The organism is Cellulophaga geojensis KL-A (genome assembly GCF_000568425.1).
In the GTDB taxonomy this organism is placed as follows: Bacteria; Bacteroidota; Bacteroidia; order Flavobacteriales; family Flavobacteriaceae; genus Cellulophaga; species Cellulophaga lytica.
The window spans coordinates 1-57,671 of record NZ_ARZX01000020.1 but is presented as its reverse complement, the minus strand read 5'-3'; the positions used below and the strand labels follow the sequence as shown (position 1 = coordinate 57,671).

Annotated in this window: 44 protein-coding genes and 1 tRNA gene (1 of these 45 running past the window's edge); 21 read left to right on the top strand and 24 right to left on the bottom strand. The window is 32.3% G+C overall.

Features of this window, described 5'->3' with window-relative positions; translation table 11 throughout:
* The 5 genes from KLA_RS13865 to KLA_RS13845 form a co-directional block, all read right to left on the bottom strand.
* Positions 1–611 carry the start of a SusC/RagA family TonB-linked outer membrane protein gene (locus KLA_RS13865; protein WP_034646459.1) on the bottom strand. Its footprint begins 2,578 nt before the window's first position, so 611 of the gene's 3,189 nt are visible here — the first part of the coding sequence; it begins with the start codon at positions 609–611; its stop codon lies beyond the left edge, outside the window.
* A gap of 534 nt (positions 612–1,145) precedes the next feature.
* Entirely contained in the window at positions 1,146–2,522 is a 1,377-nt protein-coding gene (locus tag KLA_RS13860; RefSeq protein ID WP_034646458.1) for a RagB/SusD family nutrient uptake outer membrane protein, read from the bottom strand.
* Positions 2,523–2,527: 5 nt separating this feature from the next.
* Positions 2,528–5,584: a SusC/RagA family TonB-linked outer membrane protein gene (locus KLA_RS13855; RefSeq protein ID WP_034646457.1), complete on the bottom strand. Its 3,057-nt coding sequence runs from the start codon at positions 5,582–5,584 to the stop codon at positions 2,528–2,530.
* 435 nt (positions 5,585–6,019) lie between these two features.
* Complete coding sequence (locus KLA_RS13850) at positions 6,020–7,633, bottom strand: RagB/SusD family nutrient uptake outer membrane protein (protein WP_013620252.1); 1,614 nt, start codon at positions 7,631–7,633, stop codon at positions 6,020–6,022.
* A gap of 28 nt (positions 7,634–7,661) precedes the next feature.
* Positions 7,662–10,799 (bottom strand): SusC/RagA family TonB-linked outer membrane protein, encoded by a 3,138-nt coding sequence (locus KLA_RS13845; protein ID WP_034646456.1) that lies wholly within the window; start codon positions 10,797–10,799, stop codon positions 7,662–7,664.
* Positions 10,800–11,138: 339 nt separating this feature from the next.
* Between KLA_RS13845 and KLA_RS13840 the strand changes: the two genes are divergently transcribed.
* The 3 genes from KLA_RS13840 (at position 11,139) to KLA_RS13830 (ending at position 14,998) form a co-directional block, all read left to right on the top strand.
* Positions 11,139–11,735, top strand: coding sequence for a ribonuclease HII (locus tag KLA_RS13840; protein WP_034646455.1), 597 nt, complete (start codon positions 11,139–11,141; stop codon positions 11,733–11,735).
* A gap of 39 nt (positions 11,736–11,774) precedes the next feature.
* Positions 11,775–14,195, top strand: a complete 2,421-nt coding sequence (locus KLA_RS13835) for a hypothetical protein (protein ID WP_034646454.1) — start codon at positions 11,775–11,777, stop codon at positions 14,193–14,195.
* A gap of 125 nt (positions 14,196–14,320) precedes the next feature.
* Positions 14,321–14,998 (top strand): hypothetical protein, encoded by a 678-nt coding sequence (locus KLA_RS13830; protein ID WP_034646453.1) that lies wholly within the window; start codon positions 14,321–14,323, stop codon positions 14,996–14,998.
* A 4-nt stretch (positions 14,999–15,002) separates the two neighbouring features.
* Here KLA_RS13830 and lipB read toward each other — a convergent pair whose 3' ends face one another.
* Positions 15,003–15,707 carry a lipoyl(octanoyl) transferase LipB gene (lipB, locus tag KLA_RS13825; protein ID WP_034646452.1) on the bottom strand — a complete coding sequence of 235 codons (705 nt, stop codon included), beginning with the start codon at positions 15,705–15,707 and terminating at the stop codon, positions 15,003–15,005.
* 15 nt (positions 15,708–15,722) lie between these two features.
* The gene (locus KLA_RS17860) at positions 15,723–15,881 is read right to left on the bottom strand and encodes a YqaE/Pmp3 family membrane protein (RefSeq protein WP_013620258.1); all 159 of its coding nucleotides are present in this window, start codon (positions 15,879–15,881) and stop codon (positions 15,723–15,725) included.
* A gap of 271 nt (positions 15,882–16,152) precedes the next feature.
* Here KLA_RS17860 and lysS point away from each other — a divergent pair, with 271 nt between their 5' ends.
* Entirely contained in the window at positions 16,153–17,844 is a 1,692-nt protein-coding gene (lysS, locus tag KLA_RS13820; protein ID WP_013620259.1) for a lysine--tRNA ligase, read from the top strand.
* A 118-nt stretch (positions 17,845–17,962) separates the two neighbouring features.
* On the opposite strand, the gene yiaA is transcribed toward lysS, so the two are convergent.
* The gene (gene yiaA / locus KLA_RS13815; protein WP_013620260.1) at positions 17,963–18,442 is read right to left on the bottom strand and encodes an inner membrane protein YiaA; all 480 of its coding nucleotides are present in this window, start codon (positions 18,440–18,442) and stop codon (positions 17,963–17,965) included.
* Positions 18,443–18,591: 149 nt separating this feature from the next.
* Here yiaA and KLA_RS13810 point away from each other — a divergent pair, with 149 nt between their 5' ends.
* The 5 genes from KLA_RS13810 (at position 18,592) to KLA_RS13790 (ending at position 25,629) form a co-directional block, all read left to right on the top strand.
* Complete coding sequence (locus KLA_RS13810) at positions 18,592–20,097, top strand: hypothetical protein (RefSeq protein ID WP_034646451.1); 1,506 nt, start codon at positions 18,592–18,594, stop codon at positions 20,095–20,097.
* A 101-nt stretch (positions 20,098–20,198) separates the two neighbouring features.
* Positions 20,199–21,629 (top strand): SLC13 family permease, encoded by a 1,431-nt coding sequence (locus KLA_RS13805; protein WP_034646450.1) that lies wholly within the window; start codon positions 20,199–20,201, stop codon positions 21,627–21,629.
* 341 nt (positions 21,630–21,970) lie between these two features.
* Positions 21,971–24,451, top strand: coding sequence for a zinc-dependent metalloprotease (locus KLA_RS13800; protein ID WP_034646449.1), 2,481 nt, complete (start codon positions 21,971–21,973; stop codon positions 24,449–24,451).
* Positions 24,452–24,782: 331 nt separating this feature from the next.
* Positions 24,783–24,962, top strand: a complete 180-nt coding sequence (locus KLA_RS13795; protein WP_034646448.1) for a hypothetical protein — start codon at positions 24,783–24,785, stop codon at positions 24,960–24,962.
* Between the two features lie 154 nt (positions 24,963–25,116).
* Positions 25,117–25,629: a hypothetical protein gene (locus tag KLA_RS13790; protein WP_034646447.1), complete on the top strand. Its 513-nt coding sequence runs from the start codon at positions 25,117–25,119 to the stop codon at positions 25,627–25,629.
* Positions 25,630–25,679: 50 nt separating this feature from the next.
* Here KLA_RS13790 and hemL read toward each other — a convergent pair whose 3' ends face one another.
* From hemL to KLA_RS13770, 4 genes are read right to left on the bottom strand one after another with little or no spacing between them, the layout of a single operon-like run.
* Positions 25,680–26,960, bottom strand: a complete 1,281-nt coding sequence (gene hemL / locus KLA_RS13785; RefSeq protein WP_013620266.1) for a glutamate-1-semialdehyde 2,1-aminomutase — start codon at positions 26,958–26,960, stop codon at positions 25,680–25,682.
* Between the two features lie 9 nt (positions 26,961–26,969).
* Positions 26,970–27,812 carry a glucosaminidase domain-containing protein gene (locus KLA_RS13780; RefSeq protein WP_013620267.1) on the bottom strand — a complete coding sequence of 281 codons (843 nt, stop codon included), beginning with the start codon at positions 27,810–27,812 and terminating at the stop codon, positions 26,970–26,972.
* Positions 27,805–28,710, bottom strand: a complete 906-nt coding sequence (locus tag KLA_RS13775; RefSeq protein ID WP_034646446.1) for a 1-aminocyclopropane-1-carboxylate deaminase/D-cysteine desulfhydrase — start codon at positions 28,708–28,710, stop codon at positions 27,805–27,807. Before KLA_RS13775 ends, KLA_RS13780 begins: the two co-directional genes overlap by 8 nt.
* 12 nt (positions 28,711–28,722) lie before the next feature.
* Positions 28,723–29,052: a hypothetical protein gene (locus tag KLA_RS13770; RefSeq protein WP_013620269.1), complete on the bottom strand. Its 330-nt coding sequence runs from the start codon at positions 29,050–29,052 to the stop codon at positions 28,723–28,725.
* Positions 29,053–29,220: 168 nt separating this feature from the next.
* Between KLA_RS13770 and KLA_RS18115 the strand changes: the two genes are divergently transcribed.
* The 3 genes from KLA_RS18115 (at position 29,221) to KLA_RS13760 (ending at position 31,929) form a co-directional block, all read left to right on the top strand.
* Entirely contained in the window at positions 29,221–29,388 is a 168-nt protein-coding gene (locus KLA_RS18115; protein WP_161633467.1) for a DUF5522 domain-containing protein, read from the top strand.
* A 79-nt stretch (positions 29,389–29,467) separates the two neighbouring features.
* Positions 29,468–30,022 carry a DUF4136 domain-containing protein gene (locus KLA_RS13765; RefSeq protein WP_013620271.1) on the top strand — a complete coding sequence of 185 codons (555 nt, stop codon included), beginning with the start codon at positions 29,468–29,470 and terminating at the stop codon, positions 30,020–30,022.
* A 155-nt stretch (positions 30,023–30,177) separates the two neighbouring features.
* Positions 30,178–31,929 carry an aromatic amino acid hydroxylase gene (locus tag KLA_RS13760; RefSeq protein WP_034646445.1) on the top strand — a complete coding sequence of 584 codons (1,752 nt, stop codon included), beginning with the start codon at positions 30,178–30,180 and terminating at the stop codon, positions 31,927–31,929.
* A gap of 1 nt (position 31,930) precedes the next feature.
* On the opposite strand, the gene KLA_RS13755 is transcribed toward KLA_RS13760, so the two are convergent.
* Genes KLA_RS13755 through alaS form a run of 3 tightly spaced genes read right to left on the bottom strand, consistent with a single transcriptional unit; the run spans position 31,931 to position 36,141 of the window.
* Positions 31,931–32,557: a DUF4230 domain-containing protein gene (locus KLA_RS13755; RefSeq protein ID WP_034646444.1), complete on the bottom strand. Its 627-nt coding sequence runs from the start codon at positions 32,555–32,557 to the stop codon at positions 31,931–31,933.
* A 2-nt stretch (positions 32,558–32,559) separates the two neighbouring features.
* Positions 32,560–33,516 (bottom strand): GSCFA domain-containing protein, encoded by a 957-nt coding sequence (locus tag KLA_RS13750; RefSeq protein WP_034646443.1) that lies wholly within the window; start codon positions 33,514–33,516, stop codon positions 32,560–32,562.
* 9 nt (positions 33,517–33,525) lie between these two features.
* Positions 33,526–36,141 carry an alanine--tRNA ligase gene (gene alaS / locus KLA_RS13745; protein ID WP_034646442.1) on the bottom strand — a complete coding sequence of 872 codons (2,616 nt, stop codon included), beginning with the start codon at positions 36,139–36,141 and terminating at the stop codon, positions 33,526–33,528.
* A 200-nt stretch (positions 36,142–36,341) separates the two neighbouring features.
* Here alaS and KLA_RS13740 point away from each other — a divergent pair, with 200 nt between their 5' ends.
* Genes KLA_RS13740 through KLA_RS13720 form a run of 5 tightly spaced genes read left to right on the top strand, consistent with a single transcriptional unit; the run spans position 36,342 to position 39,503 of the window.
* Positions 36,342–37,319 (top strand): M23 family metallopeptidase, encoded by a 978-nt coding sequence (locus KLA_RS13740; RefSeq protein WP_013620276.1) that lies wholly within the window; start codon positions 36,342–36,344, stop codon positions 37,317–37,319.
* Complete coding sequence (locus KLA_RS13735) at positions 37,319–37,648, top strand: MerR family transcriptional regulator (RefSeq protein ID WP_013620277.1); 330 nt, start codon at positions 37,319–37,321, stop codon at positions 37,646–37,648. Before KLA_RS13740 ends, KLA_RS13735 begins: the two co-directional genes overlap by 1 nt.
* A 40-nt stretch (positions 37,649–37,688) precedes the next feature.
* Positions 37,689–38,288, top strand: a complete 600-nt coding sequence (locus KLA_RS13730) for a LemA family protein (RefSeq protein WP_013620278.1) — start codon at positions 37,689–37,691, stop codon at positions 38,286–38,288.
* A gap of 8 nt (positions 38,289–38,296) precedes the next feature.
* Positions 38,297–38,734: a TPM domain-containing protein gene (locus KLA_RS13725; RefSeq protein WP_013620279.1), complete on the top strand. Its 438-nt coding sequence runs from the start codon at positions 38,297–38,299 to the stop codon at positions 38,732–38,734.
* Positions 38,715–39,503 carry a TPM domain-containing protein gene (locus tag KLA_RS13720; RefSeq protein WP_034646441.1) on the top strand — a complete coding sequence of 263 codons (789 nt, stop codon included), beginning with the start codon at positions 38,715–38,717 and terminating at the stop codon, positions 39,501–39,503. The genes KLA_RS13725 and KLA_RS13720 overlap by 20 nt, the downstream gene beginning before the upstream one ends.
* Before the next feature lie 65 nt (positions 39,504–39,568).
* On the opposite strand, the gene KLA_RS13715 is transcribed toward KLA_RS13720, so the two are convergent.
* From KLA_RS13715 to KLA_RS13695, 5 genes are all read right to left on the bottom strand, one after another.
* The gene (locus KLA_RS13715) at positions 39,569–42,316 is read right to left on the bottom strand and encodes a TonB-dependent receptor (RefSeq protein ID WP_034646440.1); all 2,748 of its coding nucleotides are present in this window, start codon (positions 42,314–42,316) and stop codon (positions 39,569–39,571) included.
* 88 nt (positions 42,317–42,404) lie between these two features.
* Entirely contained in the window at positions 42,405–43,592 is a 1,188-nt protein-coding gene (locus tag KLA_RS13710; RefSeq protein ID WP_034646439.1) for a glycerate kinase, read from the bottom strand.
* A gap of 1 nt (position 43,593) precedes the next feature.
* Positions 43,594–45,240 (bottom strand): sodium:solute symporter, encoded by a 1,647-nt coding sequence (locus tag KLA_RS13705; RefSeq protein WP_034646438.1) that lies wholly within the window; start codon positions 45,238–45,240, stop codon positions 43,594–43,596.
* An 11-nt stretch (positions 45,241–45,251) separates the two neighbouring features.
* On the bottom strand, positions 45,252–46,553 hold the full coding sequence (locus KLA_RS13700) for an MGH1-like glycoside hydrolase domain-containing protein (protein ID WP_034646437.1): 1,302 nt from the start codon (positions 46,551–46,553) through the stop codon (positions 45,252–45,254).
* Positions 46,554–46,636: 83 nt separating this feature from the next.
* On the bottom strand, positions 46,637–49,231 hold the full coding sequence (locus tag KLA_RS13695) for a TonB-dependent receptor (RefSeq protein WP_034646435.1): 2,595 nt from the start codon (positions 49,229–49,231) through the stop codon (positions 46,637–46,639).
* A 188-nt stretch (positions 49,232–49,419) separates the two neighbouring features.
* Between KLA_RS13695 and KLA_RS13690 the strand changes: the two genes are divergently transcribed.
* Positions 49,420–50,445 (top strand): LacI family DNA-binding transcriptional regulator, encoded by a 1,026-nt coding sequence (locus tag KLA_RS13690; RefSeq protein WP_034646434.1) that lies wholly within the window; start codon positions 49,420–49,422, stop codon positions 50,443–50,445.
* Between the two features lie 42 nt (positions 50,446–50,487).
* Here KLA_RS13690 and der read toward each other — a convergent pair whose 3' ends face one another.
* The gene (gene der / locus KLA_RS13685) at positions 50,488–51,792 is read right to left on the bottom strand and encodes a ribosome biogenesis GTPase Der (RefSeq protein WP_013620287.1); all 1,305 of its coding nucleotides are present in this window, start codon (positions 51,790–51,792) and stop codon (positions 50,488–50,490) included.
* A gap of 78 nt (positions 51,793–51,870) precedes the next feature.
* On the opposite strand from der, the gene KLA_RS13680 reads away from it, so the two are divergent.
* Entirely contained in the window at positions 51,871–52,383 is a 513-nt protein-coding gene (locus KLA_RS13680) for a hypothetical protein (RefSeq protein ID WP_034646432.1), read from the top strand.
* A gap of 54 nt (positions 52,384–52,437) precedes the next feature.
* Here KLA_RS13680 and KLA_RS13675 read toward each other — a convergent pair whose 3' ends face one another.
* The 3 genes from KLA_RS13675 to KLA_RS13665 all read right to left on the bottom strand — a co-directional run bounded on the left by KLA_RS13675 (position 52,438) and on the right by KLA_RS13665 (position 56,453).
* Complete coding sequence (locus KLA_RS13675) at positions 52,438–53,955, bottom strand: choice-of-anchor I family protein (protein WP_034646430.1); 1,518 nt, start codon at positions 53,953–53,955, stop codon at positions 52,438–52,440.
* Positions 53,956–54,039: 84 nt separating this feature from the next.
* Positions 54,040–54,924, bottom strand: a complete 885-nt coding sequence (gene era / locus KLA_RS13670; protein ID WP_013620291.1) for a GTPase Era — start codon at positions 54,922–54,924, stop codon at positions 54,040–54,042.
* A gap of 50 nt (positions 54,925–54,974) precedes the next feature.
* Positions 54,975–56,453 carry a Na+/H+ antiporter NhaC family protein gene (locus KLA_RS13665; protein WP_034646428.1) on the bottom strand — a complete coding sequence of 493 codons (1,479 nt, stop codon included), beginning with the start codon at positions 56,451–56,453 and terminating at the stop codon, positions 54,975–54,977.
* Between the two features lie 241 nt (positions 56,454–56,694).
* Here KLA_RS13665 and KLA_RS13660 point away from each other — a divergent pair.
* Positions 56,695–56,767 (top strand) — tRNA-Met (locus KLA_RS13660).
* A gap of 237 nt (positions 56,768–57,004) precedes the next feature.
* Entirely contained in the window at positions 57,005–57,256 is a 252-nt protein-coding gene (locus KLA_RS13655) for a hypothetical protein (RefSeq protein WP_034646427.1), read from the top strand.
* Positions 57,257–57,671: the final 415 nt, after the last annotated feature.

The following is a 57,671-nucleotide window of genomic DNA, read 5'->3' as shown; positions in this document are numbered from 1 at the left end:
AATGAAATAGACTCAATATCATTAGGGTTTAATGATGTAATAGACTCGTTATAAGGAACACCGTCTACTACATATAAAGGTGCAGAAGATCCGTTTAAAGATCCAATACCTCTAAACCTAACTGTAGGCGCAGTACCTGGTTGGCCAGAATTTGAAAAAATTTGAACACCAGAAACTTTCCCCGTTAAACCTGTTACAGCATTACCAGAAGCAACCTTAGTTATTTCTTCAGATTTAATTTCTGCTATTGATCCCGTAAGAGATTCTTTCTTTTGAGTACCATAAGCAGTTACCACAACTTCCTCTAATGCCTCTGCATCTTCTTCCATTTGAAGATTAATTGTGCTTGAAGCACCAACGGTTCTTTGTGTAGTTTTTTGACCAATGTAACTGTAACGCAAAACCTGCCCTACTTTTGCATTTATGGTATAGTTACCGTCAAAGTCTGACTGTGTACCTGTTGTTGTACCAACAACTAACACAGAAACACCAGGTAAAGGCAAACCATTTTGATCTGTCACATTACCTGTAATTGTTTTCTCTTGCGCATAAGAGAAACTCATTAACATCACCAGTAAGGGTGTTAAAATCCAAGTTACTTTTTTTCTCATTTAATTTAGTTTTGAGTTAGCTTTAGCTTTCCTTTAACTATTTGCATACACCTTAAAAAATACTATTAACATTTTTTTAGCATTTTTAGATTTATAACAAGTGATTAAACTGGGCTAAAAATTATTTAATAAAAAAATAGATACTTAGTAAATTCAGTGTCCTACAAAGAATTAGTACTACCCAAAAAACTTTTATAAATAAGAAAACAGCAACTTAAAAAGTATCTATAAAGCACTTTGTCGTATTAAAACTTTGTTAATTACAGAATTTTTTAAAAAAAGTTGCTTTTTATTAATTAAAAATCACTGTAACAAGCTATTTCTTATCATATTCGTATTTTTCAGACGCAAAAAAAGAAGAAATTTAATTCTACAAAGTAAGATAATTAACTGTTAATTTAACACGTACAAATGTTCATTAAAAACATAACTCACTGAACAAAAGGTATTATGGTTAGAGAAAAAAAGACAAAAAAAACCGCCAAGAGCAATTGCTCTTGGCGGTTAAATAAAATAAATATTTTTTATTTTATTTTAAAAACCTTTATTCTGTGAAACATTAGAGTTAACATCTACCTCACTATTTGGAATAGGAAATGCTAAATTAAATGATCCGTAAGGAACACCTTTGTGTGTTTGTTGTAATTCATCTATTAACGGAATACCTTGACCTGTTCTTACCAAATCGTGAAAACGAGCACCTTCAAAAGCTAATTCTTTTCTTCTCTCAAGTAATATATTATCAAGAGTCGCTTCAGTATAAAGACTAGCATTTCTTTGAGCAGGTATCATATTTAAATATTGTAATGAAACCGCAGGATCTACTGTTAACATAGCTTCAGCATATGTTAAAATTACTTCCTCATATCTAATAATACTAATATTATCATCGAATGTACTAGAAGGGTATTTCCCAATGTTTCTTGTGAAACCGGCACCATCTACTTCAATAAAATCTTCACCAATTCTAATATCATCATCATCAAAAATAGTTAAGAAATTATCTAACACTACAACATCACCGTAAGATGTATTTAAAAATATATTAGCTAAACCATTAATACCTCTATTATCTGTAGGAGACATTGCTATTTCAAAAATAGAATTAACAGCATTATCTGTAGAAAAAGTTGATGCAAAATCTGCTTCACTCGCTACAGAAAAATTCTGAGAATCAATAACTGCCTTTGCAGCTGTAGCAGCTGTAGTCATATCACCAAAATAAAGAGCTATCCTTGCCTTAATTGCATTTGCAGCACTAGTTGTAATGAATTCTTTAGAACCATCTAAACCTGGAGACATTATTGCCAAAGCTGCATCAATATCAGCTATAGCTAAATTCTTAACCTCTTCAACAGTATTTCTTGCTGGAAAAAAGTTTTCCTCATCTCTAAATGTGGTAACATAAGGAACACCACCTGGAGAAGTACCTCCTGTAACATGTTGTTGACCAAATAGCCTTACTAAATCAAAATGTGCCATAGCTCTAAGAACTAAAGCTTCACCTTTCATTTGATTAATGTAAGCTGCATCTCCTTCTATATTCTCTGCATTAATAATAATATTTGCAGAACCTATTACAGAGTATATTCTGAACCACGTATCAGTTGGATAAGCATCAGAAGGTAAAACCTCTAATTGTCCAGCCGTAACAAATCTATTAGAATTAGCATTAGAAAATGCATTATCACTCCTTACTTCATTAAAAACTATATAGTCTCTACCGTAGTATGTTTCAATAGATAATCTGTTATAAGCACCAGCCAATATACCTTCTAAATCTTCTTCTGTATTTATACTTGAATTAAAGTCTTTTTCTTGAGAAACTGTAGGATCTAGTTCATCTTCAGAACAAGAAGTATTTCCTATTAGTAAGGCAAAAGCCATTACTGTATATAATATTTTTTTCATTCTAATTAAAATTTAACGTTAACACCAAAAACAACAGATTTTACTGGAGGAGTTACCAATCCTGTGTAACCAGCTGCTCCTACTTCTGGATCCAATTTTAATCCATCATCCTTAACCCATGTGTAAAGGTTAGTACCTTTAACTGTAAATGAAATTGCATCTAGACCAATACCCTCAGTAAATTTAGAAGGTAAGTTATAACCGAATGTTAAATCTTTTAATCTAATGTAATCTCCATCATATAAGTGTCTAGAAGAAGTAGCATGGAAGTTGTCTGCTCCATTATAAACCAATTTAGGTACATCTGTAACATCTCCTGGTTGTTGCCATCTTTCTAAAAGTTCTTCTACACCATTGTAAGAACCTAAAGTAAAGCTATTAGTTCTAAAATAGTGCTGTGCATATTGCTCATATACTTTATGTCCGCCAGCATAGTATAAACTAGCATCAATAAAAACACCTTTGTACTCTATATGAGTTGACAAACCTCCAGAGAAAGTAGGCAATGCACTAGCTTCATCTTGATTTACCCTTGCTGCAGAAGCATAGTTAGATGTAACTTCACCATCTACTCCATTTACATACCAAGTAGGTTCACCTGTTTCAGTATCTACACCTGCCCAAGTACGCATAAACCAAGCTCCAATAGGTAAGCCTACCTCTGTAGTTTTATATGTACTCGTAGCACTTGGATTAATATCTTCACCTGTACTATCTAAAGCTAATTTAGTAACCTCGTTGTTTACAGTTGCAAAGTTTCCTGAAATACTCCAACTAAAATCTTCACCTCTAAAAATATCATAATTAAGTTGAGCCTCTATACCCTTGTTTACTACTTCTCCAACATTAGTGTTTTGAGAAGTAAAACCAGTTGTTGGTGACAATGGAACATTTTGTAATAGATCATAAGTTCTTTTGTTAAAGTAAGCAAAGCTACCTGATAATCTGTTGTCAAATACTCCAAAATCAAAACCAGCATCTACAGTTTCTCCGTTTTCCCAAGATAAAAATTCATTTCCTAACTGACTTGGATAAACAGCACCGTTACCAGCATAATCTGCATCATAAGCTAAAAATGCTTGATATGTATTTGTAGCAATACCAGAGTTACCGGTTACACCCCATGAACCTCTTAAACGTAATTCGTTAAAAACTGACCCTTCTAAAAAAGCTTCTCTATGAACATTCCAACCTAAACCAACTGATCCAAAATTACCATATCTATGACCATTTGCAAATCTTGAAGAACCTTCTCTTCTGAAAGTTGCATCTAAGATGTACCTACCATCAAAGTTATAATTTAACATTCCTAAATAAGAAATATTAGTCCAATCTGTAAAAGATGAAGAAGCATCAAAATTAGATCCTGCACTTGCGATATTTGTTAAACCATCAGTAGAAAAGTTTTCACCGTAAGCGTATAAGTATGTATAATTATTTTTTTGATATTCAAATAAAGCAGTTACATCAAAATTATGTTTAGAACCTAATTTAAACTGATAGTTTAATGAATTTTGAGAAACCCAATTGTAGTTTTTCTCATCTGAAGCAGTACTACTACCATTAACATCTCCATCAGAATCTCCATGATACCTGTTGTTATAAGATTTATACTCTGATAATGAAAAATCTAAACCTATACGAGAAGAAAAAGTTAAATTTTCAATTAACTCCCAATCTAATTTAGTATTAGTAGTTGCTCTAGTGTACTTATTGTAAACCTCATCGTTCTCATTAGTATATAATGTATTAAATACAGAAGTTCCTAAGCTATTTATATTGTAAGTCCCATCTGCATTGTAAGGATTAGCAAAAGGATTCATATAGTATCTAGTTAAATGTGGATTATTAAAGAAAGCCCCATTTTCTAATACTGGATTTTGTCTAGAGTTAGATACGTTTATAGAATTATCTAACTTAACATTGTCTCTAAGCCAAGTTTGAAAACTTAACTTACCAGATATTCTTCTGAAAGAATCACCAATAACTGTAGGTTCAGTTTCATTATACCCAAGAGATGCATAATAATTTGTTTTTTCTGTACCACCTGATGCAGAAAAATTATAATCTTGTATTAATGCGTCTTTATTTTCAATTAGACCTGGCCAATCATACTCACTACCATCCCAATTAGCTATATTTCCTAAATTATTAGCTATTGCAAAATCCCTAGCTTCATCTATTTCGAAATCATAACTTTCCCCATAAGCATTAAAGGTTGCCTCATCAATTAACGAAGCTCTTTGTGTTGCTGTTAAAGGATTTCTTTTATTGTAAGCATTGTTTTGAAAACCTAAAACTGATGAAAAGTTAAATACTGCTTTTCCAGATTTACCTCTTTTTGTTGTAATTACAATTACACCATTAGAACCTCTAGCCCCATAAGCTGCAGTTGCAGATGCATCTTTTAAAACAGTCATTGATTCAATATCCTTACTGTTAAGAGATACAAGTGAACTAAGAGAAGTTCTGTTAGCACTACCTGAGAAGTTCTCGCTTACTACAGGAACTCCATCAATTACGTATAGTGGAGAGTTACTTGCATTAATAGAACCCACACCACGTATTCTAATATCCTGTTGTGCTCCTGGAGTACCAGAAGTTGTAGATATTTGTAAACCTGCAACTTTACCTTGTAAAGCCTGATCTACAGATAGAACAGGAACATCTTTGATATCTTCTGAACTAACCTGCACAGAAGAACCAGTTACCTCATCTACAGATTTAGTACTGTAACCTAGTACAATAACCTCCTCAAGAGCCTCAGCGTCCTCTGCCAGCTGAATATTTATTGTGCTTGAAGAACCAACTTTTCTTTCAGCTGTTTTTTGTCCAACATAGCTGTAGCGCAATACTTGCCCTACATTTGCTTTAATAGTATAGTTACCATCAAAATCTGTTTGAGTTCCTGTTGTTGTACCCACAACTAATACAGAAACTCCTGGTAAAGGCAAACCATCTTGGTCTGTAACATTACCAGTAATTGTTTTCTCTTGTCCGTAAGAGAAACTCATAAATAACACCAACAAGGGTGTTAAAATCCAAGCTACTTTCGTTCTCATTTATTATTAATTTTTGAGTTAGTACCCCACAAAACTCTTAATTAATAGTTAACATTCCAAGAATTTAGTGTTAACGAAAACAGCATATGTTAAAAAAAACATCAAAAATGAATAATTAACAATTTAATAAACAACAAGCAGCTAATATCTCAATAAAAAAGCTATAATTGGAGAAAAAAATAACAAATTGTTACTGATTAATTAATATAAATGATAATCAAAAACATCAAAAAGAACAACAATAATTATAGTAATTACACCTTGTTTACATATAGTAGAATAACTGTTTATTTTTTTATTATTAATAAACGTAGTTTTAGATAATTTAAAAAGTTAAAGAAAACATAAAGCAATCATACGTAGTATAATTAATTAAAAAAAGCCTATAAATACATAATGCACTTATAGGCTTTTAAATTTTAAAACAAGCTATTACTAATTTTGGTCTGCCTCACTAATATTTGGGTTAGCATTAATTTCAGCTTGTGGAATTTTCCATATCCAAGCATCGTTTAATGATGGTTTTTCTTGCATAAAACCATCGCCATATAAAACTTCTGATGCTCCAGAATTAGTTTGGTCTAAACCTTCATCCCAACGAATGTGGTCAAAATAACTAAATCCTTCTCCCCATAATTCTACATGACGTTGAAATTTAATCTGATCCATAAGGTCTGCCTGAGTTGCAAAAGCTGTTTTATCAAAAGCAGAATCTCTTGCTTCACCTAAAAGAGCTAAAGCATCTTGTGCTCCAGTAATATCATTCATCATTGCTTTAGCTTCAGCTTCAATTAAAACCATTTCTGATGCTCTCATATAAATAACATCATCTGGATCTATAGTACCTGGGTTCTTCTGCAAAAATTTCATAGACATATACGGATGTGTATTATGACCTGTTGTCATTCCGTACTGAGAAATAATAGATTCCCACTCATCCCAAAAATCATCTGCATTATCATAATTAGGGTCAGTTTCAAAACTACCACCTTGACCATTAGACGCACTAGAATTAGTATTTGGAGCTAAAGGTAACCACGCTTTTTTACGGTAATCAGTGTCTGGAATATTATTATAAACTTCTTTATTGATTATCTTAGGGTTACTTCTGTTTTGACTTCCGTTAAAGGTTGAACAAATAAAGTAGAAATAAGATTGAAAATAATTTGTTTCGGTATCTATCACATGACCTCCCCAAATTACTTCTGAAAGATCTGTAGTATTAAAACCAGATAACCAATCGCTTTCATCTAGCAACTCAAAACCATCTCTTGCTGATACAGCAGCATCTGCAGCTGTTTGCCAATCTCCTTTAGACAAAGCAATACGTGCCTGTATACCATATGCTGCGTTTATAGAAATATTAGACTTATTATCAGGTGCTGTAGCATTTTCAAAAAACTCTATAGACTTTTTAATGTCATCTTCAACTTGCGTATAAACTGCTTCTACAGTTGCCCTTGGCGCACTTGTATAAGGCGCTCCTGTATCTAAAACTAAAGGAACTCCTAAATCTGTAGAAGGACTACCTATAAGATAACCTTTAGCAAAGGTAGTCACTAATTGATGATAAGCCCAAGCTCTATAAGCGTAAGCCTGACCCAAAATATTATTTAACTCTGCAGTCTCTGGCAAATCTCCTTCAGCTACTCTATTAATAATTGAGTTTGCCGTAAAAACAAAGTGATAACGCTCATACCATAAATTATCTACTGTAGTGGAATTTGCGTTTGTATGAGCTAACCATTGTAAATCTGCTCTACCCCAACCATTACCTCTAGAAGAGTGAATAATATTACCGCCAATAGCATCAAAAGAAGGCATATAATAACTTTGACCAGACCTAGACGATGCAGTACCCGGTAAAGGGTTCTGAGCATACATTTGCCTATGCAAGCCATTTAATAATAAATCCATATTTGCAGGAGTAGACAAAGCATCTTCTGCTGAAATAGCATTTGTTGGTTTATTGTCCAAAAAATCTTCGGTACAACTTGTTAGAGCAATAAACGATACTGCCGCTAACATTATATATGTTTTTCTTAACATAACTTTTATTTTTTTATTTATATCTTAATTAAAAAGAAACGTTTAATCCTAATGATAAAACACTAGCAGGGTTATAATCATTTCCAGAAGGTGTTCCGGCTAAACTGTACTGCGGATTTAAACCAGTTCTTTTACTCTTTAAGTATAGGTTTTCACCCGACACAAAAAACCTTAAACTATTAACTCCTAATTTATCTGAGATATCACCACCTAAGGTATAAGATAAATTAACATTTCTTAAAGCTACATAAGATGCATCTGTTAAAAATCTAGTAGATAAAGATTGTGATTGATTTACCGCACCATTTTCTAGCCTTGGAACATCAGTAATGTCTCCTGGCTGACGCCATGCTTTTAAGGCATCTGGATGTAATGAACTACCATAATCCCCTTCATGCATCATAGCAGCATAACCGTAATCTAATATATCTCCGCCAATACCATAAACTACTGTGAAATCTAAGGCGAAACCTTTATATGTAAAACTATTTGAAACAGAACCAATTAAATCTGGAACAGAACTAGCATCTGCATATGCTCTACCAGCTTCTTGAAAATCATTTGTAGTTGCCTGGCTACCATCTTCATTTAGTACAGGAACTGATTCACCAGTTTCAGCATCTTCTTCATACATATTATATAATGCATCTCCGTTAGCTGGGTCTACACCTGCAAAATCATACAAGTAAAAATCATAACGAGAGCGGCCTTCTGCCCATCTTTTAGATCCGTTTATACTTGGATCTGGAAGTGATGTAATCTCATTTTTCAATGTAGAAGCCTGTAAAGTTAAATCCCATTTAAACTCTTTACCTCTAAAAAAGTGACCTGTAATACCAAATTCATAACCTGAATTATACATATCTCCAATATTAAAAGGCGCCTCATTTAAACCTTCTGATGTAGGTATTGGTAAATTGTAAAGTAAATCTGTTGTATTTTTCTTGTAGTATTCTACAGAACCTTCAACTTTATTTCCAAACAAACCAAACTCTAAAGCAACATCATAACTTTCTGATGTTTCCCATTTTAAATCGTTATTTCCTAAATCTGAGAAATAAATTGCTGGTGCACCTGCATTAGAGTATAATGTTGTACGGGCTTGTGAAATATAAAAATCTCCTAAATTATCATTACCTACTTCACCGTAAGAACCTCTTAATTTTAAGTTGTCTACAAATGAAACATTCTTCATAAAGTTTTCCTGATCTATTCTCCAAGAAGCACCTACTGAGTAGAAACTACCCCAACGAACATCACTACTAAAAACAGAAGAACCATCTCTTCTTGCAGAAGCACTAATGTAGTATTTGTTGTCAAAATTATAGTTTAATCTTGCAAAATACCCTTCTAAAGTTTTATCTGAACTATAGCCACCTAAGCTAGATACTACTGAAAAGTTATCAAACTCATAAATCCCTGCTGCAGTTTGTGTGTTTGCTAAACCACTATTTTCTGAATAATGTCTATCAAAACTTTCATGACCTAAAGTAACATCAAAGTTGTTTAACCCAAAAGACTTTGTATAAGTTAAAATTTGATTAAAGTTCTCTGTTGTTCTACGGTATCTAGTTTCTCCGTATCTACCAGTTGGAGCACCATCTCCTACGATATTATTCTCGTAACTTTTATTTATGTAATCCTGAATATCCTGACCATAGTTAAATCTTGCTTTTAAACCATCTAAAAGTTTAAATTCTGCAAAATACCTGAATCCGATATTATTTACTTTTGTTGACTCTTCATTGTATATTGCTTCTGCAATACCATGACGACCTGGATTACTTGGTCTTGATTGTATACCATACTCTGCATAACCTTCACCTAAATCATAAAGAGGTTTACCTGCTTCATCTAACACTATATCTCCATTGTTATCTACTACATATACAGGATAAATAGACCCCAAATCCTTAGCCCATGAGAAAGGGTTTACGATACTACTACTACCTGCACCTGTAGGGCCGTGAGAATCTGTAATTGCTAAGTTCATGCTACCACCTAACGTTAACCAATCAGTTGGAGAAAAGTCTGCATTTAATCTAGATGTTATACGGTCATAATCACTTTCTATAACGTAACCATCTTCACTTAAATAAGATGCAGAAAAGAAAACTTGATGATTTTCACCACCCCCAGAAACATCAATAGAGTGGTTTACTCTACTGCCTGTTCTTTCTAAAGCATCATACCAATCTAATCCCTGGTATATAACCTGAGCGTTAGGGTTTAATGTACCATCTGTACCTACTATTTGATCATTAGCAACATTAAAAGGGTTATAACCTAATCTATTAAAAATTGAAGCTGAAGCTTCTACCTCTGGATTAGAACCTCCTAGTGAGTTTTTGTAAGCTTCCCACATTAATTCATAATATTGACCTGGTCCAACAGCGTCATATTCGCCAATACCTTTAGTTATTACACCATACTGCGTAGATAAATTAACTGATAAAGAAGAATTTTTTCTTCCGCTCTTAGTTGTAATTAACACAACACCATTAGCTGCTCTAGAACCATATAATGAAGTAGAGGCTGCATCTTTTAATATTGTTAAAGACTCAATATCATTTTGATTTAAACTTGTTAAAGCTCCTTCAAACTGAATACCATCTACAATATATAAAGGTTGTGTAGAACCACCATTTAAAGTACCAACACCTCTAATAACTATTCCAGGTGAAGAACCTGGTTGCCCTGAAGCCGAAGTAAATTGAACACCTGTAGCTTTTCCTTCAATAGCCGCAATTGGAGAAGTAACACTTCTTTTAGCTAAATCGCTAGAACCAATAACAGAAGCTGAACCTGTAAATGCTTCTTTAGTAGTTGTACCATATGCTACTACTACTACTTCATCCAAAGCTTCTGCATCTTCTTCCATTTGAAGGCTAATAGTATTAGATGCTCCTATTTTTCTTTCAGTTGTTTTTTGCCCAACATAACTGAATCTTAAAATTTGACCCACACTTGCTTTAATAGTGTAGTTTCCATCAAAATCTGTTTGCGTTCCTGTTGTTGTACCTACAACTAACACAGAAACCCCAGGCAAAGTTAGACCTTCATGGTCTGTTACAGTACCAGTAATAGTTTTTTCCTGTCCATAAGAAAAACTACTAAAAATAAGCACCAAAATAGGCACTAACAATCTAGTTACTTTTGTTTTCATTTAATTATTTTTTGAGTTAGTAAGACGCTAAAATCATAATTTTATCTTAATAAAAAACAAAAAAACAGTTAAAATGTTTCATATTTATTTTTTAACAAGTAAAGTCATTAAGATCAAAAAATAATATTATTAATACTATATCAAAAGACACTTTTAACTGACAATATGCTAACATTGTAAGAAATTTAAGTACTCATATAAAGTATCAATATATAATATAAAAATTACAAATTGTTAATCATTTAAGTAACACTAAAATTATTTATTACCAATAAATTTTATTCAGCCTAATAATTATTAATACTAATTTTGTATTATCAATTAGATAATACTCCTTTTATGTTAAAATCTTACTACAAATTAATTAATGAAACAGGAACTGATGAAGCTGGCCGTGGCTGTTTGGCTGGTCCCGTTACCGCTGCTGCAATTATTTTACCAGAGAATTTTAAAAATGATATATTAAACGACTCCAAATTACTCTCTGAAAAAAAAAGAGAACTTTTAAAACCTATTATAGAAGAACAGGCTATTTGCTATGGGGTTACTCATATTTACCCTAAAAAAATAGATGAAATAAACATCTTAAACGCATCTATACTTGCTATGCATAAAAGTATAGATAAATTAACTACCAAACCAGAGTTTATAATTGTTGATGGCAACCGTTTTAAACCCTATAAAAAAATTAAGCACGAGTGTATTATTAAAGGAGATTCTAAATTTTTGAGTATTGCAGCTGCTTCTGTATTAGCAAAAACATATAGAGATGCGTATATGGAAAAGATACACAAAGAGTTTCCTATGTACAACTGGAAAAAAAACAAAGGCTACCCTACCAAAGAACATAGAGAAGCTATTAGAGAATTTGGGCTAACCAAATACCACCGCAAAAGCTTTAAACAATTACCAGAGCAATTAAAGTTTCCGCTATAAGTAAATTAATTTAACTTTGTTACTATAAGTTGTATTTGTATGAAGTTAAAAATTATTATTGGTTTACTTACTATATGCTGTTTTAGTTGCACTAATAAGCAACAAACTAAAACCGTTATTTTAGATTACCTCCCTAACCGCGCATCTACTGTGCTAAAAATAAACGACTACAATAGCCTAACTAGCAGTATAAAAAACAATGACATATTAAGTTCATTAAAAAATTCTGAGCAATTAAAAAGCTTTTATGACGCAAGCAAAATCCTAAATCATATACAACCCAACACTAAAGGTCTTTTAGCCTTTATTGCTAAAGATAGTATTAAACACAATTATTTTTACATTACCAAAGACTCTGTAAACCTTAATAATCTTGATAGCCTTTACACAAACAGCACCACATCTTCTAACAATATTAATTATAAAGAATACAAAGTAGATAGCACTTCGTGTTTTGTAGCAAACAGCAAACCCTTTACGCTGTTTTCTTCTGATAAAAGTTTAATAGCAGACGTTCTTGGCAACAATACTAAAATAGACAACAATATATATAAGTTATACAATGCATCTAACAACAAAACTGCTACACTGTATACTCGTAAAAACAGCAATACATTTTTAAAAAACATTTTTCCTATAGACAGTTTACACAATAACGAAAATACAAACTGGATTTCTTTAGACATTAACACAAAACAAAACCTACTAAATTTAGCAGGTATAACCACAACTAATGATAGTATTACCAACTTTTTAAGTTTATTTAAAAATACTAAAGCTGTGGCCAATAGAGTGCAAGAATATGCTCCTTTACAAACAGAAGCAATTACGTCTTACACTTTTACAAACTATGCAACATTTGCAAAAAACCGATTAGAGTATTTAGGTGAAGAAACTAAAATTGACTCAATTTTTACTACTGTTGAAGAAATAGCTATAATTACAACAAAATCTAAAAAAGCAGTTTTACTGCAAACCTTTGGCGCAGATAATATAGATGAATACCTAAGTACGTTTAAAAAAAATATTAGTACAGACAATCCTATAGTTGCACTAAATAACAATACTATCTTATCAGCTTTATTTAGTCCTTTAGTAAATTCTTTTAAAGCAAATTACTATACTATATTAGGTAATGCTTTTATTTTTACTGAAGAAATTGAGACTTTACAAGACATTATTAGCAACTACAAAGCAGGTACTACTTTTAATAAAACACCACTTTACAAATCTGCTATAGAAACTATGGCAAAACAATCTTCAGTTTTACAAATTTCTAATTCTAAAAAGCTTGAAGGAATAATTGCTTCTAATTTTACAAAAAACAATAAACTTAAGCTAAACAACTACTTTTACGCTAGCCAACTAGTAGCAGATGCTAATTTTTACCACACCAACATTACGGTTCAAAAAATAAACACTAAAACAGAAGCAAATACTACTGCCCCTATTTTTACAGTGCAGCTAGATAATGATTTAGCAACAAACCCACAGTTTGTAAAAAACCACAGAACAAATAAAAAAGAAATTATTGTTCAGGATATTGAAAACAATTTATATTTAATTTCTACTGATGGTAAAGTATTATGGAAAAAACAGCTAGACAGTAAAATACAAGGAGAAATAACCCAAGTAGACCTCTACAAAAACGGAAGATTACAATTTGCATTTACAACAAATAACCAGTTTATAATTTTAGACAGAAACGGAGAAACAGTAGAACCATTCTCTATAACTTATGATGGTGGAAACTTAAACGATTTAGCTGTTTTTGACTATGAAAACAACAAAAACTACAGATTTGTTGTCACCCAAGACAAAAAAGTATTTATGTACAACTCTAAAGCCAAAATAGTAGATGGCTTTACATATACAGAAGCAAGTAGTTCTATTGTTAGAAAACCAAAGCATTTTGTGGTTGGCAATAAAGATTATTTGGTTTTTATGCTTGAAGACGGCTCGCTTAAAATTTTAAACAGAGTTGGCAAAGTACGCGTTAAAACAACTAATAAAATTGCATTTTCTAACAATGATGTAGTCTTATTTAAAAACAAATTTACAGTTACAGATACCACAGCAATATTACACCAAATAGCTACAAACGGAAAAACAGCGGCAACAAAGTTTAACCTTATTAAAGATCACGGTTTAGATGCTACTACAAATACTTTGGTGTTAATGGACCAAAACACCATTAGTATAAAAGGAAAAAAAGTAAGCCTTGATTTAGGTATGTATAGCAAACCAAAGATATTTTACATCAACAATAAAATATATGTTAGCGTTACCGATTTACAAAATCAGAAAATATATTTGTTTGATAGTAATGCAGCTCCAATACAAAACTTTCCGGTTTACGGGAGTTCATTAATTGATTTAGCCGATATAGACAATGATAAAAAGTTAGAGCTAGTTGCTAAAGACCTAGACAACTCTATAATTGTGTATAAAATAAACTAAAAAGCACCATTAATACATCATTTACAGCACTTTACACAATTTAACTACACCTTTTGCATCTTAAACAGTATATTTACAAGCGTTCATTTTTATTAAAGAACAGAACACTAAAACACTGTTAGATTATGAAAACATATACAATTATACTCGCTCTTATATTAACGTGCTCTACTGCAATTTTTGCCCAAGGTGACTGCAGTAAATATTATCCTTTTAATTCTGATGTTAAAGCAGAAATTACCTCATATGATAAAAAAGGAAAAAAAACTACATCTGTAAATTACACTGTAAAAAGCGTAAATAATAACATTGCTACCATTGCTACAGAGCTCTATGACAAAAAAGGAGAATTTATTACCAATACAGAATATGATATAGAGTGTACAGAGAAAGGTATTAGTATAGACTTTAAATCTATGTTTAACAACCAACTTTTAAAACAGTATAAAGATATGGACCTTGAGCTAACTGGCAATAATATTAACTTACCTAACAACCTAACTCCTGGTACAACCCTACCAGATGCAAACCTAGATATGGTTGTAAAAACCGGCGCAATAAAACTTAAAATGTTTATTAAAATGACAAACAGAAAGGTTTTAGGCAACGAAACTGTTACTACCCCTGCAGGCACCTTTGACTGCGTTATTTTAACTAATGACACCGAAATAAAAATGGGCATAAAAAGTACCACAAAATACAAACAATGGATTGCAGAAGGTATAGGTATGGTAAAGAGCGAGGATTACAACAAAAACGGAAAACTCATCTCTACAAATATTTTAACCAAGTTTAAAAATTAGCAGCCTATTTTAAAACCATTTCAGCTTCAAACAATGCTGTAAAATGCTTTAGTAATTTATCTTTTACTTCTGCTATATTTACTTCTTTTTTACCTAGCTCTACATTTAAAGATGTTACTGCTTTATCTTTTATTCCACACGGAATCATAAGATCAAAATACCCTAAATCTGCATTTACATTTAAGGCAAAACCGTGCATTGTTACCCACCTACTAGCGCGCACACCCATTGCACAAATTTTACGCGCAAAAGGCGTTCCTACATCTAACCAAACTCCAGTTTCTCCTTCAGAGCGTTCCGCTTTTAAGCCATACTCTGCTAAGGTTAAAATTACCATTTCTTCTAGCAGGCGTAAGTACTTGTGTATGTCTGTAAAAAAGTTATCCAAATCTAAAATTGGATATCCTACAATTTGCCCAGGGCCATGATACGTAATATCTCCTCCCCTATTTATTTTGTAAAAAGTTGCATTTTTTTTAGCCAATTGTTCTTCATCTATTAACAAATTAGCCATATCACCACTTTTACCTAAAGTATACACGTGCGGATGCTCTACAAACAAAAAATGATTAGGTGTTTTTAAACCTGCATCTTCTCGCCTGTTTTTAATTTTTATATCTAAAGTTTCTTTAAAAAGATCTTCTTGGTAGTCCCAAGTTTCCTTATAATCTTTCTGTCCTAAATCTTGTAGAAATACTTCTTTGTTCATACCACAAAGATACAACTATCTGTCCGGATTATTCAATATAATAAGCGCGGCAATTGTACCAGGAACCCAACCGCATAACCATAATAAAAATACAATAACTATAGATCCGCATCCTTTACCTATTACAGACAAAGGCGGACATAAGATAGCTAATAAAACTCTCCAAAAACTCATTTACTATTATTTTGATTGATGTACCTATAAGACGTAACAAAACACTATTTGTTACTATTTTTTTCAATTTTCTTAAAAAACTCTATTTAAGCTTCTTTTATAAGGTTGATAACCAAATACTCATCAACCAAAAACAATACATTTAACACTAATGATATACAACATACTAACATCAAAATGTAAAAATTTAAAAACCTTTGTATGCTAATGTACTTTCTACTTTGATAGATTACTAGTTTGTAACTATATTTGCAGCCTTAATTATAGATATATGCAGCTTTCGGAACAAGAAATCATCAGAAGGGAAAAATTAGGCAAGCTAAGAGAAATGGGCATTAACCCATATCCGGCAGATTTATACCCAGTTAACACTACCTCTAAACAAGTTAAAGAAAATTTTGAAGAGGGTAAACAGGTGGTAATTTCTGGTAGATTAATGTCTAGAAGAATACAAGGAAAAGCTTCTTTTGCAGAGTTACAAGATGGTGAAGGCAGAGTACAAGTTTACTTTAACAGAGATGAAATTTGTACAGGTGATGATAAAACTTTGTATAACGATGTTTACAAGAAATTATTAGACATTGGAGACATTATTGGCATTGAAGGTGATTTGTTTACAACACAAGTTGGCGAAAAAACAGTAATGGTTAAAAAGTTTACAATACTTAGTAAATCTTTACGTCCATTACCGTTACCAAAAGTAGATTCTGAAGGTAAAGTTTTTGACGAATTTAATGACCCAGAGTTACGCTACCGTCGTAGATATGCAGATTTAGTTGTAAATCCGCACGTTAAAGAAGTGTTTGTTAAACGTACCAAACTTTTTAATGCTATGCGTAGTTTTTTTAACGACGCTGGTTATTTTGAAGTTGAAACTCCTATTTTACAACCTATTCCTGGTGGTGCTGCTGCAAGGCCGTTTATTACTCACCACAATAGTTTAGATATTCCGTTGTATATGAGAATTGCTAACGAGCTTTATTTAAAGCGTTTAATTGTTGGTGGTTTTGATGGAGTTTATGAGTTTTCTAAAAACTTTAGAAACGAAGGAATGGACAAAACACATAACCCAGAGTTTACAGCTATGGAAATTTATGTGTCTTACAAAGATTATAATTGGATGATGGATTTCTGTGAGAAATTACTAGAACATTGTGCAATTGCTGTTAACGGTACAAGTGAAGCTACATTTGGTGAGCATAAAATTGATTTTAAAGCTCCTTATGCACGTGTAACTATGGCAGATTCTATTAAACATTTTACTGGTTTTGATATTACTGGTAAAACTGAAGCTGAAATTTTTGAAGCTGCTAAAGGTATGGGTATAGAAGTTGATGCCACAATGGGTAAAGGAAAACTTATTGATGAAATTTTTGGCGAAAAATGTGAGGGCAATTATATACAACCTACATTTATTACAGACTACCCAAAAGAAATGAGTCCGCTTTGTAAAGAGCATAGAGATAACCCAGAACTTACAGAGCGTTTTGAACTAATGGTTTGTGGTAAAGAAATTGCAAATGCATACTCTGAGCTTAATGACCCAATAGACCAAAGAGAACGTTTTGAGCACCAATTAAAACTTGCTGCTAAAGGTGATGATGAAGCTACAGAATTTATTGATGAGGACTTTTTACGTGCTTTAGAATACGGTATGCCTCCTACATCTGGTATGGGAATAGGAATGGACAGGTTAATTATGTTTTTAACCAACAACCAATCTATACAAGAAGTATTGTTTTTTCCTCAAATGAAGCCAGAGCGTAAAGCTGTTGCTTTAAGTGATGAAGGAAAAACTGTTTTAGCTCTTTTAAAAAAGGCTGAAAAACTACCTTTGGATGAATTAAAATCTTCATCTGGTTTAAGCAATAAAAAATGGGATAAAACTATTAAAGAATTAACCAAAAATGGTGTTGCTAAAGTGAATAAAACTGATGATGGTTTATTTGTAGAAATAGTATAATACCAAACACTTATAAATTTAAAACAGCGTTACTATTAAGTAACGCTGTTTTTGGTTAAAAGATAACCATCATCAAAACAAATAACCTTGTTTGTTTTAATTTTTAAGTATTGTTAAATTAATCTTCATTTTTATCATTACGGTCTATATACTGCACATCTCTTGTGTTTTTTTGTACTGCAATAGCAGAAAATAAACTTAGCAAAAAAGACATTGCATAAAACCCTTTTTCACTTAACAATAAATCTGCATTCCACAAACCAACTACCAACAGCACAATAGATGCTACTGCAGCAAACCAACTTATACCATAATAAATATCTGTTACAGGTACATCTTCTAACTTATCTCGCACTGCTTTTTGTACAGATATTACAGAAAATAGTCCAAAAAGTAAAATTGTAAAGTAATATCCTTTTTCATTTAATAGCATATCTGCGTTCCACAAACCAATGCAAAAAGCAACCATACCTACAAATAAAGAAGTCCAAGCTGCACCTATAAATGCTGCTGTTGGTTTTTGATCATACACTTTTTTACTTTTCTTCTTTTTTGATTTCAATTCTTTTTCTACTGAAACATTTGTTTGATAATCCATAATTTTTGTGTTTTGATTACGGTACAAATATGTGGCGATTTAAAACCTGTAACAACACAACTTACGTATAAAACTGACGATATAATTTAATACTATAAATAAAAATACATTATATTTAATAAGTTATTCATATTTTTAATGACGATTAAATGACAGATTTAAACGTAATTGTAACCACACTTACAGTAGAAGAGCAACAACAATTTGTACTTTTTTTAAAGAAAAAGAACAAACGTAACGACACTAAAAACATTCAGCTTTTTAAATTACTACAACAAAACAAGCTGTCCTCTGCAGAAATTTGCAAACAACTTTACAGCAACAAAAAAAATGCATACCACGCTTTAAGAAAACGCCTGTACAACTCTTTAATAGATTTTATAGCTAATATTAATTTGGAAGAAGAAAATTCTGTTGATATGCAAATTATAAAGTACATATTAGCATCAAGGTCTTTTTTACACAATAAGCACTATAAAGTTGCCTATAAAATACTAGACAAAGCAGAAGTATTAGCAGAGGCTCATTATTTATTTGCCATTTTAAACGAAATATACCATACTAAAATTCAGTATGCATATGCAATTCCAGAAATAAATATCTCCAATCTTATTGCTCAATTTAAAAGCAACCAAAAAAACTTATTATTAGAAGACCAACTAAATATAGTATATGCTAAAATGAGGCAGACACTAAATAACATTACTTACAAAGGAGATGTTATAGATATAGAAACCTTATTAAAAAACACACTACAAGACCATAAAATAACTATAACAGAATCTTTATCGTTTAAATCTTTATACCAACTAATAACCTTAGTTAGTATACCTGCTTTTGTTACCAATGACTATTTAAAAACAGAACCTTTTATTATAAAAACCTACGCTATTTTAAAAACACATAAAAGCGCTACCAAGCAATTGTTTTACCATATAGAAGTTTTGTTTTTAATTGCCAACACACTGTTTAGAAATAAAAAGTTTAACGACTCACTTCACTATCTAAAGCTAATGGAAACGCAAATGTTAGCAAACAACAAAAAATATTACAATACTTTTAAATTAAAACACCAATTTTTACTTGCTTTAAACACCAACTACAGCAACCAACAAGACAAGGCCATTGGTATACTAGAACAACACATTAATAGTAAACACAGTGATATAGATTCATTACTAAAAATTCATTTAGGTTTAAGCACTTTTTACATTCAAGGAGGCAGATTTAAAGACGCACAGCAAATATTCTCTAAATTTTACCATACAGATAAATATTATGAGAGTAAAGCTGGTAAAGATTGGGTAATAAAAAAGAATTTAATTGAGATTATTTTACATATAGAACTAAATAACATAAACCTTGTAGAGTCTAGATTACTTAGCTTTAAAAGAAATTACTTTAAGTATTTAAAACAAATAAATCAGCACCGAGCAATTACATATTTATCTTTTATAGAACTTTACTATAAAGATCCATCACAACTAGTTACGGATAAATTTAAAGCAAAAGTAGAAAACTCTTTTGAGTGGGTAGGAAAAGAAAAAGAAGACATTTTTGTAATGAGTTTTTATGCCTGGCTAAAAAGTAAAATGGAAAATAAACCGCTTTACAAAACAACTTTAGAAATGGTACAATTAGCAAAAGAAGATTAAGTTAACTTGTTATTTTACTATTAAATACTTGCTTGTACCTGCTAAAACTTTATAGTTTGCTTGCAAATTATATATTTGTATAACTATAAGCATTATACATTATGGCATTAAGCAAAAAAATTGGACTAGTAACCGGACCTCTAGTTTTTTTATGCATTTTACTACTACCTACTACAATACTATCTACAAATGCAGATGCTGTTATAGCAATAGCGCTTTGGATGGTTATTTGGTGGATAACAGAAGCCGTATCTATTTCTGTTACCGCACTACTACCCCTAATTTTGTTTCCTATATTAAAAATAATGCCTTTAAATACAGTAGGTGCTAACTATGGTAATAAAATTATTTTTTTATTTTTTGGAGGTTTTATTTTAGCACTTGCCCTAGAGAAAGTGAACTTACACAAACGTATAGCTTTAAACATTATAAAAATTACTGGCACTACACCCAATAAAGTAGTACTGGGTTTTATTATTGCTACTGCAACCTTAAGTATGTGGATTAGTAACACCGCAAGTACAGTTGTAATGCTACCAATAGCTGTATCTGTAATAAAATTATTAGTTAATGATAAAGATGGTTTTACAAAAAGCGATAAAAACTTTGCCTTAAGCGTAATGCTTGGTATTGCTTTTTCTGCAAATGCAGGCGGTATTGCTACCATTATTGGTACACCTCCAAATTCTGTTTTAATAGGGCTGTTAGAAGAACAGTATAACATAGAAATATCATTTTTAAAGTGGATGATTATTGGTTTACCTTTTTCAATTGTATTACTAACTGTTATTTACTTTGTGCTTGTAAAGTGGATGTTTCCTAACAAGCAACTTGAGTTTTCTGCTTCAAAAGACGTTATCAATTCTGAATTAAAAAAACTTGGACCAACTAGTAAAAAGGAAAAAATGGTACTGGTAATTTTTGCAATTACAGTATTCTTATGGATTTTTAGAACCCTAATTAATTCCGTTTTTCCAAGCATAGGATTGTCAGATACTGTAATTAGTATGATAGCTGCAGTATCTTTATTTGCTGTGCCTTACAACTTAAAAAAAGGAGATTTTATTTTAAAATGGAAAGACACAGAAAAGTTAGCCTGGGGAATATTAGTACTTTTTGGCGGAGGCTTAGCTTTAGCAAATGGTATGGCTACAACAGGTATAGTTACTACTGTTACAGAAGCAATATCTAACAGCAACATTAATATCTTTTTTACAGTTTCATTATTAATATTACTAATGTTGTTTATGACAGAGCTTATGAGCAACGTTGCTTTAATAACTGTTTTAGCTCCTATTGTAGCTGGTATTGCAATTGGTTTAAACATACCAATGTTACATATACTTATACCAGTTACAATGGCTAGTAGTTGTGCATTTATGCTACCAATGGCTACACCACCAAATGCAATTGTATTTGCCAGCGGCTATATTAAAGTAAAACAAATGGCAAGAGTTGGTATTATTTTAAACCTAATAGCTGTAGCATTACTAATATTACTATTCCAATTTGTACTTCCTATACTTTTTTAAAACAGAATAGCCTCTGCAATGCAAAGGCTATTCAATCGACTAATTCAATCTTACAAAGAGATATCGTAATTCCTTTTTGTTGTTGATTGTTATATAAATAGACGAAAAAAAATTGCAAAAGTTACAATAAATGCAAAATTTTAACACAATAACAATTAAATCGTAATTTAATTAACAAATGTTAAGTTATGTTAATCTTTAACTTAAATCACTGTAAATCAATAATATAAATACATTGCAATTTTAATACACCTGCTATTTTGTTATGATATTATTAACATAGAATTAGGATTTTTTTGCGGTTATTTGTTTTTATTCAAAAAAATTAACTCAAACTAACAATGATTAAAAGTTTACTCACCAAACTTCTATTAGTTGTTTTTCTATTTGGCTCCCTTACCAATTTAGAAGCTCAATCTAAAAAGAAGAACAAGAAAAGCAAGAAGAATGCTAAAACAGAAACTCCTGCTGCAAAGCCAAAAAAAGGAGCTATTTTACCTTATAACAAGGTAATTACAAAAGATGCTAAAACAGACACTGGTTTGTTTAACGTACACACCGTAGACGACAAACGTTATTATGAAATTCCTGACTCTTTGTTTAACAAAGAAATGTTAATGGTAAGCAGAATAGCAAAAACAGCAACCGGATTAGGTTTTGGCGGTGGAAAAATTAACACTCAAATGCTACGTTGGGAGAAAAAAGATAAAAAAGTTCTTCTACGTATTATGTCTACAAACATTGTTGCAGATGAAAAACTTCCTGTACATGAAGCCGTAATGAACTCTAATTTAGAGCCAGTTTTATATTCTTTTGATATTAAAGCGCTAAAAAAAGATTCTCTAAACCCTACTACAGTTATACAAATAAATGACTTTTTTCAGAAAGACGTTAAAACTCTAGGTTTGCCAGAACGCAACAGAAAGCAATATAAAGTTAGCCGTTTAGATGACAGTAGAAGTTATATTGAAAGCGTAAAAAGTTACCCGTTAAATATTGAAGCTAGACACGTTAAAACATACTTTGCTGGCAACCCACCATCTAACTCAGCTTTAGGATCTATTACAATAGAGATAAATAACTCTATGATTTTACTTCCTAACAACCCAATGAAAAGACGTTATTTTGATGAGCGTGTAGGTTGGTTTGCTCGTAGCCAAGTAGATTATGGTTTGGATGCTCAAAAAAGTAAATCTGTTACCTATTTAGATCGTTGGAGACTAGAAGTTAAAGATGAAGATGTAGAAAAGTTTAAAAGAGGTGAACTTGTAGAACCTAAAAAGCAAATAGTTTATTACATAGACAGAGCTACACCAGAAGAATGGGTACCTTTTATTAAGCAAGGTATAGAAGATTGGCAAGTTGCTTTTGAAGCTGCAGGCTTTAAAAATGCAATTGTTGCTAAAACGCCTCCTACTCCAGAAGAAGATCCAGAATGGTCTGCAGAGGATGTTAGATATTCTGTTGTTAGGTATTTAGCTTCTCCTATTCCAAACGCAAATGGTCCTCACGTAAGTGACCCTAGAACTGGAGAAATTTTAGAATCTGATATTAACTGGTACCACAATGTAATGACTTTATTACGTAACTGGTTCTTTGTACAAACTGCAGCTATTAACCCAGATGCAAGAGGTGTTGAGTTTAAAACTGAGGTTATGGGTAGATTAATACGTTTTGTATCTTCTCATGAAGTTGGCCATACCTTAGGTTTACCTCATAATATGGGAAGTAGTGTTGCATACCCTGTAGACTCTTTACGCTCTGCTTCTTTTACTAAAAAATATGGTACAGCACCATCTATTATGGATTATGCACGTTTTAACTACGTAGCACAGCCTGGTGATGAAGGTGTTGCATTAATGCCTAACATTGGTGTTTATGATAAATATTCTATTAGTTGGGGTTACCGTCCTATTTTAGATAAATCTGCTAAGGAAGAAAAGAAAACTTTAGATAGCTGGATTTTAAAGCACGCTGGTGATCCTCTTTACCGTTTTGGAAAACAACAATTTGGTGTAATAGACCCAAGCTCACAAACCGAAGATTTAGGTGATGATGCTATGAAAGCTAGTGACTATGGTATTGCTAACTTAAAAAGAATTGTTCCTAACTTAATTAAATGGACAGCAGAAGACGGCAAGTCTTATGATGATTTAGATGAGCTATACGGACAAGTTTTAGGACAATACAACAGGTATATGGGGCACGTATCTAACAATGTTGGTGGTGTTTATGAAAACTACAAAACATACGACCAAGAAGGTGCTGTATACACGCACGTACCAAAAGAAAAACAAAAAAGAGCAGTGCAATTTTTACACAAACAATTGTTTTCTACACCTACTTGGCTAATAGATAATAATATTTTAAACAAAATTGAAAATGCTGGAGCTGTAGAACGCATTAGAAGTACACAGTCTAGAACATTAAACAATCTATTAAATACAGGCAGAATGGCCCGTATGATTGAAAATGAAGCATTAAATGGCTCTAAAGCTTACAACCTAACTACAATGATGTCTGATGTTAGAAAAGGTATTTGGAAAGAGTTAAGCACAGGAAGATCTATAGACACCTACAGACGTAATTTACAACGTGCCTATGTGGACCGTATGGAATATTTAATGACAGAAGATCCAAAAGCTTCTAGATTTGGTACTGCCGTAAATGTTAGTCAGTCTGATATTAGAGCTGTAGTAAGAGCTGAATTGCAAACGTTAGTACGTTCTGTAAAATCTGCTGCCGCAAATTCTTCTGGTATTAGAAGAGCACACTTAAAAGATATACAAGAAAGAATAGAAGCAATTTTAGATCCTAAATAAAAAAAATTACCTTTTAAGTTAAAGGCTGTAATGTATAGTACATTACAGCCTTTTTTATGTAATATACTTAACAACAACACACTACAGTTTACCACATTTACACAACAACTTTACAACAAACTGGAATAAAAACTACAAATAAGTGTGTATTTCATCTATAAAATTATGCATTTTATCTTGTTTATTCATTTTTTTTAATATATTGCAGGTAACAAACAACAAAAAATAAGTGTTTCACAACCAAAAAATGGTTGTTACACAACAAGAGTTATAATAAATTAATTAACCTAGGTATCTTTGATATAGAACCGATATAAAAACCCCAAATCTTATGTCATACAAACTTAAAAGCTTAGTTTATTTTTCTTGTTTAGTTGTTGCAATTTTTGCTTACGTGCAAGTTGACAACGAAAACGTTTTAGAGGAAAATAACAACACGGTAGAGCTTCAAAATATTGAAGAGAACACAAACAGTAACGACTTAATTGTACAGTTATCTGAAGAAGAGTAAACGTATTTTTATAATACAGAAAAAGTCTGAAACTTTATGGTTTCAGACTTTTTTTTGACCTATTTTTAATGTTAAAATGCTCCTAAAAAACAACTACAGATTAAACTATTTATAAAAATGATTGTCAAAATAACAAACAATTAAAAATAGTAATATGAAAAAAATAACATTTGTAATGGTTTTAATGCTAAGCGTTTTAACTATATCAGCACAAGAAAGTAAGGAGAATTCTAAAGATGCAAAACACAAAATGCATAAGAGAAAGGATGGCAAAAGAGCTATGCACAGAATGGCAAAATTTACTCCAGAACAAATGGCCATTTTACAAACCAAAAAAATGACCCTTGCTTTAGATTTATCTGAAGATCAACAATCAAAAATTGAAAAATTGAATTTAGAAAATGCAAAATTTTTCAAAGAAAAGATGGAAGAAAGAAAAGCAAAAAAAGAAGCTGACAAAAAATTAACTTCTGAAGAAAGATTTGCAATGGAAAATGAAAAATTGGACCATCAAATTGCTCAAAAGAAAGCTTTAGAGAAAATTTTATCTAAAGACCAATATACACAGTGGAGTAAAATGCACAAAAGAAAATCTCATTCTCCTGAAAAAAGAAAAATGCACAGGAGACAAATGATGATGAAAAAGAATAAGACTATGAAGTCTTAAAACAAAAAAGGAGCCATTAACGGCTCCTTTTTTTTATATGCTTTAATGTATTACAGCTCTAAGTCTTCAAGAGCAGCAATGGTATCATCTAAATCTTTATATGATAATGCATCGTTTAAAAAATAACTTTCAAAAGCACTAGGTGGCAAATACACCCCTTTACTTAACATTCCGTGAAAATACTTTTTAAATGTATCATTATTCCCTTTTGCAGAAGTAGCAAAATCTACAACAGGTTCATCTGTAAAGTGAACAGAAATCATACTTCCAAACCTATTTATTTGGTATGCAATTCCTTTTTTATCCAAAGCCTTTTTTAATCCTTTGTGTAAATACTCTGTTTTATCTGCTAAACTTCTAAATATATCTGGATTGTTATTTAACTCTGTTAACATAGCCAAACCTGCGCTCATTGCTAAAGGATTACCACTTAACGTACCCGCTTGGTATACGGGACCATTTGGCGCTAGATAATCCATAATTTCATTACGAGCTGCAAAAGCACCAACAGGTAAACCACCTCCAATAACTTTTCCAAACGTTACAATATCAGCATCTATACCTAAAATTTCTTGTGCCCCACCTCTTCCTAAACGAAAGCCAGTCATAACCTCATCAAAAATTAGCAAAATACCTTCTTTTGTACACAGCTCTCTTAAACCTGTAATAAATTCTTTAGACGGTATTATACAGCCCATATTACCTGCAACAGGCTCTATTATAATAGCTGCTATTTCGCCTTTATTTGCCTCTACTAATGATGTTACATTTGCTAAATCGTTATAATTAGCCAACAATGTATCTTTGGCTGTACCTTGTGTTACACCCGGACTATTAGGACTACCAAAAGTTACCGCACCACTACCCGCTTGTATTAAAAATGAATCTGAATGACCGTGGTAACAACCAGCAAACTTTATAATTTTATCTTTACCCGTAAAGCCTCTTGCCAAGCGTACAGCACTCATACAAGCTTCTGTGCCGCTGTTTACAAATCTAATTTTATCTATATTTGGAACCATAGAAACTGCTAGTTTAGCTAACTCTGTCTCTATTTCTGTTGGCATTCCAAAAGAAGTTCCTTTTTTAGCTTTTTCTATTACTGCGTTAATTACAGGATCATAAGCGTGACCTAAAATTAATGGTCCCCAAGATGCTATATAATCTATAATTTTGTTTCCGTCTTCATCATATAAATAAGCGCCTTTTGCTTCCTTAACAAAAATAGGTTCTCCGCCAACAGCGTTAAAGGCTCTTACAGGTGAGTTTACCCCTCCAGGAATATATTTTTTTGCTTCATTAAATAAAGCACTGCTTCTTTTATAAATCATTTTTAAGATTTAATTTTTAGTATATTTTACAATAAGTTCTTGACCTATGCGTAGGTTTGTATTTTTTAAATTATTTAACTTCATTAATTCTGGCACACCCATAAAATACATTCTAGATATAGCGTACAGGGTTTCTCCTGCTTCTACCTTGTGCTTTTTTACAACATATTCTTTTGGAGCTGTACGCACTGCTTTATGCTTGCCATCAAACTTATGAAGCTTGTATTTTTCAATTAAATATATTAGTTTTTGTGGGTATTTAGGATCTGTAGCATAACCTGCCTTACGCAAACCTTTTGCCCAGCCTTTATAATCATTAATATGCAAATCAAACAAAGAAGAATACCTACCCCTTGTTGTTAAAAACAAACTATGATCTCTAAAAGAGTACATAGGGTGGTTGTATTTTCTAAAACATTCTCCTTTTTCATCATCATCATGATAATCAAAATCACCTTCCCAACCTGTATGACATTTAATTCCAAAATGATTGTTGGTTTTACGAGCCAATTCTCCTTTACCAGAACCACTTTCTAAAATACCCTGTGCTATTGTAATGCTTGCAGGTATACCGTAAGCTTTCATTTCATCTTGTGCTATAGCTGCAAATGTATTTATGTAATCTTCTGTGTTTTCTATGGCAAAACTTACAAAATGCCCTTCATCTTTAGGCAAAGCATAAGGAGCATTACCCTTATTGGTATTATTTTTTGGCGAAACCGTAGATACTTTTTTATGTGATTGTCTGGTTACGCTTCTTTTTGATTTACAACTAGTGTAAGAAACAAGTAGTACCAACAAGAACGTCTTATAAACTAATCTTAAACTATTTTTAGGTGTATTTTTATTCATTTATAAGTGGTAATTTTTTCTTAACTAATAAACTATTCATTCCTTTTATACCTTGTAACCCTCCTGTGTGTATTGCAACAATTTTAGTGCCAGGTGCAAAATAATTTTTTTGTACCAGATCTAAAATACCAAAAAACATTTTACCTGTATATACAGGATCTAAAGGTATATTGGTTGTTGCTTTAAAAGAGTTTATAAAATTTATTAATTCTGATGTTACCTTGGCATAACCCCCAAAATTATAACTATTTATAAGCTCCCAATTTGCATTATTGGCAAATTTACAAATATCTTCTTTTAAAAAATCACCTTTTAACGCAGGAAAACCCAAAACTCTTTGGCTTGCATTACTTGCATTTATAATACCTGCTATAGTACCTCCAGTACCAACGGCACTACAAATTACGTTAAACATAGTATCTTTTGGAGTTAAAATTTCTTCACAACCCTGTACAGCCAACTCATTGGCACCACCTTCTGGTAAAATAAAGCTATTAGGATAATCTCTTTTTAAAGTGTTTAAAAATTCTGGTGTATTTTTTTCTCTATAAGTTTGTCTGCTTACAAACTTAAACTCCATTCCGTTTTCTTTAGCAAAAGCTAAGGTTGGATTTTGTTGCCACTTATCTGCAAGCTCCTCACCTCTAATAACACCAACAGTTTTAATACTGTTCTCTTTTCCTGCATAGGCCGTAGCAGCTATATGGTTAGAGAATGCACCTCCAAAGGTTACTATAGTTTGTGCTTTTACTTGCTTAACGTGCTGTAAATTGTACTTTAGTTTTCTGTACTTGTTTCCAGAAATAAAAGGATGTAGCGTATCTTCTCTTTTAATATAGAGTGATATCTTTTTTTCTGATAAAATAGGTAAATCTACTTGCTGATTTAAAACTTTCACGTTTTATAATTTTCAGCGCCAAAGATATTTAATAAAACTGAAGGGTTTACGTTCATTTAAATAATTAGGATTATCTTCATTAAAATAGGCTTCACGCTCAAAACTAAGATTTTGATAAGCCCTATAACTATCCCAATAAAACAAACAACGTATTAAAAACTCAAATAAATACACTATATAAAAAGGCAAAACTAAAAGTTCTAGCTGTTGCCTTAAGTGTATTTTTTCATGATTAATTAAAGAGTCATCATCTCTTAGCGCATCACTCTTTAAAATTATAAAAGGCCACAAAGATAGGCCTACATAATTTTTTCTAAAGAAGAGTTTTGAAACTAAAATCATACGCACTTATTAATTAACAATGTCAAATTTAACAACTTAGTACAGAAACTATACCATTTTTAAGACTTAAAACGATTAAAAACTATAAAACACCGACTACCAACTATTTTTAACTTTTAACAATTGTGTATTTATATACTTAACTTAAAAACTCGTAATTTTACAAGTATGAAAAAAATTCTTCAACCCATAGAAGGCGACTATTATTTATCTGAAGAAGGCTACAGAGTATTTACAGAGCAATACCATAAAAGAAGAGGTTATTGTTGTGAAAGTGGATGTAGGCATTGTCCCTATGGCTATAATGCCAAAACAAATAGCAGAAAAAAATCTTAAAATTTGCTCAAAAACAAGCAATTACAAAGTAACGGCACAATTTTTGTGATATTAAACCTAAACTAAAACATCAAAAAATATGAAAGCATTAAAAATGGCACTAGCACCAATATTTGCATTGGTACTATTTAGTTCTTGCACCTCTGTACGTGTTTTGTCTGACTATGATAAAGAAGCAAACTTTAATACTTATAAAACGTATGCTTTTTATAAAACAGGTATAGATAAGGCGCAAATATCTGACTTAGACAAAAAAAGAATTCTAAAGGCTATTGATGCTGAAATGAGTTCTAGAGGTTTTGTAAAATCTAGTACTCCTGATATCTTGGTTAGTATTTTTACTAAAGAAAAAGAACGCGTAGATATTTACAATAATTACTGGGGCGGTGGCTTTGGTTGGGGTTGGAATCCTTACTATTTTGGCAATGGCTTTAACAGAAGCAATGTTTCTACCAGTACAGAAGGATCTTTATATATAGACTTAATTGATGCTAAAAATAAGGAACTAGTTTGGCAAGGCCGCGGTATTGGCACATTAAACAATACAAATAACATAGAAAAAAAGGAACAACGCATAAAAGAGTTTGTTTCTCAAATACTAGAAGCATATCCGCCAGCAATTGCATCTAACTAAAAAATCAAAACCGCTACTAATAGCGGTTTTTTTTTTGCTTTGCACTAAAAAATTGTTTCACGTTATAATTACACATTAGAGCTAAATAAAAACGTACATTATTTTCCAATTTTGTATCTTTATTGCCTATTAGTAAATACCTAACATAACGTGCAATGTCTTACACAAGCAATTATATATTAGATAAACTACCAACGCATTTAAAGCAATACATAAAACCGCAAAATTATGAGGATTACACTCCAATTAATCAAGCTGTTTGGCGTTATGTTATGCGTAAAAATGTAGATTATTTAAGTAAAGTTGCACACACATCTTACTTAGATGGTTTAAAAAAAACAGGCATTTCTATAGAAAACATTCCTAATATGTACGGTATGAACCGTATTTTACAAGAAATAGGTTGGGCTGCTGTTGCAGTAGACGGTTTTATACCTCCTTCTGCTTTTATGGAGTTCCAAGCTTACAATGTACTGGTTATTGCATCTGACATAAGACAATTAGAAAATATAGAATACACACCTGCACCAGACATTATTCATGAAGGTGCTGGCCACGCTCCTATTATAGCAAATCCTGAATACGCCGAGTATTTAAGACGATTTGGAGAAATAGGATGCAAAGCAATTTCTAGTGGAAAAGATTATGAATTGTATGAAGCTGTTAGGCATTTATCTATTATAAAAGAGGCTGCTGACTCTGATGAAGAAGAAATAGAAAAAGCAGAAAAACACGTTGAAGACTTGCAACAAAATATGGGAGAACCTAGTGAAATGGCGTTAATTCGTAATTTACACTGGTGGACTGTAGAATATGGCCTAATTGGCACTACAGATAACCCTAAAATTTATGGTGCAGGCTTGCTTTCTTCTATTGGTGAAAGTGCTTGGTGTATGACAGACCAAGTTAAAAAACTAAACTACTCTATTGAGGCAGCTCATAAGTCTTTTGACATTACACAGCCACAACCTCAGCTTTTTGTAACACCAGACTTTGCCTATTTAAGTCAGGTTTTAGAAGAATTTGCTAACACAATGGCACTACGCACTGGTGGTTTAGATGGTGTAAACAAACTTATAGACTCTAAAGCTTTAGGAACTGTAGAACTTAGTACAGGCCTACAAATATCTGGTGTATTTACAAATGTACTTACACATAAAGGAAAACCTAGTTACATACAAACTACTGGTAAAACTGCTTTATCTTACAGAGAAAAAGAATTAGTTGGCCACAGTACAAAACACCACCCAGATGGTTTTGGCTCTCCTATTGGCAAGCTAAAAGGTATTAACTTGGCCATAGAAGATATGAGTCCGCGCGACTTAAAAGCATATAATATTTTTGAAGGACAAACCATTATTTTAGAATTTGTTGGCGGTATTAAGGTTAACGGAAACATTATAACTGGCACACGTAACCTTAAAGGTGAAATTGTACTTATAACTTTTGAAAACTGTACGGTTACACAGGATGAAACTATATTATTTAAACCAGAATGGGGATTGTACCATATGGCTGTAGGAGAAAATATAGTTTCTGCATTTAATGGCCCTGCTGACTTGCATAGTTTTGATTTAATTACACATAGCATTACCGAAGAAACAATAAAGCCTAAACAAACAGAAGCTAAAACACAGCTAGAAAACTTATACAAACAAGTACGTGAGTTTAGAGAAGGTACTAATATTACAATTTCTAGAAATAAAGTGTTTCAAGAGGTAAAAAACAACTACCCAACAGATTGGTTGCTCCCTGTAGAATTGTATGAATTAGCCAAATCTAATAACGATGATGATTTTGCAGTAGAAATTATTGAACACCTAGAGACTGTAAAACAAAACAACCCTAAAGTTGGGCATTTAATTGATGACGGATTAGAGTTGGTAGATAAAAGTTTGGTTGTATAATTTACTGTAACTCTAGCTCTTTTATAGCTTTTAATTCTTCAATTTTATTAATTGGGTTGTCATTATATTTCAATGTCCAACCCAAAGAATTTGTTAGTACATAGAACTTAGACAGCTCACTTAAAAGTCTGTTTTGCGCATTTGTTTTTAAGGTAGAATTTTCAACTTTTTTAAGTAGTGATGCTTTAACGCTTTTCTTTATTTTATTATAATCATTAGCATCAAACTGATTTAAAAAATCGGCTGTAACATCATAATACTCATAATCTGGACTTATTTTTACTTCTGGCTCTGGAATGCTTGTAATTTGTAATATTTTGTTTTCTTCATCTACCTTAAAAATAATTTTACTTAAATCATAAGCAACAGTAACATCTGCATTAACTACAACCAACGCTTTTTTTTCTGCTGTAATTAGCGGTCCAAAAAGCTGCTGAGAATCTTTATAATTATATACTTCTGCAAAGTGACCCTCGGTTACCACAAGCTTAGATACATTTTGTATTTGCTGCTGTATTAACATTGAGTTTTCTTGTAAAATAGATTGTTCTTCTTTTTTATCTGAACAAGTTTTAAATACAAGTAAAGCCACTAAAACAATAATAATTCCTACAAGGATTCTCTTCATAATTAAAACAAAATAAAAGGATATTCTTTTTGAAGATACGTAATTTTTTCTTGAATGTTTTTTAAAAACTTCTGATGCTCCTCTGACTCCGAATTAAAAGGTCTATGCTCCAAACCTCTTTGTACAGCGCCAACTTTTACAGTAGTTTCTAAGGCCTTTTTAGCTAACCATACATCACTAAACTTTTCCCAAATATAATCTACCGCTAATTTGCTTGGGTGCACCATATCTTCTTTATAAAAACGATAATCACGCAATTCATCCATCATAATTTCATAACTAGGAAAATAAAAAGCATCACCCCTGTTTTTTTCTAATTCTATGGTATTATGCACAGCGGTTAGCAAATGAGATTTACTACGCTGATTTTCTACAAAACCATCTTTAATATGCCTAACAGGAGACACCGTAAAAATAAATTTAGCATTAGTATTTACACTTTTTACTAATGATATAAGCTCTTGTAAACTAGCCTCTATTTCTGTAACTGTTAACAATTGCTTATTAAAAGCTTTCTGCGGAACTTTATGGCAGTTAGCAACTACTTTATTTAACTCTAAATGTTTGTACACCCAAGCCGTTCCCAAGGTAACTACAATGTGTGTAGCATTAGTTAAAACCTGCCTAGTTTCTAAAACTGCTGCATTTAAATTTTGTACTAGTTTTTGTTTTGAGGGTGTACTTAAAACAGAATGAGCATTGAAACAATGCCAACGCTCATTTTGATTAAAGATATCTTTTTCTGTATATTTTTCTTCTAAAACAGCATTTTTAACCAGCTGTGTTATTGCCCGTGGATGAAACAACACCCCAAACGGGTTGGTTACAGCTTGCATTTTATAATAGGAAAATTTATTACCTATATGTTCTGCAAAACAAGAACCTAACAACAATAATTTGTTAGAATAGTTTATTTGAAACGTACTTGGCTTAAGTAGTACTTTAGTTTGTAGTTTCATACACTGTTGTTATTTAATATATGCTATTGCTTTATCTAAGGCTTCTGCAATACCTCCTGGGTTTTTACCACCTGCTGTAGCAAAAAACGGTTGTCCGCCACCGCCACCTTGAATATACTTACCTAATTCACGTACAATTGCACCTGCATTTAAATCTTTTTCTGCAGCCAGTTCTTTAGATATGTAACAAGACAAGGTTGCTTTACCATTATTTTCTGCTCCAAAAAGCAAGAACATATTAGTAGCATTAGCTCCCATATTAAAACACAAGTCTTTTATACCTGCAGGATCTAAATCTACCTTTTTAGCCAAAAATTGCACGCCATTTACATCTTGTAACTCGTTAAGCAAATCGCCCTTTAAGTTTTTAGCCTTATCTTTTAATAGTTGCTCTATCTCCTTTTTAAGTTTGTTATTCTCTTCTTGTAAAGAAACTACAGCTTTTACAGGATCTTTAGCATTGTTTAAAACTTCTTTTATATCTGTTAACACCTCATTATTATCTGCATAAAAATCTTTAACAGCATCAGAAGTAATAGCTTCTATTCTACGTATTCCAGAGGCAACTGCACCTTCAGACTTAATTTTAAAGTGCCAAATATCTCCTGTGTTTTGTACGTGCGTACCACCACAAAGTTCTACCGACTGCCCAAAACGTATAAGCCTAACCGTATCTCCGTATTTCTCTCCAAACAAAGCCATTGCACCAGCATCTAAAGCTTCTTGCATTGGTATGTTACGTTTTTCTTCTAATGGTAAATTACCTTCTATTCTTGCATTTACAAAATCCTCAACCTCTTTTAGTTGCTCTGTAGTTACTTTAGAAAAGTGAGAAAAATCAAAACGTAAATATTTAGAGTGTACAGCAGAACCTTTTTGCTCTACGTGCGTACCTAAAATTTCTCTTAATGCTTGGTGTAGTAAATGTGTAGCGGTGTGGTTGCTTGCTGTTCTTTGACGTTGTTTTACATCTACAACAGCCTTAAAAGTATCTGTAGTATTTTTTGGTAAATTCTTTGCAAAGTGAATAATCTCGTTATTCTCTTTTTTAGTATCTAATATGTAAACAACATCTCCGTTTTGTGCTTCTAAATACCCTTTATCACCTACTTGTCCGCCTCCTTCTGCATAAAATGGAGTAATATTAAACACCAACTGGTATTGTTTACCTTCTTTTTTAGAGGTTACTTTTCTGTATTTAACTAAACGCACATTAGTTTCTAATACATCATAACCAACAAACTCTTGTTCTGCATCTTGTAAAAGCACTTCCCAATCTTCTTTAGAAACCTCAGAAGCAGACCTAGATCTGTTTTTTTGTTCTTGCATTGCTGCATCAAAACCTTTTTCATCTAACGTATAACCACGCTCACTTAAAATAAGAGCGGTTAAATCTATAGGAAAACCATATGTATCATACAATTCAAATGCTTTTCTGCCATCAATAGTTTTAGAAGACGCACTATTAATAACACTGTCTAATAATACCAAGCCTTGGTCTAGTGTCTTTAAAAAAGAATGCTCTTCTTCCTTTACTACATTTTCAATAAGTTGTTTTTGTTCTTTAAGCTCAGGAAAAGCATCACCCATAGTATTGGTTAATACATTTACTAACCTGTACATAAATGGTTCTTTGGTATTTAAAAACGTAAATCCGTAACGTATAGCCCTTCTTAAAATTCTACGTATTACATAACCAGCACCAGTATTACTTGGCAACTGACCATCTGCTATAGAAAAAGCAACAGCTCTAATATGGTCTGCAATAACGCGTATTGCAATATTAGTATCTTCGTTTTTATTGTATTCTGCGTTGGTAATTGTTTCTATTTCTCTAATTATAGGCGTAAAAACATCAGTATCATAGTTAGACTGTACACCTTGCATTACCATACACAAACGCTCAAACCCCATTCCTGTATCTACGTGTTTAGCAGGTAAGTTTTCTAATTCTCCGTTTGCTTTACGGTTGTACTGCATAAATACAAGATTCCATATTTCTACAACCTGTGGGTGATCCATATTTACCAATTCTGCACCAGAAACTTTTGCTTTTTCTTCTGCAGATCTAATATCTACGTGTATTTCTGAACAAGGTCCGCAAGGCCCCTGATCTCCCATTTCCCAAAAATTATCTTTTTTATTACCAAAAAGAATTTGAGATTCTGGAATAATTTTTTTCCATAAATCTAGCGCCTCTTGGTCCATTTCTAAATTATCCTTGTCTTTACTACCCTCAAAAACGGTAACATACAAGCTAGACTCATCTATTTTAAAAACCTTTGTTAGCAGTTCCCAAGCCCAAGAGATAGCGTCTTCTTTAAAATAATCTCCAAAACTCCAGTTCCCCAACATTTCAAACATAGTATGGTGGTAAGTATCTTTACCAACCTCTTCTAAATCGTTATGCTTACCACTAACACGCAAACATTTTTGGGTATCTACTACCCTTGTGTTTTTTGCTTCGGTATTTCCAAGAAAAAATTCTTTAAACTGGTTCATACCAGCATTAGTAAACATTAAAGTAGGATCATCTTTAATGACCATTGGGGCAGAAGAAACAATTTTATGTGTTTTATTCTTAAAAAATTCTAAAAACTGAGATCTTATTTCTTGAGATTTCATCCGTTGCTATGTTTGTAAATTTAATTGGCTGCTATAGTTTTGTAAAAAGCATTATATTTAACGCAAATAACACATAATTATATGGCTTATACCACTCTAAAATGGTAAGCTTTTTATAAAATTAACTATTTCTGCAAAACAATTTTTATATTTGTTTGTTTTGATAAATTAAAAATGCAAAAATAGGATAAATTCCCTTTATGTCTCAAGTTAAATATTATTATGATCCAGACACCCTATCTTACAGAAAGATAGAGCATAAAAAGTCTAAAAAGTTTCGCAATGTAGCGTTAATGTTTATTGGTGCTGCTATATTGGGTTTTTTAGGTTTATTACTCCTATTAAATACCAATTTAGTGAACACACCTAAAGAGCTATCTTTACAAAGAGAGTTGCATAATTACGAGTTTCAGTTTGAGTTGCTTAACAAAAAAATGGAGCAAATGGAACAAGTTTTAGCCAATATAGAAGATAGAGACAATAACATTTATCGCTTATATTTTGAAGCTAACCCAATACCAGAAGAACAAAGACGCGCTGGTTTTGGCGGTGTAAATAGATACAAATCTTTAGAAGGTTTTAATAATTCTGATATGATTATTGATGCTACTAAACGTTTAGAAATTATACAAAAACAAATGGTAATACAGTCTAAGTCTTTAGATGAAATTACCAAACTTGCTGAAGAAAAAGAAAAGTTTTTAGAAGCTATACCTGCCATACAACCTATAAGTAACGAAGACCTAACACGTATGGCATCTGGTTATGGCTGGAGGTCTGACCCCTTCACCAAAGTTCGTAAAATGCATTGGGGTATGGACTTTACATCTCCTAGAGGAACACCAATATATGCCTCTGGTAATGGTACAGTTACAAGAGCAGACGCCAGCTCTACTGGTTACGGTAAACACATACGTATAGATCACGGTTATGGCTACCTAACACTTTATGCACACTTAAGCAAATACAATGTTACTGCTGGACAAAAAGTAAAAAGAGGAGACCTTATTGGCTTTGTTGGCAGTACAGGTAGGTCTGAAGCTCCACACTTACATTATGAAGTTTGGAAAGATGGTGACAGAATTAACCCTATTAACTTTTACTACGGTAACCTTTCTGCTCTAGAGTTTGAAAACTTATTAAAACACGCAACTCAAGAAAATCAATCATTGGATTAATGCATATAGAGCTTCCAGAAAAAAGATATTATAGTATTGGCGAAGTAGCCAAAGCTTTTAACGTGAATACGTCTTTAATACGTTTTTGGGAAAAGGAGTTTGATGTTTTAAAACCAAAAAAAAACGCTAAGGGTAACCGTAAATTTACACCGCAAGACATTAAAAACTTGCAGCTAATTTATCACTTAGTTAAAGAAAGAGGCTTTACTTTAGATGGTGCAAAAACACACCTTAAAGAAGAAAAGAAAAAAACACTTTCTAATTTTGATATTATTACAAAATTAGAAAATGTAAAATCAGAGCTTCTAAAAATTAAAGATCAATTATAACCATTAATTACCTATAAACTAAACACTAAAAAACTTAACTATGAAAAAATTATTAATTGTACTTGCCGTTTTTGTTGTATTGTTACTAGCCCTAGGTGGTTGGTACGTTAGCGCAAATAATGAGTTAGTAGAAATGAAAGGACAAGCGGTTAAACAATGGGCAAATGTAGAAAGCTCTTACCAAAGAAGAAATGACCTTATTGGCAACTTAGTAAAAACAGTACAAGGTGCAGCAGATTTTGAAAAAAGCACTTTAACTGGTGTTATAAATGCAAGAGCTAAAGCAACGTCTATAAACATAGACCCTTCTAATATGACACCAGAACAGATAGCGCAATTTAGTAAAGTGCAAAGCGGTTTAACTGGTGCGCTTAGCAAATTACTGGTTTCTGTAGAACGTTATCCTGATTTAAAAGCTAATAAAAACTTTTTAGAATTACAAGCACAAATAGAAGGCACAGAAAACAGAATTAATGTAGAACGTAATAGGTTTAATGACATAGCTGGTGACTACAACATCCATATAAAAAAAATACCTACAAATATTATTGCTGCAATAGCTAATTTTGAACCTATGGCATTGTTTAGTGCTGATGAAGGATCAGAAAAAGCACCAGATGCAAGTTTTGATTTTAAATAAACAACACTATGTCTAAGGTTGAAGATTTTCTAACCACAGCGGAAGAACAAGAAATTGTTAATGCTATTATTTCTGCAGAAAAAAATACTTCTGGTGAAATAAGAGTGCATATTGAAGCTACAAGTAAAATAGACCATTACAAAAGAGCTCAAGAAGTGTTTCATTTTTTAAAAATGGATAATACTAAAGCAGAAAATGGCGTATTACTTTACATTGCTGTACTTGACAAAAAATTTGTTATATATGGCGATAAAGGTATAAATAATGCCGTACCTAAAGATTTTTGGAATACAACCAAAGATGCCATACAGGCTGAATTTACTAAAGGAAATTTTAAACAAGGAATTATTAATGGTGTATTAAAAGCCGGAAAAGAGTTAGAAACTCATTTTCCTTGGTTACATACAGACACCAATGAACTTAGCAATGAAATATCTAAAGGATAGCTTATTTTTATTAATCTTATTTGTTGCTAATTTTACTTTAGCTCAATATAAAATACCAGAAAAACCCAAGCTACAAACTAGTGTATATGACTATGCAAAGCTTTTATCTGATACAGAAAAAAGTAGCTTAGAGCGTAAACTTATTAGCTATTCTGATAGCACATCTACACAAATAGTTATTGCTATAATACCTAGTACAGAAGGTGAAAATATCACCTTTTTAGGGGCACAATGGGGACAAAAATGGGGTCTTGGCCAAAAAGGAAAAGACAACGGTATTTTAATATTATTGGCTAAAAATGACAGAAAAATAGCCATAAATACTGGTTACGGTGTAGAGGGTAGATTACCAGACATTACAGCACACCAAATTATTAATAATGTAATTATACCCGAGTTTAAGTCTGGTAGCTATTATAACGGCTTAAACTATGGCGCAGACGCCATTTTTAGTGCTTTAAAAGGTGAATTTAAAGAAGATAGAAACCTTACTAAATTTCGATTAGAATCTTTTTTGCCATTTATTGTTTTCTTTATTATCATTTTAATATTGATAAATAAAAAAAGAAACAACGGCGGTAATAACGGTGGTAACAGGTCTACAGGAATAGACTTGTTAGATATAATTATACTAAGTAATCTTGGCCGTGGGGGATCATCTGGTGGCTTTGGCGGAGGCGGAAGCTTTGGTGGAGGCAGCACAGGAGGTTTTGGCGGCGGCTTTGGTGGCGGTGGCTTTGGTGGCGGAGGTGCTTCCGGGGGCTGGTAACAGAACAATAAACATAAAACCCTGAATTTTTATTCAGGGTTTTATGTTTGCTATTATATTTTTAATTAAAATGCTCTTGGAGGTGGAGGTGGTGGAGGCATTGCACCTCCAAGTTTACCTAAACTATTAAATTTCCAGCTAAAGCTTAACATAAAATAACGTTGCAATACAGTACCCTGACTATCCTGTATATAGTTACCTGTTGCTATACGCCTTGCGTTTGTATTTTGGTTAAGCAAATCATATGCTTTTAAAGAAACTGTACCACTATTCTTTAAAATAGAATACGCTAAAGTTGTATTCCAGAACCAAGCACTCTTTTGAAAACCTGGCCCTACATTTGGATTATATGTATAGTTAACATCATTACGCCATTCTAATTTTTTAGGCACAAAAGTAGCTGTTCTTATACCTAGAGTTTGATATTTAAAATCTTGATTATTAAACTGATCTAAATCGAACTTATTCTCTGTAAAAGATATTGAATATCTAGGTATAATCTCCATAACATCTTTCCAATTAAACGTAAGCTCTATAGAAGGGTTTAATGAGGTATTTGTTGCACTATATTTAACGTCATTATTAAAATTAATAGACTTATTAACGTTACCAAAAAATCCTACTCCAAATTTTAATGTTCTTAAAGTATCTAACCTTTTTGTTTTGCTTGCAAAAACATTACCCCTTGCGCTGTAGCCACCATTTACATTGGCATACGTTGTTCTTCGTACAAAGTCATCATTAATAGTTGTTTTAGCAACTACTTGGTTTTTATCAAAATTTAAACTAGCATAAGACCATATTGTTAATCCTTTTTGAAAATTGTGATTGCCAAAACCTAAATTTAACCTATGAGTAGTTGTTGGCTCTAAACTAGGATTACCAACTACGGTATTTAATGGGTCACTAACATTTTCAAAAGGTTGTAATTGGTTTAAACTTGGCGTATTATTATCTAAAGAGTAACGAGCAAATATTCTGGATTTAGGACTAAACCTATACGTAAATCTAGAATACAACTCTAAGGCTTCAAAATTACGCTTTAAGTTAAGTTCTGGTCTTAACGCATCTTTATTCTCTAATGTTCTATAAATATAACTACCTCCAAAGTTTAGCCTTAATTTATCTTTTTTGTAATTTACACGTAAACCAGAAGTGCTTCTGTAATTTTTATACTCAAAATCTGTACTTAAAGCTTCATTAAAATTGGTAAATTGTTGTGATGTGTTATCTAAATCAAAAGTACTTTTTACATCTTCGTCTTTATCGGACCTATAATCATATTTAAGATCCAAAGAAAGTTCTTCCTTTATTAACGGAATTCTATAAGTAAGTCCTGTATTAAAGGTTGTTGTTTTTTGCTCTCCATCTGTATATTGGTCTCTGCTAATAGATTCTGCATTATCACCATATATTTCTGTTTGTGAATTAAGAAAGTTTTCTGTGTTAGCTTCTCTAATTCCATTAGTAACACTCACACGAATAAAAGAACCCTTAGACCCTAATTTTTTAGTAATATCTAAATCATTTCTAAAATTATTAGTTGTGCCTTCAGAAAAAGAATTAGAAGCTGACTCATTGGTAACAAAATTATCATCATTTCTAGATTCCTCCATACTTGTGTATGAACTTGTATTTTTTCCGTAAGTAAAAGTTGGTTCAAAATCTATACGAAGTGTTGAGTCTAACTCAACTTCTAATTCTAAATTAGCATCATGTTCATAGTTATCTACCACAGAGTTAGATCTAGAATCAGTAAAATACCTAGAGTCTGGCAAAATATTTTCACGCTGACTTGAATTATCATTCTCAGTATTACTTTCTTTATAAAAGTAATCTGCAGAAATATCTACTTTATCATTTAGCTTATCAGTATAATTTAATCCGGCATTTTTAGAAGTTGTTATTCCACTACCTGCTCCGCCGCCGCCAACAACACTAAACATATTGCTTAAATCTCCAAAACTAAAACCAGCAGAATTAATGTTATTACCGCCAAAGAGTAAGCTTAATCTTTGTTCGTTATCAAAAAGATTTACCATTGCAGCTGCTTCGTACCGTTCATCTGTACCGCCACCAGCAGAAGCTTTACCAAAAACTCCTTTGTTTTTTTCTTCTTTAATTGTAAGATTAATTGTTTTAGCATCAGACTCAGACTCCTCACCTGTAAATGCTTGCGATTTTGTTTTAGTATCTGTAATCTGTACTTTTTCTATAAGATCTTTAGTTAAATTACGAGTAGTAATTGTAGGATCGTCACCAAAAAAAGGTTTTCCGTTTACGTAAATATTACTAACATCATTACCATTTATTGTAATTTTACCATTTTCATCTACCTCTACACCTGGTAATTTTTTTAACAAATCTTCTACATTGGCATCCTTTTTTGTTTTAAAAGAATTGACATTAAACTCTAAGGTGTCTTTTTTTACAGTTACTGGTGCTGTAGCCTTGACAATTACCTCATCTAACAAATTTTCATCTGGTTGCAAATTAATTTGCCCTAAATTAATTTTGTTTTTTGCTACTGTAATTTTATTAGTATAAGTTTTGTAGCCTATATAAGAAATAAACATATTTAAAGTAGCATCATAGGTTTTACCCTCTAATGTAAATGCTCCTTTTTGATCTGTAATTGTATAAGTAACTAAAGAACTATCTTTTACTCTTTGTAAATAAACAGTTGCAGATTCTAGTGGTTGGTTATTATCTGCTGTAATAATAGTACCTGTAACAGTAAATGGTTGTTGTTTTGATTGAGAATAACTAGTTAATGTGGTTAGCATTACTACTAGCGATAAAAATAATTTCATGTAAGTTTAGCTTAGTTTGATAAAAGCAAATGTAATTTTATCAAAAACTATCCTTCTTAATAAAAACCTAAAAAACCTACAACAACTCTTAAAATATATTAAATTTTGTAAAGATATTACTTACCTTAACTTTTTTTTGTGTTTTTCGCCTACTGGCAGAAAAAAAATTGAAGATACTGTCTTCTACAAGTTTAGCCGCATTATTAATACTATAATTTACACCCTTTTTAGGATTGTAAATTTCCAAAACATTATTTAACCCCATAACATTTAAGTCTGTCTCATTGGCATCTAACTTGCCACAAATAGCTACTACCGGAATATTATATTGGTTTGCCAAATCTACCACTCCTTTTACTAATTTACCATTGTTAGTTTGACTGTCAATTTTACCTTCTCCAGTAACTATATAATCTATTTTATTACTTTTTAATATTTTAGGAACCTCTGCCAACTCTAACAAAAATTTAATTCCACTAATAAACTCTGCATTAAAAAATGTTTTTAATCCGTAAGCAGTACCACCAGCAGCTCCTGCACCTGGAACAAATGAATGATCTAATAACAAAGAATGCTTAATAACCGAGTTAAAATACTCTAAACCTTTATCTAAGCTTTCTATATCTTTTTCTGTTGCTCCTTTTTGCTTTGCATACACTTTAGCTGCACCATTTTCTCCAAACAACGGATTGTCTACATCATTTACAGCATAAAATTTTATTCGGTTTAATATTGTAACCGTGGCATTACGTTCTATTTTAAAAACTTTAGATAAGTTGTCTCCTATTGGGTTAAGCAACATACCATCTTCATTTACAAAAGAGTACCCTAGTGCTGCAGCCAAACCCATACCAGCATCTGTACTTGCACTACCCCCTAAACCTATATAAATATTTGTAGCTCCTTTTTTAATGGCATCTTTTATAAGTAAACCTGTACCAAAGGTAGATGTATTTTTAGCACTACGTTCTTTTGCTTTTAACAACTCTAAACCAGATGCTTTTGCTAACTCTACGTAAGCTGTTTTGGTATCTTTATTTAATAAATAATACGCTCTTAATTTATCTCCTAATGGATTTACGGTGTCTACATATATTTTTTGCACCATAATTTTACAGGCAACAGCTTCTAAAAAACCATCGCCACCATCTGATGCTAAAATTGATTCAACAGAAGATGATTTGTCTACTCGTTGCAAACCATTAGTAATAGATTTTATTACCTCGTTAGCAGTAAGTGAGCCCTTAAACTTGTCTGGAATAACTAAATAATTCATACTAACTATATATATGGGGGATTAAAAAACTTAAAATTAGTATTAGGACAAAAAAGCCTAATAATATGTATACTTCTTTTATTAAAAAATCTGACTTTTTAGGGAATACATTTATTAGTAAACCAGTATTGCTTTTTTGCCACCCTGTTAGGTAACTTACCAAATAACTAATACTTAATGTGAGTAATACCCCAGTAAAGTTTAACCAAATCCAAAAAATATGTATTCCTAGATCTATACCTACAATATTTTGCATTGTTTTAGAAAAAATAAGATTTACCAAAACACCTATTAAAATACCTGCATTTATACCTTTATAATTTACTTTTTTAGAAAACATAGCTAATAAAAAAGTAACCAAAACTGGTCCGTAAAAAACAGATCCAATTGCATTAATAATTTCTATTACTGCACTTTTACTACCTCCAAATAAAAATGAGCTAGCCATACATACCAATCCCCAAAAGACTACTGACATTTTAGAAACTAATATGTATTTTTTTGATGATATTTTTTTATTTCCTCTTTTAAAAAAATCCTCAACTGTTACGGCAGACAAAGAGTTTACTGTAGAACTTAAAGTAGACATTGCTGCAGAAAGTATTCCCACCATTAACAAACCAATTAACCCGTGGGGTAAATATTTGGTAATAAAAATAGGTATCATTAAATCTGCTTTGGCACCAGAAGCGGCATATTCTGCTGGGAAATACTTTTCTGTCATTACCGCAATATCATTAAAAAAGTCTGGAGCTTTTATTACTAACGTACCCACTACTAAACCAATTGTACAGTACAATAACACAACAGGAAAACGCAATAAACCGTTAGCCAGTAACAATTTACGTATTGTACCTTCATCTTTAGCAGATAGTAAGCGTTGTGCCTGTGTTTGGTCGCACCCATAGTAAGACGCATACAGAAAAAAACCACCTATTAACATTGGCCATAAGCCATACTCTTGCCCTTCTCCTATGCCCCAATTAAAATCTACTACCTGTAGCCTTTCTGTAGCAAAGCCTTCTCCTATGCCTCCGTGTGTATTTAGTAAAGACCAACCATAAAATAGGCACACAATTAAACCTACAAAAAGAATTATCATTTGTATGGCATCTCCCCACACAACAGCTTTCATACCACCTTGCCATGAATATATTATGGTTATTACACTTATAATTAATACAGTGTATACATAATCTATATCTAATACGGCTTGTAATATTATAGAAATGGTATACACCATTACACCAGTGGCTAACGCTCTACTTATTAAAAAAACAACACTTAAAATCATACGAGTAGAAGAATGGAAACGCCTTTCTACAAACTCATATATACTTACCACTCCAGATCTAAATAAAGGAGGGACTATAATGACCATTATAAAAATCATTGCAAGGGGAACAGCAAATTCAAATGTTAACCATTTCATCCCTCCCCCTAATTTTAAACCTACAAAAGCAGGTGCAGATATAAAACTAATAGCAGACAATTGTGTGGCCATAGTAGATAGGCTTAAAGGAAACCACCCTAAGCTTTTACCTCCTAAAAAGTAATCGCTAGAATCTTTGTTTTCCTTAAAAAAATAGCCCATTGCCAAGAAACCAAAAAGGTAAAGCCCAACAATTGCATAGTCTATATAGTTCATACTCTGTTTAATTAATTATTTAAAAAATCTATAAGCAGTGCAGCACTCCATGAAAAATTATCTCCTCCATACCCTGCATTTTCAGTTCCTTTTTTACAGTTAAAGTACTCGTAAAAACCATATTTTTCAATAAGTTCTATTGAGTCTTCTTTTACGCGCTCTGCAATATTATTGTATTCGTAGTTTTTTAATCCATTAAATAAAATCCAGTTCATATTAATCCAAACAGGACCTCTCCAGTATTTTTTAGGATCAAAACGATCGCTTTCTGGATCAAAAGAAGCACATAAGTATTTGTCTTCTCCTCCAAACTTTGTCATCATTGTATTTACCAATATATCTGCTCTTTCTTTACTTGGTATATTAGCATACAATGGCGAAAAAGATGATGATGTTACAAAACTTATAGGCTTATTTTTTCTTAAATCATAATGCACATACGCACCCAATTCTTTATCCCAAAGTTTTTTATTAAATCCTTTTATACTTTTCACTTGCCATTTTACAAGTTGTGCTATTTTATCATCATTATCACCAATAAGTGTATACAAGTTAATTAATGCCTGGTTAGACTTTATTAACATAGCATTAAATAATGGGTCTATTACTAAAAAAGGAGATAACTCTGCTATTTTAGCATCATTATAGTTGTTTTCTTTTGCTATTTCTATAATGTACAAGTAATGGTCATACTCTCTTTTACTTGGTCTTTGTGAGGCATCTACGTGTGTAGTATCTCTGCGTTCAAAAGTATACTCTGGCGGATTCATAGTTTCCCAAATATCATCCCAAATAGGAGAGTTATCTGTACCTGACTCCCAATTGTGGTAAATAAATACCAAGCCTTCATCATTTACATCTCTATTTTCATAAAAATATTTATGATTGTCATAAACCTTATCTATTTGGCTCTTAATATAGCCAAACATATCTTCTTTGTCTTTTGCTATTCTGTACATTTCTTCTAGCACAAAACCTGTTACAGGAGGTTGCGTCATTCCTGTAGATTTGTATTTTTTTGATGATACAGGACTTAAATCAGACCTGTGTACATCTGCTCCAGGAAAGTAGGTATCGCTTTCGTTATGAAAAACAATGTGTGGTATAAAACCATTATCCCATTGTGCGTCTAACAAAGTTGCTATTTCTTGCTTTGCCTTTGATACGTCATAATAAGCCTGACCTATAGCTATAAAACCACTATCCCATTTCCATTGAAAAGGATACAACCCCTTACACGGAATTGTAAATCCTCCTGGTTGAAAATTTTCATCTAATACATTAATGGCTTGCGATATTAACCTCTCTTTCATAAAAAAATGTTGAATTAAACACACTGGCGGCACTGACATCCGCCAATGTGTTTTTTAATAATTATAAACAAAAAACTACTAACTTAAAATTTGAATGTTGCGTTTAAAAATACTCTTGTTGGCAACACTGGACGGCCTACAAAAAACTCCTCATCTGTTTGGTTGTTACCTAACCTTGGTGAGCCCTCTGTAATACCATCTGAATTAAAAAGATTAAATACCTGTGTACCTATTCTTAATGTTTCTCCTTCTTCACTTAAACTAAAAGTATATCCTAAATTAAGGTTAGAAATACCTATTGCGTCTAATTCTATTGTATTTGTTTCATTAGTAAACTTTTTACCTGTGTAGTTAAAATCAAAACTAGCATCTAGCTTAGCATCATCATAACTAAGGCCTAAAGCACTAATAACGTTTGGTTGTCTTCTTAACTCGTTTCCTTCTATAGCAGGGTCATTTTCAGATTTTGTAATCTCATGATCTTGGTATGTAAAAGATCCTGTAAAAGCAAAGTTATCTGCAAAACTCCAGTTCCAAGTACCCTCAAAACCATATGTATTAGAATCTTGCTTATCTACTTCTTCTATAAAACCACCATCTGGAGCATTAACAAAGCTAACAGAGCGCCTGTCTTTTAAACTAACATCATATATTGCTGCTGTTGCAGAAAAACCAGGAACGCCGTATTTAATACCTAACTCCCCTTGAAGGATTTTTTCTGTATCATATGAAGAAGGATTTCCAAAATCATCAAACTTTGTACCTCTTAATTCAGGAAAGAAATACCCTCTAGAAAAGTTACCATAAACACTTAAGTTATCATTTACTTTATATAATGCCGCTGCTGCCACTGCAAAATCATCTGCATACACATGGCCTCTTGTATAACTACCATCTCCCCAAGTAACGTTATCTAAACCTGCTATACCTGTATTATCTACTAGGTATGATGTTGTACCTTCATTTTCTATATCACCAGAAGCTCTCTCATATCTAATACCAAAATCTAAATTCCAACGGTCTAGTTTAATTTCATCTGCTATAAAAGCTGCTATTTTATTACTAGAAATATTACGGTTTGTATATGCTAAACCTCTGTTTGTAACTCCGTTTACACTATAACCAGAAACATTTACTAAGCTAGGTCTGTTATTGTATTCTCCTAAATACCTTGTTATAACATTAAAATCTCCTGCCTCTGATCTAGAAAAGAAAGTACCAAAAGTTAGGTTGTGCACGCCTGCTGTTTTGGTTAGTTTTATATCCGCCATAAGCTCACGCAAAGGTCTATCTCTATCTAAAATTCTGTTTTCAAAAAGCAGAGCATCTGCAGCTAAAGGCTGCCCATTTAAGTATGTAAAATCTCCACTTGCCAAGCCTCTTGCATCTAAATACTCTTGTTGTGTTTCTACAACTTTTGCTCCGTCTACACCACTACCGTCTAAAAACAAATTAAACTGGTGCGCATATTTAGAGTAACGTAGTTTTGCATCTAGTTTAAAGCTACTATCAAACCTATGCTTAAAGTCTGCCATTATGTAAGATCCTTTAGTAGACACACCATCTTGTATTGGAGATGTGTAAATACCGTCTGGAGTTCTGTAAGATATGTCTTGAGCTGCAGCTGTTTGTAGCGTAAAAATTTCGTTGCCATCATTACCATAAGGTCTTTCTCTAGAGCCACCTTCTAATGGGTAAGGCAAGAAAAACTGCACCTGATCATCTATATATTGACCAGAAATTGTAATTGAACCCTTTTCTGTTACGTGCTTAATATTACCTCTTAATTGAAAACCTTCTGTTGGTAAACCTGTAATAATTGGTCCTTCATCATACCTGTAAAACCCAGATAATGCATAAAAGGTTTTAGAATCTTCACCACCTAATGGACCGCTAGTAACAAAATCTGCTTTGTACCTAGAGTTGCTACCAAACTCGGTTCTTAATGTAGTTTTTTGCTGAACTGTACCAGTAATACTTGTATAGTTTATAATACCTGCAACAGAACCTACACCATATAATATTGATGATCCACCACGTACAAATTCTAAACTTTTAATACCTATATCGTTCCTAAAATACACATCATGTGCAGATGAGTTTAAACCAAATGTACTTAACACTGGCATACCGTCTATTTGTAATGGGTTAAACTGGTATTGGCCACCAGAAGGCAAACCTCTAACAAAAATGTTAGATGCTACCTCACCACCACCACCTTCTGCGGTAATACCCGGTACACTACGTAGCACATCTGCCTGGCTACTTGTATTTACTTTTGCCAATTGTTTTGCCCCTAAAGAGGTTACAGATAAAGGCGTTTCTTTTTGAGATCTTTTTGTAGATGTTGCTGTAAGTAAAACCTCATCTAACTGCTGACCATCTGCATTTAAAACAAAGTTTAATGTAACTGACGATCCAGATAAATTAACTGTTTTTTCTACTGTAGTATATCCTATATAGGTTACTCTTACTATTTGCGAACCACTTAAACCAGTGCTTAACGTATAGTTTCCATCAAAATCTGATGTTGTTCCTTCACTTGTGCCTTTAATAATAATGTTTGCTCCATCTATTGGAACACCGTCTGCATCTTTAACCGTACCAGAAATATCTGTTTGACCAAACACTCCTGTAACGCTAAAAATTAATGCAAATGCAATAATTAAGTTTTTCATTTTGTTGAGTTTTTAATAATGTTAAGTTTGTAGTCAGTTATTTATATAATGTACAATTGCAAAGTAAATTTATAACGATAATCGTAATAAATGAGCAATTTTATTGCAAAAACATAACGCAAACGTTTGTGCAATCGATTGCATAAATGTTTTTTTTTGACTATATTAACTTACAAACCCCAAAGTAAATGGCTAAACAAGGAAACATAACGTTAAAAGAACTGTCAAAAAGGCTAAATGTATCTGTATCAACAGTTTCTAGAGCATTAAATAATCATCCAGATATTAGTCCGGCTACAATTAAAAAAGTACAGGACCTTGCTAAGCAATTAAACTATATACCAAACCTTTTTGCAAAAGGTTTTAGAGCTAAAAAAACAAATACATTAGGTGTTGTAGTACCAAACATTTGCCATGTATACACCTCTACCATTTTAAAAGGCATTTTAACCCAAGCAGAATCTTTAGGTTACAGAGTTATTATATCTGAATCTAAAAATAATGAAGAGAAACAGATAGAAATGCTAAAAACTATGATACAGTTTGGAGTAGATGGTGTATTAATGTCTTTGGCTAGAAAAACAAAATCTATGGATGGCATTTTAGGTATTTTAAACCGTATTCCTTTGGTGCTGTTTGATAAAGTGTCTGATAAAATCCCGTGTTCGCAAATTGTTATAGATGATGAAGAAGCGTCATACAACGCTGTTATGCACTTAATTGGACTGGGTAAAAAACGAATTGCTATTTTAAAAGAAACAGAAAACTCATACAACTCTGAAAAAAGATTTAGTGGTTACAAACGTGCCTTAGCAGCTTCTAATATTACGTTGGATGACACTTTAATTTTTAATGCTGAAGCTGTTTCGTTAGAAAGTGGAAAGCGAATAACAAAACAAATTGCAGCTATGGAAACTAAACCCGATGCCATTTTTGCTATTACTGATAATGCAGCAATTGGTGCCATACAAACCTTAAAAGAGCACAATATTAAAATTCCTGATGAAATTGCTGTTGTAGGTTTTAGCAACTCTACAAAAGCAACAATTATATCTCCTAGCCTTACAACCGTAAACCAACCAGGAAGTAAAATTGGCGCAACTGCTGTTAATTATTTATTGCATGAAATATTAAACCCAAAAGAAAATATGGTAACCAAAACCATAGAGGTAAAAACAAATTTAGTTGTTAGAGAGTCTACCTTTAAAGGATAAACCACTAACAACTAAAGTTTTATTCTAAAAAAAATAAATTCTTTACTTTTTTCTCATAAATAAAGAAATAGGAACTCCTTCAAAATTAAAATTCTCTCTTAATTTATTTTCTAAAAAGCGCTTGTACGGGTCTCTTACATATTGTGGCAAGTTACAGAAAAATGCAAACTGCGGGTAAGGAGTTGGTAATTGCGTACAAAATTTAATTTTAACAAATTTACCTTTATATGCTGGTGGAGGATTGTTTTCTATAATAGGCAACATAACATCATTAAACTTACGTGTTTGTATTTTTCTTGCTCTATTATTGTATACCTCAACAGCAGTTTCTATAGCCTTAAAAATACGTTGCTTAGTAAGTACAGATATAAAAATTATAGGCACATCTGTAAAAGGTGCTATGGCTTGCTTAATACGTGTAGTGTATTCTTTTATGGTATTTGTTTCTTTGTCCTCTACCAAATCCCACTTATTAACTAATATAACAATACCTTTATTATTACGCTGTGCTAACCAAAAAATGTTTTCTACCTGACCATCAAAACCACGAGTGGCGTCTAGCATTAAAATACAAACATCTGCGTGCTCTATTGCTCTAACAGAACGCATTACAGAATAAAATTCTAAATCTTCTTTTACTTTGGCTTTTCTACGTATACCTGCAGTATCTACCAAATTAAACTCAAAACCAAATCTGTTGTATTTTGTATCTATACTGTCTCTGGTAGTACCAGCAACATCTGTAACAATATACCTCTCTTCACCAATTAAAGCGTTTATAAAAGAAGACTTACCGGCATTTGGTCTACCAACTACAGCAAACCTTGGCAAATCATCATTTTCTGTTTCTTTTTCTGGCAATACTTTTACAACTGCATCTAATAAATCTCCGGTACCACTACCGTTAATACTAGCAATAGTAAAATAATCTCCTAAACCTAATGAATAAAATTCTACGGCATCCTCTGCTCTTTTAGCATTATCTACCTTATTAACTACTAAAAAAATAGGCTTATCTACTCTGCGTAACAACTTAGCAACATCTTCATCCATACCAGTTACACCAGACTCTACGTCTACCATAAAGACAATGGCATCTGCCTCATCTATAGCTAATTCTACTTGTTTATCAATTTCTGCTTCAAAAACATCCTCACTTCCTAATACGTACCCACCAGTGTCTATTAGAGAAAACTCAACCCCATTCCAATCACTTTTACCGTAGTGACGATCTCTTGTAACACCACTTACAGCATCTACAATTGCTTCTCTACGTTGAATTAATCTATTAAAAAAAGTGGACTTCCCTACATTTGGTCTTCCTACGATGGCAACAATAGCACTCATTCTCTTTTATTTTTTTGCAAAAGTACTATTAATATCTGAAGAAAAACAGTATCTTTTTGTTTACTATCTATTTACATAATGAAAACTTTACCCAACAACCTTGTTTTACGACCCAGATTTGTTCTAAAATTAAACTTATCTAGCTCTTCAATTTTAAATGAATTTGAACAAGCTACTAGCAACAGTATAAATTGCCAAAGGTTAGATATGCATTTGTATTTAAAAATAAAACCTAAAAACATTCATTTTTGGTCTCCTCAGCTTCATTTAGAGGTAGAAAACATTAACAAAGACAACTGCAAAATATATGGTGTTTTTGGACCAAACCCATCTCTCTGGACATTTTTTATGTTTATTCATTTTAGTGTTGCTATTGCATTTTTAGTTTTTGCTGTTTGGGGATACACCAACTGGTCTTTAAACAAATCTTACTTTTTACAGTTAACATCTGTATTTTTTATGGGTGTAATATGGGTGTCGCTCTATATTTTTGGTCGTATAGGAAAACAAAAAGGTAAGCCACAAATGAAAGAACTTTATAGCTTTATGCAGCAAACTATTAACAATTACTCCTCACAAAAAAATCCTTAACAACTACAAAAATGTAGTATTAAGGATTTAGTGTTTGTAGAATATAAATTATACTTATTTAACCTCGTAAATAGATACAGTGTTAGAAACCTCATTGGTAATTATCACTAAATTTTCTCCAGACGGACTATCATCTGCAGATACCGTTAGTAAGCCTTCAGGTGCTACGTCACTACCATTAAAAATCCAGTGTACATATTCTGGTGCCGCTGGGTTACTAATATCATAAACCATTACGCCACCTGTACGTTCTAAACCTACAAATAACAAGGTAGCATCTTCAATTTTTAAAGTTGCAACCGATTCTGGCTCAGCTCCTTTATCATCACTTCTACCATCTGCCTCGCCTTCATCTGCATTAAAATAAGCAGGATTAACTTCTAACGTTTTTCTTCCAATAGCATCTCCACTATCATAAACTAAAGAACCATCTGTATTCCAAATTGTAAAAGATCTTGCACCGTATGAATACAGCTCATCAAAATCACCATCGTTGTCTGTGTCACCATTTGCCGTAGTAATTTTAAGTCTGCCTAAATTTTCATCTAACTGAAGATCTGCTGCATTAGGAAAAACTGTAGGATCTAAAGTTACATCCTTAACACGCTCTTCTTCAGAATACCCATCATAATCTCTAGAGTCACCTTCATTAGCAGAAATAATATAACCTGCTCCGTTTATAGATGCATACGTTATAGCATCTGGCATATAAAAACCTTTTACTGGCCAGTTTTTAAAATTACCAACAATATCATCTTTATTACTAGCATCTAACATATTATCTGCTAGCATATGGTCTTTTATGCCTAAACCAAAAACCTGAGTAATACTTTTAGAGTTTAAGTTAACTACAGCTATACCATTATTTTCTTGTAAAGAAACGTAAGCAAACCTACTGTCTTTAGAAACCGCTACATACTCTGGCTCTATATCTTGTGCAACAGTTGCACCAGGACCAAATACTCTAAAATTATCACCTATGTTTTGATTATTCAAACCAGCAAAACCTAATTGTACAACTTCATTCTTTTTTAAATCTACAACAGTTATAGACCCTTCTGGATCTACAGTATAATTATCATTTGGCTCCCCTTCATTAGCAGATATAATGTAATTACCATCTGGACTAAAAGTTACCATATCTGGTAAAGCACCAGTTGTATAGGTGTTTTCTAAAGATTGTGTATCTGTATTATAAATTGCAATTTGTCCGTTTGCTTGTTTATTAGCATTCTCTACTGCAACAGCCAACAAACCATTATAAGTAGCCACACTATTTGGTGTGCCTGTTAATGCTATAGAGTTTAATTTAGATGGCGACTCAGGAGAAGATATATCCCAAACAGATACCTCATTATTATTAGGATTTACAACAAACAGTTTTTTAGAAACCTTATCATAGGCACTAATTTCTGCAAAACCTTCATCTCCGGTTCCGTTGGTAAAACCACCTACTCTGTTAAATGTTAAGGCAGATGTGTCTATAGGAGTATCACCGCCACTGTTATCGTCTTTATCACAAGAAACAAATAGCGCAACAAATAATGCGGCGCTTAATACATATTTTTTCATTTTCTGGTTGATTATATAGTTCTCCCAAAAATGATAATGTAATATAACTTTATTGTAAACTTAAAAACAAAGAAAGGTTAGCTTTTAGCCTTTATTGTAACCAAAACGTTTTAACTGGTTTGCATTGCTACGCCAATTTTTATTTACTTTAACGTAAAGCTCTAAGTGTACTTGCTTGTCAAAAAACTTTTCTAAGTCTTTACGTGCCTCTACACCTACTCTTTTTAAAGCAGAACCTTTGTGACCAATAATAATACCTTTTTGCGAATCTCTTTCTACCATAATTACGGCACGCATTCTAATAATATCTTCGTCTTCAAAAAACTCTTCGGTATCTATTTCTACAGCGTAAGGAACTTCTTTTTTATAAAATTGAAGTATTTTTTCTCTAATAGTTTCGTTTACAAAAAAACGTTCTGGCTTATCTGTTAACTGGTCTTTAGGGTAGTACGCAGGAGACAGTGGCAACAGCTCTATAATTCTAAGAAAAACCTCTTTTACATTAAAGTTCATTAAGGCAGAAATTGGGTGTATTTCTGCAGTTGGCAATTGCTCTTGCCAATATTGTACTTGTTCCTCTAGTTTTTCTTGCTCAGAGGCATCAATTTTATTTAATAATAATAGTACCGGTATTTTACTATTTTTCAACTTATTAAAAAACGCTTCATCTTTTAATGCTTTTTCTCCTATTTCTACCATATAAATAAGAATATCAGCATCTTCAAAAGCAGTCTTCACAAAATCCATCATAGAACTTTGCAATTCATAAGCTGGTTTTATAATACCAGGTGTATCAGAAAGTATTACCTGAAAATCATCACCATTAACAATACCCAAAATACGGTGTCTTGTAGTTTGTGCTTTAGAGGTAATAATAGACAGTTTTTCGCCCACAAAGGCGTTCATTAAAGTAGATTTACCCACATTTGGGTTTCCTATAATATTTACAAATCCGGCTTTATGAGTCATTTTACTATTTTATCATTTAAAATGCAAAGGTACACTATTGTACGGCTTTACTATAATGCAAACCCTAAAATTAAGTATAATATAATTGTAATAATACCACCAATTAATGCATATGGCAACTGTGTATTTACATGATCTATATGGTCACTGGCAGAAGACATTGAAGATATTATAGAGGTGTCTGATATTGGTGAACAATGATCACCAAAAATACCACCACCTAAAGTTGCTGCAATTACTAACGTTATTGGTGCTTGGTGCACCTCTGCCATTGGTATTGCTATAGCCATCATAATTGCAAATGTACCCCATGATGTACCTGTAGAAAATGCTATAAAAGAGCTAATTACAAATATTATGGCTGGTAAAAACTCTGGAGACAACCAGTCTTTAGACCATTCTGCCACAAATTTACCTGTACCCAACTCGTTACAAGCATCGCCAATTGCAAATGCCAATAACATTAACAGTGCCAATGGCATAAGCTCACTAATACCTTTTAAAACCAAGTCTATCATTTCTTTGGTTTTCATTATTTTTTGAGACCTGTACAATACCATAGCTACCAAAATAGCGGTTAATACTGCATATAATACAGAAGAAGATCCAGAACCTTGACCAATTGCTTTAAAAATATGGTCTGATGTTGATACAGCATCTGTAACATTACCCCAACCAGTGTACACCAAATTTATTGGCATCATAAACACCATTGTAGCCAAAGGAATAATCATATTATACGCCTTTGCTTTAATACCCTCTTTAGGTGCTAACGAAGTAACCTCACTAGATAGCATAGGTTTAGAATTGTCGTTTAAAAGCTTACCTGTTTCTCGTGTTCGTTTTTCTGCTTTGGCCATAGGACCAATATCTTTTTTAAACACAATTACAATTATTACTATTGCAATGGCTAAAATGGGATAAAAATTATACGCTACAGATGATAGCATTAGTCCAAACGGATTGTCTAATCCTTGTGTAACCAACAAGCCCATAATAAAAGCTCCCCACGCATTAAAAGGGATTAATATAGATGATGGCGCAGAACTAGAATCTGCTATATACGCTAGTTTTTCTCTTGGTATTTTTAATTTATCAAAAACTGGTCTGTACAACGTACCTACTGTTAATGAGCTTATACTGGTTTCTACAAATAACAAAATACCTGTAAGTAATGCTAGTAACTGTACAATTACCCTGCTGTAACCTTTTTGTTTTTTCTCGAAATACGCAATTACTTTGTTAAGCTGATTTATAAAGCCCTCTACACCTTTTGAGTACTGAATAAATAAAAGCAACGCACCCACCAAGGCACTAAACATTATGGTTCTTGTGTTCCCCTCTGACTTAAATACGTTAACCATACCTTCTATGGCGCTTAAAGTACCCGTTAAAAAGTTCCAATCGTTTATAATTATCCAAGAAAACCAAATACCAAAAAGCAAAGCTATGTATACTTGTTTGGTACGTAATGCTAGTACAATTGCAATTATTGGAGGTAATATTGATAGCCAACCGTAATTATCCATAAAAAATAGGTTTAGTAAAGGTTTTATAAAACGTTACAAAATAGTAAGATTTTATAGAATACTAGCTGTTTTAGGCGTCAAAAAACACACTTAAAAAATGCTAAATAAATATTTTTTAGAATTATTTTGATTTTGGCTTGTTAGATAGAAAAAAGGTTGTATATTTGCAGTCCGAAATATGACAGTCAGCAGTTATGAACTGAAAGTTAAAAGCTAAGTTGTTTATTTTGGAAACGCAAATCGCGGGATAGAGCAGTAGGTAGCTCGTCGGGCTCATAACCCGAAGGTCACTGGTTCGAGTCCAGTTCCCGCTACAAAGTTTAAAAGCTTCACAGAAATGTGAAGCTTTTTTTATGCGCTAAATGTAGAATTACAATTATACACCTAAAAACTATCAAATGATCATATTTTCACTATAGTTTGTAATTTTAAAATTAATTTAGTAAGTTTATTCCTTAATTTATTGTGTTGTTAAATACAAGTATTTTGGACATAAGCTTGGGTGTCCATAAATGTCCAAGATAAATTATAAATATTTAAACTTAGTGAAAATGAGAAATTTTAGATTACAGCCAGATGAAGTTCTTCAAAGAAATGATTTGAAATATATTAACGGAGGAACTAGTATATTTCTAAAGGAATATGATGATTGCGAAGCAAACTCTAATGAATATTCAGTTGGTGATGGTTGTCCTTGCGTATATGACAGTAACTGTGCTAATATGTCGAATCCAAATTATTTAACAGATGGAGGATCTCCATTTATAAGTGGGTCATGTGTTAGCGGAACATGTACTTTATAGGTAACAATTAACTATTATAAAGAGCATAAGATTTACGTAATTTTAAAACTCATAACCGGAAGGTCACTGGTTCGAGTCCAGTTCCCGCTACAAAATATAAAAGCTTCACTAAAATGTGAAGCTTTTTTATGCGCTAAACTTAAGTAGGCGCTTCTACTCTATTATTTTGGTTTACATATTCTTTCTATTTACACTTAAAATAGAAAAGTTAGTTACAACTAATTTTATACCATTTATAAATAAATTATACCCAATTACACATATCCGTAATTACAATAAAAAAAATAGTTTTACATTGTAAGAAAATTAAGCGCTAAAAATAGAAATATGCGTTTATTACACCAATATGGGTGAATAAACGCAATAAATTGCGTTTACTCACTAGTTAGCTACAATTACTTACTCATATTTAAAA

Coding starts and splice junctions, on each gene's coding strand:
- KLA_RS13800 (WP_034646449.1), top strand. CDS start 21,971: ATGATTAAAAGTTTACTCACCAAACTTCTATTAGTTGTTTTTCTATTT.
- KLA_RS13840 (WP_034646455.1), top strand. CDS start 11,139: ATGTTAAAATCTTACTACAAATTAATTAATGAAACAGGAACTGATGAA.
- KLA_RS13795 (WP_034646448.1), top strand. CDS start 24,783: ATGTCATACAAACTTAAAAGCTTAGTTTATTTTTCTTGTTTAGTTGTT.
- KLA_RS13860 (WP_034646458.1), bottom strand. CDS start 2,522: ATGAAAAAAATATTATATACAGTAATGGCTTTTGCCTTACTAATAGGA.
- yiaA (WP_013620260.1), bottom strand. CDS start 18,442: ATGGATTATCAAACAAATGTTTCAGTAGAAAAAGAATTGAAATCAAAA.
- KLA_RS13675 (WP_034646430.1), bottom strand. CDS start 53,955: ATGAAAAAATATGTATTAAGCGCCGCATTATTTGTTGCGCTATTTGTT.
- era (WP_013620291.1), bottom strand. CDS start 54,924: ATGACTCATAAAGCCGGATTTGTAAATATTATAGGAAACCCAAATGTG.
- KLA_RS13725 (WP_013620279.1), top strand. CDS start 38,297: ATGTCTAAGGTTGAAGATTTTCTAACCACAGCGGAAGAACAAGAAATT.
- KLA_RS13855 (WP_034646457.1), bottom strand. CDS start 5,584: ATGAGAACGAAAGTAGCTTGGATTTTAACACCCTTGTTGGTGTTATTT.
- KLA_RS13680 (WP_034646432.1), top strand. CDS start 51,871: ATGAAAACTTTACCCAACAACCTTGTTTTACGACCCAGATTTGTTCTA.
- KLA_RS13810 (WP_034646451.1), top strand. CDS start 18,592: ATGACAGATTTAAACGTAATTGTAACCACACTTACAGTAGAAGAGCAA.
- KLA_RS13805 (WP_034646450.1), top strand. CDS start 20,199: ATGGCATTAAGCAAAAAAATTGGACTAGTAACCGGACCTCTAGTTTTT.
- der (WP_013620287.1), bottom strand. CDS start 51,792: ATGAGTGCTATTGTTGCCATCGTAGGAAGACCAAATGTAGGGAAGTCC.
- KLA_RS13755 (WP_034646444.1), bottom strand. CDS start 32,557: ATGAAGAGAATCCTTGTAGGAATTATTATTGTTTTAGTGGCTTTACTT.
- KLA_RS13850 (WP_013620252.1), bottom strand. CDS start 7,633: ATGTTAAGAAAAACATATATAATGTTAGCGGCAGTATCGTTTATTGCT.
- KLA_RS13700 (WP_034646437.1), bottom strand. CDS start 46,553: ATGAAAGAGAGGTTAATATCGCAAGCCATTAATGTATTAGATGAAAAT.
- KLA_RS13830 (WP_034646453.1), top strand. CDS start 14,321: ATGAAAACATATACAATTATACTCGCTCTTATATTAACGTGCTCTACT.
- KLA_RS13665 (WP_034646428.1), bottom strand. CDS start 56,453: ATGGATAATTACGGTTGGCTATCAATATTACCTCCAATAATTGCAATT.
- KLA_RS13765 (WP_013620271.1), top strand. CDS start 29,468: ATGAAAGCATTAAAAATGGCACTAGCACCAATATTTGCATTGGTACTA.
- KLA_RS18115 (WP_161633467.1), top strand. CDS start 29,221: ATGAAAAAAATTCTTCAACCCATAGAAGGCGACTATTATTTATCTGAA.
- KLA_RS17860 (WP_013620258.1), bottom strand. CDS start 15,881: ATGAGTTTTTGGAGAGTTTTATTAGCTATCTTATGTCCGCCTTTGTCT.
- KLA_RS13845 (WP_034646456.1), bottom strand. CDS start 10,799: ATGAAAACAAAAGTAACTAGATTGTTAGTGCCTATTTTGGTGCTTATT.
- KLA_RS13780 (WP_013620267.1), bottom strand. CDS start 27,812: ATGAATAAAAATACACCTAAAAATAGTTTAAGATTAGTTTATAAGACG.
- lipB (WP_034646452.1), bottom strand. CDS start 15,707: ATGAACAAAGAAGTATTTCTACAAGATTTAGGACAGAAAGATTATAAG.
- KLA_RS13770 (WP_013620269.1), bottom strand. CDS start 29,052: ATGATTTTAGTTTCAAAACTCTTCTTTAGAAAAAATTATGTAGGCCTA.
- KLA_RS13710 (WP_034646439.1), bottom strand. CDS start 43,592: ATGAATTATTTAGTTATTCCAGACAAGTTTAAGGGCTCACTTACTGCT.
- KLA_RS13690 (WP_034646434.1), top strand. CDS start 49,420: ATGGCTAAACAAGGAAACATAACGTTAAAAGAACTGTCAAAAAGGCTA.
- lysS (WP_013620259.1), top strand. CDS start 16,153: ATGCAGCTTTCGGAACAAGAAATCATCAGAAGGGAAAAATTAGGCAAG.
- KLA_RS13835 (WP_034646454.1), top strand. CDS start 11,775: ATGAAGTTAAAAATTATTATTGGTTTACTTACTATATGCTGTTTTAGT.
- KLA_RS13720 (WP_034646441.1), top strand. CDS start 38,715: ATGAAATATCTAAAGGATAGCTTATTTTTATTAATCTTATTTGTTGCT.
- KLA_RS13760 (WP_034646445.1), top strand. CDS start 30,178: ATGTCTTACACAAGCAATTATATATTAGATAAACTACCAACGCATTTA.
- KLA_RS13715 (WP_034646440.1), bottom strand. CDS start 42,316: ATGAAATTATTTTTATCGCTAGTAGTAATGCTAACCACATTAACTAGT.
- hemL (WP_013620266.1), bottom strand. CDS start 26,960: ATGATTTATAAAAGAAGCAGTGCTTTATTTAATGAAGCAAAAAAATAT.
- KLA_RS13695 (WP_034646435.1), bottom strand. CDS start 49,231: ATGAAAAACTTAATTATTGCATTTGCATTAATTTTTAGCGTTACAGGA.
- alaS (WP_034646442.1), bottom strand. CDS start 36,141: ATGAAATCTCAAGAAATAAGATCTCAGTTTTTAGAATTTTTTAAGAAT.
- KLA_RS13655 (WP_034646427.1), top strand. CDS start 57,005: ATGAGAAATTTTAGATTACAGCCAGATGAAGTTCTTCAAAGAAATGAT.
- KLA_RS13750 (WP_034646443.1), bottom strand. CDS start 33,516: ATGAAACTACAAACTAAAGTACTACTTAAGCCAAGTACGTTTCAAATA.
- KLA_RS13740 (WP_013620276.1), top strand. CDS start 36,342: ATGTCTCAAGTTAAATATTATTATGATCCAGACACCCTATCTTACAGA.
- KLA_RS13730 (WP_013620278.1), top strand. CDS start 37,689: ATGAAAAAATTATTAATTGTACTTGCCGTTTTTGTTGTATTGTTACTA.
- KLA_RS13735 (WP_013620277.1), top strand. CDS start 37,319: ATGCATATAGAGCTTCCAGAAAAAAGATATTATAGTATTGGCGAAGTA.
- KLA_RS13790 (WP_034646447.1), top strand. CDS start 25,117: ATGAAAAAAATAACATTTGTAATGGTTTTAATGCTAAGCGTTTTAACT.
- KLA_RS13705 (WP_034646438.1), bottom strand. CDS start 45,240: ATGAACTATATAGACTATGCAATTGTTGGGCTTTACCTTTTTGGTTTC.